Raw genomic sequence first — 56084 nt, forward strand, 5'->3', positions numbered from 1 at the left:
CCATAAAAGATGATAATCAGCCATATGAAAAGCCAAAAACCTAGCAAAACAAACAACCAACGAATGATTGTCCAAAAAAACACGGGTGACAGACGATCCGACGAGGAAAAACCCGCCACCCAAAAAACAATTGAGTATTAATGCTCTTTCACAGACCACTCCTGGCCTGCCGGCACCAACACACAACCAAAAACAAAAAATAAAAAAGTACTTGGCACACTATTGAGTTCTCAAACAACACACGCACAACCCCCAACCCAGAACCAAAGAACCAGGAAGAAAAGAAGGCTTTAATATTGGCCAGCGACTCGTTTTCCTACCGCCACACACTCATCAAAGCGGGGCGTTGTCGGTCGCGCTGACCCACATAAAGTTACACACAACCACACAACAACACAAACCCGCAGGTAGAGACGCAAAACTAGATATTGATATTGCCCTCAGTGCCGAACATTGCATTTAGTCCTGTGGTACCGAATCGCCTCGTCGCCATACGCCGCGGCACGTAGATGACGACGATGAGAATCCACAGCACGCAAACTCCACCGAACATCGCAAGGGTCGTTTCGTTTACAGGAGAGGATGCTAGGTACTCCGCCAGAATGGTCGATCCCATGACAAGTACGAAAGCAACGATGGGACCAAGGAAGTTTGTCCGTCGGTAGCCCCCAAGGAATACACCCAATTGGAACGCAAGGCCAACGGTGAGCGAGGCGAAGACGTCGCCAAGCTGCAGGCCGTCATCAAAGATGATGGCGGCGATCAGCAAGGTGACAACAATGCTCACGGATGTTGCCCCTGTACCGGCAAGCTGGGCTAGCCAGATGCCTCGGCGTGCACCACCAAAGGTTTGCCACACTTTGAACTGGTTTTTGAGCCCCACAACTCCGCTACCGAGCATGGCACCGAGGCCGCCACCGATGGTGCCGTACGCGCTGCCTTCGAACCGGAAGATGCCGAGGAAGATGATGAGACACGGGAATACTGCGAGCCAGGGCAGCAACGACTTCCCGACGATATCGACCGCCATGCCCTTTGCCTGGTGTGAAACGAAGTCGACTTGGAATGGTTCCCATCGTTCCTCCGGTTGGCGTTTGAGCTGGATCGCTAATCCGACCAACGCCGACCCGAGCACGAAGTAGAAGCTCTTGGTCTGGTAGAGGAGGAACGGGATCAGGTATGCCATGCAGAGCGCCGTGGCCAAGGAGACTGCAACCCCCAGGCGCAGCCGCCGTGCCCGCCTACGAGAGAGGCTGTAGGCACGGAATCGTGGTGTGTCCGCGGTATACAAACCGACCATCATTGTCACAGCCAGGCACAGGAAGAACATCAACGCCGGGTGATCCGCGAAGGCGCCAACGACGATCATCGGGAAGAGGCAGAACGCCAGCAACAAAGCTTTACGATCGAAGGCAAGACGGAGCGTCATTGCTTACCCCTCCTGTAGTGCAAGGACGGCGGTTTCCAGGTCAACGTTGTCAACGCGCACTCCCGGAATCTCTGGAACTTCACCCCTCATGATGAGCTTGGTGATGCCACCGACAACCTCCCTGCGCACCACATTCAGTTCGACCTGCTCCAACACCGAGGTCGGGCCCGTGACTTCATGGATCGAGTCGACCAACTCGACCGCATCGCTGGACAGCGCTATCCGGCTATTTTCAAGGAGATGAACCGTGTCGAGCACGCGCGCGGACTCATTGATGTGGTGGGTCGATAGGAGAATCGTGCGGGGCGCCTGCTCTTGTTCGTCGAGAAGCGTGCGGTAGAGCAGCTCGCGGCGCTGGGCGTCGATGCCGAGGTAGGGCTCGTCGAGGAGGGTGAACGGGCAGCGCGCAGCTAGGCCAAACACGAGAGAGACCGCGGACTTTTGGCCAAGAGAGAGCTTGCCAAAGCCATTGGAGTCCGGAACTTCGAAGTCAGCGAGGAGTTTCATCGCGCGGTCGAGATCAAAGGTTGGCCAACGTTTTGCACCAAGACCTAGGATCTTTTGGGCGCTCCAGTTTTGCGGAAAGCTCATGTCAGCGCCACTGAGGACGATGTTCGTCATGACCTTTTCATCATCGAAGGGCGCCTCACCGTCTACCAGCACCTCGCCCTCGCATGGCAGCTGACCAGCCAGAATCCTCATGAGCGTGGTCTTGCCGGAACCATTCGGGCCGATCAGTCCGTGAATACGGTCCGGCTCCAGCGTGAGATTTAATCCGGAGAGCACCGGATCCTTGTACTTAAACGTAACCTGGCGAGCGGAAATCATGAGTCCTCCTTATATAGTCCGCGCGATTCGGCCACGCGGTCGAGCAAATCGTGCAGGTCAGTGCGGGTAATGGACAGCTTGACGGCCTCATCGACGAGCGGTGCCAGGTAAGCGGCCGCAAACGCTTCTCGACGCCTATTCACAATCACCTCAGGAGCCTGAGCGGTCACGAACATGCCAATTCCCCTTCGTTTCTCGAGCACGCCACTATCAACAAGCAAGGTCAAACCCTTGCGGGCAGTCGCCGGATTGATCCGGTGAAAGGCTGCGAGCTCATTGGTCGACGGAGCGCGGTCGCCCGTCTTCAGTGAGCCCTCAACGATGGCGTCCTCAATGAGGTCAGCGATCTGTCGGAAGAGCGGTGCGGTGGATTCGTCCACGCCCCCTCCTAGTTACTTGGTTGGTTACTTATGTAACTAACCATATCACCGACAACAGCAAGTAGCAATGGTTGCTGAATGGGGGCTTTAGGCGTCGAAAAGCAGCAGGTTAGCAGGCTGTGAGCAAAATTTTTCGACGCGAACGCCTCCGATAAGGCATGCTGGTTATACACAACTTAGATACAAACAATGAACGGAAATTAGGAGCCATGCTTGAAAGAACAATGGTCTTTGTGGACACGTCTTACCTGCTCGCGAGCTTTTACAACTCGTGGGAAACAGGAGCGCGTGCGCAATTAGAAATTGACCTACCGGAAGTCGTTGCCGTCCTCGGCAACATGATTGAAACCCATATTAAGCAGCCAATTCACCGCCAATTCTGGTACGACGGCATTCCCGAAACCGGACCACACCGCTACCAGCGGGCACTGCGCACCTGCGATGGCGTGCAGCTGCGAGCCGGTCAGTTGATTGAGTGGGGCGAGCGTCGCACCCAAAAGGCAGTCGACACGCGCCTCGTTGCCGACCTCGTTCTCGCCGGCGTTCGCGGCACCTGCAGCGACATCGTGCTGGTGTCCGGCGATGCCGACATGATCCCAGGCGTCCAAGAAGCAGTAAACGCCGGTGTCCGCGTGCACCTGTACGGATTCGGCTGGGACTCCATGTCCTCCGCTCTTCGCCACGCCTGTGACTCCACCACCATCCTGGATCCACGCGAAGACTTCGCTGACTGCATGCAGTTGCAAGTCCTCGAAGGCCCGCTGCCACCAGTTGTGCGCACCAAGCCGATCGGGGATGCCGAGCCAATCGACGTCGACGGCACCACCAACTTCGACGACGCCGAAGCTCACTTCCCCGCACGACCAGGCGAACCAGCTGTGGAAAAGCCTCGGGAAACCGATGACGACTGCCTCACCGAATCCGAGCGCGACCGCCTGACCGCCACTGATGAGGAAAAGGAAGAAGCGCCAGCAGCGCCGTCACCTGCACTTCTTGCACAGCAGGCAGCGAAAAAAGAGACGGAGTCGCCTGTCGAAGAGAAGCTGGAGTCACGCCCGACGCCTAATCCTTCGATGATGGCGCCGCGCCGCAAACTGCGCTCCCGCTACGTCCCACTTCCGAACGAAGTGTGGGCATCTGCAGGTTTCCAAACCCCATTTGACGTGGGACAGCAGTACGCATCTTGGTGGTACGACAACGCAGCTTCACCAGAGCAGCGCGATAGCGCCCACCTCTTCTCCGGTGGCGGACTTCCGCCCGAGATCGACCGGCCGTTGCTGCAGTTTGCGTGCGAAACGCTGCACGAATACACGTTGACCGAGAATCAGCGCGTGAGTCTGCGCGATGGTTTCCACTCCGGAATCCGTGGCGTGCTCATCAACTTAAATCGCAGGTCTGAGACCTAGTTTTATGTAGCGAAAAGCCCCCGTGAAACTGTTGTTTTTCACGGGGGCTCTGTCGTTCTACTTGGCGTCTGGCTCGGCGTCCTTGTCTGCCGGAGCTGCCTCGAGCTCCTTGTCCGCCTTCAGGGAAGCTCGGATCTCCTCGAGGCGAGCGTTGGCCTTCATGTCCACGCCAGCGGATTGAATCTCTGCCATCCGGTCGCCGACAGTAGATTCGACGAGCTCCTGAGCGCCCAACGCATTGGCGTACCGACGCTCGATCTTGGCGCGCACGTCATCGAGGGTTGGTACGTCGTCGTCCTTGCCGAACTGGTTAATGGAGTCCATGGAGTCGGAGACCTTCTCCTGCATGGCGGCCTGATCGGCCTGCGCACGCAGCTGATCGATCTGAGCCATCTGCTCCTGCAGGCGCAGCTCGGATTCCTTCTGCTGCTTCTTCGCCTGCTCAGCTGCAGCCTCACCCTGGGTGTGCATCTGCTTGGTTTGCTCAAGCTGCTGCTCTACAGCAACGAGTCGGGAAGCAAAGATTTCCGCGGTGGTGTTGAACTCCGCAGCCTTAGCGGTGTCGCCATCAGCGGCGGCCTTGTCAGCGGAGAGAATGGCCTGGCGAGCCTTGTCCTGCAGGGATGCTTGCTCCTTCACCAGGCGGTCAAGCTGCATTTCCAGCTGGCGCTGATTTCCGATCACGGCAGCTGCCTGCTCGGAAATCTTGCGGTGCTGCTCCTTCGCAGCATCCACGGCCTGCTGAATTTGGACTTTTGGATCGGCGTTTTCGTCGATCTTTGCGTCCAGGGAAGCGGTGAGGTACTTCCAGCCCTTGCTGAATGGGTTCGCCATCTTTTTGTCCTTTGGTCGACGAGCTTTCCCACTAGTCTAGTGACTCGTCAGCAAGGGTGCTGCCATAAATGGCAGGTCACAAGGTTTCGAATAGGTAACTATTCGCCCTTGCCGGCGTTCTGCTCCGCAACCTGACGGCGTACCTCATCCATGTCGAGCGCCTTGACCTGCTGCACGAGATCCTCAAGCGCTGGGGCAGGAAGGACGCCTGCCTGGCGGAATACGAGGATACCGTCGCGGAAAGCCATCAAGGTTGGGATGGACTGGATCTGCAGCGCTGCGGAAACGCCCTGGTTTGCGTCGGTGTCCACCTTGGCGAACTTCACATCGGTGTGCGCCTCGGAAACCTTCTCGAAGATCGGCGCGAACTGACGGCAAGGGCCACACCAAGATGCCCAGAAGTCAACGAGCACGATGCCCCCCTCATCGATGGTCTGCTCAAAGTCGGTTTCGGTGATGTTGATCGTTGCCATAATTAACGCTCCTTAAGTTTGATTGTTCTTCTCGTTCAACTGTACCGATGTTTTGGTTATTCCCAACGCCCCTTTTGTGATCATGACCACCTTTACTTTTACACAGCCAATGAGTTAGTAATGTTTCAGATATCTTTCATGAATAGAAATAGCCATGAGAAAGGGCCGGACTGAAGTGACAAAGAATTACCTGATCGAGGGCATGACCTGTGAACACTGCGTCAAGTCAGTGGAGGAAGAGGTCAACGAGGTTCCTGGCACCCAGGGCGTCGACGTCGATCTTGCTTCCGGCCGCATGACCGTTCATGGTGAGGACTTCTCTGATGACGCCATCATTGAGGCCGTCATCGAGGCTGGCTACAAGGTAGTCGAGCAGTAAAACCCACAAGGAGAGGTCGCCTTCGGGCGGCCTTTTCCTTTGCCAACCACATACCCCCAGGGGGTATACTGGGGCGAGATTCCAAAGGAGCGTACATGTCCACAACCCACATTGACCTCGGTGTCACCGGCATGACCTGCACATCCTGCTCGTCCCGCGTCGAACGAAAGCTCAACAAGGTGGACGGCGTGGAGGCGACCGTCAACTTCGCCACTGAGACCGCCAGCGTCACCTTCGACCCTGCGCTTATCGACGCCACAGACATCATCGCAGTCATCGAGAAAACTGGATATGGGGCTTTCGAAAAAACAGAAGAGGTTGAACCCGAGCAGGAGTCAGCGAGCTTGGCTCGTCGATTAGTGCCCTCTGCACTATTGGCTGTGCCCATCATGGCAATCTCCATGCTTCCATCACTGCAGTTCACGTACTGGCAATGGGTAGTTTTGGCGCTGGCAACCCCTGTCTACGCCTGGGGTGGCTGGCCCTTCCACCGCGCAAGCTTGACCAATCTGCGCCACGGCGCTTTCACCATGGACACACTCATTTCCCTGGGAACCACCGCCGCCTACCTGTGGTCGCTGGTGGCACTTTTCTTCGGGGGCGCCGGCAAGCCTGGCATGAAGATGCACATGAGCCTCAGCGCGCACTCGATGAACGGCATGGACTCGATCTACCTCGAAACCGCGTCGATGGTCGTGGTGTTTTTGCTTCTTGGTAGGTGGTTCGAGGCCCGGGCGAAGGGACGCTCCTCGGAGGCACTCAAGGCATTGCTCGATCTGGGAGCCAAGGAAGTGCACGTGCTTCGAGGCGGCGCAGAAGTCACGATTCCGATCGAGAAATTGCAGGTGGGTGAACATTTCGTGGTTCGTCCCGGCGAGAAGATTGCTACTGATGGTGTTGTCCGAGAGGGCAACTCGGCAGTGGATGCTTCAATGCTGACCGGCGAATCAGTTCCGGTGGAGGTGGTACCTGGCGATGCCGTCACCGGCGCGACGTTGAACACCGCTGGGAGGCTCATCGTCGAGGCCACCCGCGTGGGCGCGGACACCACGCTCGCTGCAATGGGCCGGTTGGTTACCGAAGCCCAGGCAAAGAAAGCTCCAGTGCAGCGGACCGTGGACAAGATTTCCCAGGTCTTCGTACCGGCCGTCATCGTGACCGCGGTTCTCACCTTGATCACCCACCTACTGTTAGGCAGCCCAACCGCCGACGCCTTCTCCGCAGCCGTCGCAGTCCTCATCATCGCTTGCCCTTGCGCTTTGGGGCTCGCCACGCCAACCGCCCTGCTCGTTGGAACTGGTCGCGGAGCCCAGCTCGGCTTACTGATCAAGGGGCCTGAGGTACTGGAAGCTACCCGCCAGGTTGAGGCGATCATCTTTGACAAGACGGGCACCCTGACCACGGGAAACATGAAGGTCATCTCGTTCGAGGGCCCTAGTGACACCCTTGCACTAGCAGCCGCCGTTGAGCAAGGATCCGAGCACCCTATTGCACGCGCCATCGTCGCAGCCGCCAGCGACATCCCGGAGGCGAGCGACTTCCAAGCAACACCAGGCCAAGGAATGACTGCAACCGTGGCCGGGCAACTCGTTTCCGTCGGCCGACCAACCCACGAGGTCGACGCGCCAGAGGGCTCAACGCCAGTAGCAGTCCAGGTAGGCGGACAGCACTACGGCATCATCATCGTTCAGGACACCCCGAAAGCATCCGCAACAGAGGCTATTGCCGCAGCAAAGAAATTGGGGATCGAGCCGTGGCTCGTCACCGGCGACAACCCGGGCGCCGCCAGGTCAGTCGCAGATCAGGTGGGCATCGAGCACGTTATCGCGGAGGTCAGGCCGGAAGATAAGGTAGCGCACGTCGCAAAGCTGCAGGCGGAAGGCAAGAAGGTCGCCATGGTTGGTGACGGCATTAACGACGCCGCAGCCCTCGCCCAGGCTGACCTGGGTCTCGCGATGGGCGCAGGCACCGACGTCGCCATCGAGGCCAGCGACATCACCATCATGAACGACGACCCTCGCAGTGCCATCGACGCCATCCGCCTCGCCCGGTCAACCTTGCGAACCATCCACGGCAACCTCTTCTGGGCATTTGCCTACAACGTGGTGCTCATTCCGGTGGCCGCCCTCGGCCTGCTCAACCCCATGTTCGCCGGTGCCGCGATGGCGCTGAGCTCAGTGTTCGTGGTGACCAACTCGCTGAGGCTGCGCAGCTTTCGCTGAAACACCCGTCACCAACATGTGAATATTGTAATGTGGCTCACATGCAATGGTTTCGGATCGCGCTCGGCATGTTTATCATCGCCTTCGGAGCGAACAGCTTCGCCCCCATGCTGCTCACCTACCGCATGGAATCGGGACTGAGCGAAGCCGTTGTCACCTTCGTTCTCGGGGCCTACGTCCTAGGCCTCATCCCGGCGCTGATCTACGGCGGACGCCTCTCCGACCGCATCGGCCGACGCGCCCTCATGCGCCCAGCTCTCGTGATATCTGCGCTGTCCTCGCTCATCATTCTGGCAGGTGGCTACATCTCCCCGATCCTGCTGTGCATCGGCCGGTTCACCTGCGGTGTGGCAGTGGGACTTGTCATGGCCTCGGGAGCGGCGTGGCTCCGCGAAATTTCCGACGCCCCCGTCGCCGTCAGCGCCCGGCGCGCGACGCTCGCCAGCACTGCCGGTTTCTCAGGCGGACCACTGGTAGCAGGGCTGCTCGCCGAATTCGCGCCTTACCCGATCGTGCTGCCATGGGTATTCCATGCTGTCGGCACCGCACTGATCGCACTGCTCGTCTGGACGCTCCCCGAGGTCACAGTAGCCGGAGCTTTGAAGGGCCCACTTGTGCCGTCGATTGCTTTGTCTTCGCGGTTTCTGTGGTCAGTCGCCGCGTGGGCACCCTGGGTTTTTGGCTGCGCAACGACGTCCTTTGCGGTGATCGTCTCCCTGGTCAACCACCATTTTTCTCACAAGATCGCCTTTGCCGGAATCGTTGCTTGCGCAACCATGGGTGTTGGCATGCTCGTCCAATCCGTAGTCCCGCTGCTTGGCCGGGGCTTTGTCCCACCCGCGGTTGTTGGGATGGGGCTGGCCTTCTTAGGTATGGTGTTCGGCTACCTCATCGCCCGCACCGACGAACTCGTCTGGCTCCCCTTTGCCGTACTGAGCCTTGGTAGCGCCTACGGAATCATGATGGTCTCGGGCCTGCGCGAGGTTCAAACCATGGCACCCGCACACGAACTGGGCGGGCTCATCGGCATCTACTACTCCATGACCTATCTGGGGTTCTTCGTGCCGTTCGCCGTCTCACTCGTCGCGCCTGTAATCGGATACCAGGCCATCTTCTTGATTGGCATGGCGGTCATTGCCCTGTCCGTCTGGCCGGTAACCAGCGTGATTAGGAAGTACGCACCTTAAGGCTCCGTGGTTTCTCGTGGGCGATTCGTCGTAAAACCCAATTTATTCATGCTGGGCAGCGAAGCAATCCTTGATTCTACGACGAATCAGGCTCGACGAATCGCGCGACTACAGAACGAACTTCACCGGATTCTCGATCGAACCCAGCCCCTCAATTGAAATCGATACGATGTCGCCATCCTGCAAATAGGAACCGCGCGCGTGCCCAACGCCCTCGGGAGTGCCGGTGGCGATCACATCGCCAGGCTGCAACGTGTAAATCCGTGAGATGAATTCGATGAGGTCGGCCGGGGTGAAGATGAGGTCTCCGGTAGAGTCCTGCTGCATGACCTCGCCATTCACCCGGGTGGTCAGCAGTGGCCCCGGTTCAAAGTGCGTGTCCAACCACGGGCCAAATCCGGCGGTGTGCTCGAAAGACTTGCCCTGATGCCACTGCTGGGTTTGCTTCTGGAAATCACGCATCGTGAAGTCGTTGATGATGGAATATCCCGCAATAACAGAAGCACCGTCGGTCACATTTCGAGCAGGCGCCCCGATCACCACCGCCAGCTCGCCCTCAAAGTCAGCCTTCGCGGAGGCAAAAGCGGGCACATGCGACGTATCGTAAGGCCCGATCAGAGCCTCCGGGAACTTGATGAAGAGGGTCGGGACTGCAGGCTGTTCGTGGCCCATTTCCCGGATGTGCTTGGCGTAGTTCAGGCCGACGCAGATGATTTTTCCGGGACGGGGAATGACCGGGCCCAGGTCAGCGGGGTCGAATTCAAACGGCTCGGTTTCCACGTCCAAGCAGGTGGCGTACCACTGGTCGTCGAGAAGCAGCTGGCCGACGTCCGCAACGCCGGGGATCGCGCGGGCGGTCGTGGGGCCGTCGATGATAACAGCTTGGGTGCCGGTGGCGGTACGGAGCGTTGCAAGTCGCATGTTATCCCCTAGCGAGGTCGACGAAACGGGAGTAGTGCAGCTGGTGGGCGACCGGGATCGTGTCGATCGGGCCGCCACGGTGCTTAGCCAAAATGATATCGGCTTCGCCGGCGCGCTCGTCGTCTTTATCCTGGGAATCTGGGCGGTATAGCAGCATGACCATGTCGGCGTCCTGCTCCAGCGAGCCCGATTCACGCAGGTCAGCGATCTGCGGGCGCTTGTCGGTACGAGATTCCGGACCACGGTTCAGCTGAGAAATCGCGATCAGCGGCACGTCCAGCTCCTTGGCCAGTAGCTTCAGCGAGCGCGAGAACTCGGAGACTTCCTGCTGGCGGGATTCGACGCGTTTGCCGGAGCTCATCAGCTGCAGGTAGTCCACCACGATCATCTGCAGGTCGTACTTCTGCTTCAGCTTGCGGGCTTTGGAGCGGATCTCCATTATGGTCAGGTTCGCGGAGTCGTCGATGAACAGCGGGGCCTGTTCAATCTGTCCGACGCGGTTCGCGAGCTTCGCCCACTGTTCCTCCGTCATACGTCCGGATCGCATGTCCGTGAGCTTGATATCAGTCTCCGCGGAGAGCATACGCATCACGATCTCCGCCTTCGACATTTCCAGCGAGAAAATGACCGACGCCTTGTTGTGCTTAATCGAGCAGGAGCGCATGAAGTCGAGGGCCAACGTCGACTTACCGACACCAGGACGCGCCGCGATGATGATCATCTGGCCGCCATGCAGGCCATTAGTCAAGTTGTCCAGGTCCACGAATCCGGTCGGCACGCCCTGCGCCAGGCCGCCGTTTTCTGCGATCTGGGAGAGCTCGTCCATGGTCGGATCGAGGATGTCGGCCAGGATCGCGTAATCCTCGGTCGCCTGCTTCTTCGCGATGCCGAAGACCTCCTGCTGCGCCATATCCAGCACAGTGTCGAGTTCGGCACCTTCCGTGCCCTCGTAGCCCAGCTGGACGACGCGCGTGCCGGCGTCGACAAGCCTGCGCAGGATGGCTTTTTCCGCGACGATCTCGGCATAGTAGCGGGCGTTTGCGGCGGTCGGGACGCTAGAGACAATGTCATAAAGGTATGGCGCGCCACCGACGCGGTCGAGGTCATTGTTGCGGTCTAGGCGACCGCGCACGACCAGCGGGTCTACCTCGGTGCCCTCGGTGAACAGCTCGATGATCGCCTTGTAGATGATCTGATGACGCGGATGATAAAAGTCATCCGGTGTAAGGATCTCCACCACGTCTTCGACGGCATGCATCGACATGAGCATCGCGCCCAGCACGCCCTTTTCCGAGTCACTGTCGTGCGGAGGCTGGCGACCGAACTCGCGCCCCTCGGGGATGTCCTGGTCACGGCGCCGCCGCGCTTCTCGACGCACAGGCCGCGAAAACGCCTGAGTAGGACCATCGTCAAAGCTGGCATCCGGTTCAGGAGGGAGCGGCAGATCAGTATCGTCGAAGCTGGTATTTGGCGTCGTCACACCCTGATGTTAGCCCGAACTATCGACTCCAGTCACCCAGGGCCCCTTCGAGGCCCCCGAGCACGACATCCATGACGGAGTGCTTCTCTTCCGGCTTGCAGCCCCGCTGCACCCACGCCTTTGTTGCCGCCTGCATTTGTCCATAAAAGGCCTGGATAGCATAGAAATCCCGAGCGCTGTCATTTGGCTGGACGATCGCGATCATCTTCGCAGCGAAGGTCCGCTCTTCAAGGCGCCTCACCTCGGCAGCCTTTTCATCATCATGCCCATTGAGAACATGGCCGACTTCGAAGGGACGGGCCAGCTCTGCCACGAAGTCCAGGTGCGCTTCAATCATGGCCTTGACCTGATCACGCTTAATCGTTTTGCCTTGCAGATAGGCGTTCTGCTTGGCACGGAGCTGGCTGAAGCTATCTGCGAGTACCGCTGCAAAGAGCCCGGACTTTGACTCGAAATACTTGTGGACAAGCGCCACCGATACCCCGCATTCAGCAGCTACCTGCGCGACGGAGACGTTTTGGTAAGAATCGGAAGCAAAGGCTTTGTGTGCCGTTTCCAGGATCAACGCTTGGCGGTCCGCGGGATTCATTCGAGTGCGCATGTTGACAGCATAGCCGGAGTTAGTGCAAGATACTCACTAACTGTTAGTGAGTGACATATACTAAAGGAGTTTGCGATGACACATTGGGCAGAACACACGGTGTGGTGGCATGTTTACCCGCTCGGATTCACCGGCGCCCCAACACGGCCAACCCCTGAAGAACGCGCCCTCACCCCGCGACTTACACACATCACCAACAACTTGGATTACCTCATTGAGCTGGGAGGCAACGGCCTCGCATTGGGGCCCATCTTTACCTCAAACAGCCACGGCTACGACACCCTGGATTACTTCGAGATCGATCCACGACTCGGAACCATGGCCGACTTTGATGAGCTCGTCCGCGCCTGCAAAGAACGTGGCATCCGCATCATGCTCGACGGAGTCTTCAATCACGTCGGCAAAGGCAGCAAGTACCAGCACCTCGTCGCTACCGACTCAGTCTTCGAAGGACATGGCGACCTACTCACCCTGGATCACTCAAATCCAGCTACGGCAGACCTCGTGGCGGACGTCATGAACTTCTGGCTTGATCGCGGCGCGGACGCTTGGCGCCTCGACGCAGCTTACTCCGTACCAATTCCGTTCTGGGAGCAGGTCGCTCCTCGCGTATACGAAGCAAACCCCGATGCCTGGATCATGGGCGAAGTTATTCACGGCGACTACGTCGCCCATGCCCGCCCGATCAACTCCGTTACCCAATACGAACTATGGAAGTCGATCTGGTCCAGCCTCAAGGACGACAACTTCTTTGAGCTCGACTGGAACCTCAAGCGGCATAATGAGCTGCTCGAAAGCTTCTTGCCATACACCTTCATCGGCAACCATGATGTCACCCGCATCGCCACACAGGTTGGCCTGGCGAAAGCAGCATTGGCGCTCGTGATCCTCATGACCACAGCCGGCACACCCGCCATCTACTACGGCGATGAACTCGGGTACGAGGGCCTCAAGGAAGAACGATTGGGCGGTGACGACGCCGTTCGACCTTTCTTCAAGCAGGGCGAATCCCCAATGCTTGCGCTCCATCAGCAACTCATCGGTCTGCGCCGCCGCCACCCTTGGCTCACCTGGGCGCGGACCGAGACGGTAGACATCACCAACACCGACCTGCACTACCGCGCATTCGACCAATCGGGCGCCACAATCGACGTCTTTTTGAACCTCGAAGGCCACCCAACAGCAACAATCAAACCTGACGACGAACAAGAAATCCACGTTTCCCTCACATAGTTATCCACAGGCCCTTGTGGACAACCATGTGTATGGAATGTGAACTACTCACAAAACTGCAGGTGAACACCCCTGAGCAAAAAGGTCTATCTATAAGGAGTCATTTCCCCTGCTCAGGGCCTATTTTTTTAAAGGTTATCTTAGACACGCGACGTGACCAGCACGTTTGACAAACGAAGATTTTTCATGAACTGAAGGTTTCCGGTGGAAAAGTTATCCCCAATCGCAAGTGAGTTATCCACAACCTCCAGCTCGTCATAAAACACTGCAGGGTCCCACCTCGAAAAGGTGAGACCCTGCAGTGCGCTGTTGTCGTTGGGCTATGAAATTTAGCCGCCGTTGCTTAGTGAGCCTAAATTAGGCAGCAACGACCTTAAAGTTGATCTTGCCGGTGATGTCGTCGTGAAGCTTCACGGTGACCTGGTAAGAACCGAGAGCCTTGATGTGGCCCTTTGGCAGGTCGATGTTGTGCTTAACGAGAGATGGGCCGCCAGCGGCCTTCACTGCGTCGACGATGTCCTGAGTGGACACAGAACCGAAGAGCTTGCCAGAGTCTGCAGTGCGAACTGCAACCTCAACACCCTCAAGGTTGTCGAGCTGGGTGCGGACCTCGCGAGCGTGGTCGATGTCGCGAATAGCGCGAGCTTCCTGGGCACGCTTGATGCCCTCAACCTGCTTCTCAGCGCCGCGGGTAGCAACAATTGCCAGGCCGCGTGGAAGCAGGTAGTTACGTCCGTAGCCGTCCTTGACCTCTACGATGTCGCCTGCGACACCGAGCTTGTCAACGTCGGCGGTGAGGATCAGCTTCATGATCCCTGCCTTTCAAGTTTCTTTGTGTGAAATTCAGTAGTTCTCTGGGGTGACCCGAACCGATCAGAACGGAGGGTCAGATTCTGCAGAACCGAATCCACCAGCGGGAGGCGCGCTGTTCCAAGGGTCATTGTCTGGAACTGGCTGATTGCCGCCAAAACCACCCTGGTTGCGCTGTGGCTGCATCTGAGGAGCGCCACCACCAAAACCGCCACCTTGTGCCTGCTGAGGCGCTTGGCCACCAGCCTGGCCGCCACCGAAACCACCACCGGCGTTTCCACCGTAGTTACCGCCACCATTGCTAGCGCGGTTCACCTGGGCAGTTGCGTAGCGCAGAGATGGGCCGACCTCGTCGACTTCCAGCTCGAACACAGTACGCTTCTCACCCTCGCGGGTTTCGTAGGAACGCTGCTTGAGACGACCCTGGACGATGACTCGCATGCCCTTGGTCAGAGTTTCAGCGACGTTCTCTGCAGCCTGACGCCACACATTGCACGCAAGGAACAGGGCCTCACCATCCACCCACTGATTCGTCTGACGATCGAACGTCCGTGGGGTCGATGCGATACGGAAATTAGCTACAGCTGCACCCGATGGGGTGAAACGGAGCTCTGGGTCGGCAACCAGGTTGCCCACCACGGTAATGACGGTATCTCCAGCCATATCCTTGCCTCTCTGCGCGCGTTAGTTAAGGTCGTTGGATTCTAAGTCTATGCGTATCGCGACTTAAGCGTCGACGCGCAGAACCTTGGTACGCAGAACGTCGTCGCTGAGGTTCAGCAGACGGTCAAGCTCGAGCACGGTTGCGGACTCGCACTTGAGATCGATGACGGCGTAGATGCCCTCATCCTTCTTGTTGATTGGGTAAGCAAGGCGACGCTTACCCCAGATGTTTACCTTTTCCACGGTGCCGTTTTCCTTGCGGACGACTTCGAGGAACTTGTCTAGGGACGGGGCTACGGTGCGCTCATCCTGAGATGGATCAAGAATGATCATGAGTTCGTATTGACGCACGGACCTCATCACCTCCTATGGTCTAGTAATTTGAATCGGCCACACCCATCGGTAGGCATGGCAGGAGGGTCGTTGCGTCAGCAACCTATCCAAGATAGCGCACGGAGGCTACCTAATCCAAGTCGTTCCCCAGCCAATTGCCTGGGAGACCGGGAGGATAGTGAGAAAGAGGAAGGCGAATGCCACCAAAGTCCACACCAGTTTGAGTGGCTTTTTGTACATGAAGCAGGCGAACGCGCTCATCATGAAGAGAAATCCGATGAAGATCTCGCCCACCATGACGAACATTTCAGTGTTAGACACGTGCTTCCTCCACTGACTCCACGCCCTGCTCTACAACCGGTTCCTTGTACTCGTCCTGGACTGGCATGCGGAATGGGCCGGCGAGAGGGTCGCGACCTTCGTGGGCGTCGTACACCTTGTCGGCACCAATGCCCATCATGCTTCGGATGATCAGCACGGCGAAGGTGATGATGAAAGCGTCGCGAGCAATGACCGCAATGGTGAGCAGCTCACCCGGCGCGCCCAACTTGTCTTCGCCCATCATGTGCCACATGAGGATCGGCCACACCATGGCGTCGGCAACCTGCCAGCTGAAGTTGAGGCGCCAGTTCGGGATCGCGAGCGCTAGCGGGATGATGAGCCACAGGGAGTACTGCGGGGAGTAGACCTTGTTGAAGATGAGGAAGCCGATGATGATCAGCGCAACGAGCTGAGCGACGCGCGGAGTGCGCTTGCTTTTCAGTCCGAAGATCAAGATCGCCAGACAGCTGATGGCAAAGCCAGCGAAGCTCAACGTATTGAGGGTGGAAACCTCAAAGTTGATATTGGTGACGCGGGTAAAGGTGGCGTAAATAGTGGTCCATTCTGCACCGCGCTCGGAATTCAGGCGCAGGAACTCACGCCAGGCCTTCGGGTAAGCGAGCATCACCGGAAGGTTCACCGCTACCCACACTGCTGCAGCGGCCACGACCATCTTGATGAACGGGACGAACTGCTTGCTGCGGATAGCCAGGATGAAGAAGGCGCCCAACAGGTACAGCGGCCAGAGCTTGAATGCGGTACCCAGGCCGATGAATACGCCTGCCCACCAAATGTGGTTGCGCTTGACAGCCCAGAGCGCGGCCACTGCGAAGAAGATCGAAGGCAGGTCCCAGTTGGTGAAAGCGTGCATGATCACCAGCGGTGACGCTGCGACAAGCACGGTGTCCCAGATGCGGTTGCCGGTCAGCTCAACGACCATGCGGATGGTCAGCACCCACATGATGGCCATCAAGAAGGCTGTGACCATGAAGTAGAAACCGACGTCGGGAATGGTGTTGCCCGGCATCATCTTCACCAGTGGGTAGAACGCGCGGGAGATGCTTGCCGAGAGCCACTGGAACATGCCACCGAGTACTGGGTACTCCATGTAGCGGGTCAGCGCGCCCTCCTGCCAGGAGAAGGCGTAAGGGAAACCTGGCTTATCCAGACCACGGCCACCGAACAGCGGAACGATGTCGTTGTAGCAGGCGGACGCCAGGTGGCGGTTTCCGGACCAGTCAAGTGTGACACCGCTGTCTCCGCGCTTGCCTTGGATGCAGTTGGTTTTTGCCAGGAATCCGAAGGAAAGGAAGGTCAGCGCCGTGACGATCAGGACGCGCAGTGGCGTCCACCAACGCTGAGTACCCACAGCAGCGTACCTGCCCAATGGGCCACCGATGAACTCGATGAAGCCCTTGGAGATAGGCTCGCTCAATGCCGGGCTGACACGCCCGAGCACGGAAGCTTCAGCTTGTTGTGAGACTGCTCGAGTGGTGATGTTCTTCTTCACCCTTGGGGTGGTTGCCTCCACTAGCTCAAACTCCTTTTACGAAAAGCACTGCGATAGTTCAGTAACACTGTAACCGCTGCGCAGACACAGTACATAGAAGAAAAACACCCCTGCACGATTTGCAGGGGTGTAAGTGGCTACCTTCGTGGCTTCAAAAGGTCATTCAGATTTGGCGGTGGTGGCAGCTGCGGAGCTGGCACCGGCAGTGGAGCCGGAGCTGGAGCAGGCGCTTCTTCCACTGGTGGAACCTCAGCCACGTCTGGCTCCTTCTCCTTGGAGGTTGGGGCCGAGCCGGTAGAAGAGCTACGAGGCGCAACCGGTACCGGAGCCTGGTTGGAGTAGTACTTGTTTGGATTTCCAATGATTGGCTCTGCCTCTGGGAAGTACTCGAAGTCTTTGCCCGAGAGGGACTTGTCCATCACGGACTTCCAGATTTGCGTCGGCAAGCCTGCGCCGTACATGTTGCCGCCCCACGCATTGAGGAGCGCGGAGTTGTCGACGGTGCCAACCCACACTGCGGTGGTGAGCTGTGGGGTAGCGCCGATCATCCAGGCGTCCTTGTTGTTGCCGGTGTCGCCGAGCTGGGCGGTACCGGTCTTTGCAGCGGATGGGCGGCCACCTGCGAGCGCGCCGTTGGACCACGCTGCGATTGGGCCCATTGCCTTGATCGTGTTGTCTGCGGCTACCTTGCTGATGCGACGCTCGCCGTCATTGGCTTCGTGCTGGTACAGCAGTTCACCGTCAGCGGTCTCGACCTTCTCCACGAAGTGTGGCTTGTGCCAGATGCCCTCGTTAGCGAGGGTGCCCAGGCCAACGGCCATGTCGAGCGGGCGGGATTCGTACTGGCCAAGGATGACGCCTTCGTAAGGGTCGCCACCATTTTCAGACAGCGTCTTCTCGATCCCCGGTAGGGAACGTGCAACGCCCAGAGCGTGCGCCATGTCGGCGGTATCCTTCGGGCCGTTCTCCAGGTCCTTCTGCAGGCGAATGAAGGAGGTGTTCAGGGATTCCTTCAGCGCCTGGCTGATGGAACAGGTGCCACAGGTCGAGCCGAATGCGTTGCCAACCTCGACGTTACCGGTCCGAACCGGGCCGGAGCTGTAGTAGGCGTTCGGGGAAATGCCCTGCTGCATGGCGGCTGCGAAGCCGAAGATCTTGAAGGTAGAACCGGTCTGCAGGCCGGAGTTGGCGTAGTCCCAACCGGATGCTTCCTCGCCACCGTAGTAGCCACGGATGGCACCGGTGTTGTGGTCGATGGTGACCGAAGCGGTGCGGATCTTAGGGTCCTCGCCCTGAAGCAGGGTGTGCACCGAGTTGACGGTGTTCTCCTGGACTTGCGGGTCAATGGTCGTCGTCACGCGCAGGCCACGCGTTTCGACGTCCTCCTCGGTGATGCCGAGTTCAGCAAGCTCCCACATGACGTGATTCTTGATCAGACCGTTGGTACCGGTGGCTTCGGTGTAGGCGCGGTTGAGGGCTGGGTCGGTAGTTTCTGGGTAGACCGCAGCGTCGCGCTCGGCCTGGGACAGTTTGCCGGTGGAGACCATGCCGTCCAGAACATAGTTCCAGCGGTCCTCGGCTGCGGCTCGGTTGTTCCACGGGTCGAGCTGGCTTGGACGCTGAATCGACGCCGCGAGCACTGCTCCCTCGGCTGCGGTCAGCTGGGAGATGTCCTTGCCAAAATACGCCTTGGACGCAGCAGCGACGCCGTAGGAGTTGCGACCGAAGTAGATGGTGTTGAGGTAGGCCTCGAGGATGTCTTCCTTGGACCATTCCTTGGTCATTTTTGCGGAATAGATCAGTTCGTGGATCTTGCGCTTGATGGAGCGCTCGTTGCCCACCACGGTGTTCTTGACGTACTGCTGCGTGATGGTGGAGCCACCGCCGGCACTGTCGTCGCCACGCAGCTGACCGAGGATGGCACGGCCGTAGCCGGTGATCGAGTAGCCCTTGTTGGTGTAGAACTCGCGGTCCTCTGCTGCCAGCACCGCGTTGATCACTGGTTCCGGAATGTTCTCCAGCTCAACGTGGGAGCGGTTGCCTTCTGGAGGCACGACGCGCGCAAGTTCAGTGGAACCATCGGAAGCCATGATCAAGGAAATCTGCTTGTTCACCAGTTCCTTGGGTTCGGGCACGTCGGCGGCAACATACATGCTGCTCAGCAGAAACGCGGGGACCACAATCGCGATGGCCAACACGCTGACGAGCACTGCCCACAGCGACTTCCGATTATTCTTCTGGCGACGCTTGCCACCTGAAGTCTTAGCTTTGCTGGTCACTACTTCTTCGTCCATTCCTTAACAATCCCGGTCGGTTAAGCCCCGTCAGGCTGTTGCAACTTGCAACAAATGATTCCATCGACAGTCCGGGCATACCTCTACAGTGTGCACGGTGAACGGCTTGTTGGTCTCAGCAATCCGTTCAATTTCAGCAAGATCACGTGCCGTACCTGACATTTTCCCCAAGTGCTCGCCATAAATCCAAAGCACGTGGCGAAGTTTCCCACTTTCACAGATGGGACACGGGTACGGCGCAGCTTCCCCATGGAAGTTTCCTGCTGTTACAAGGAGGAAGTCAGCGTCGCATAGTTCTTCCTTGCGTGTCAGCCCCGCTTGCCACCTGCGGAGCACGCGTGCGCGCGCGAACCGGTGACTTACCACAGAGCTAAAGACGACCACCGAGCCAGTATATGGCCTTGGGTGGCATATCACCTAGACCTCACGCCCGCGATCTTCTGAATCGATCAACATCGGTTCTTGATCGATTAAGCCTGCTGAGTGGCCAAAAACAGGTACTAGGTTGGGAGGGGTTAGATCAAGTTTCCCACCAAGGAAGTGACAAAGAAGTTGAGCGAATCTAAAGTTCGGGTCGCCATCGTCGGTTGCGGCAACTGCGCAACCTCCCTCGTGGAAGGCGTCCAGTTCTACCGCGACACCCCTGCCACCGAGACCGTTCCGGGCCTCATGCACGTCCAGTTCGGCGACTACCACATCTCCGATGTGGAGTTCGTGGCAGCGTTTGACGTGGACGCCGACAAGGTGGGCAAGGACCTTTCCGATGCCCTGCGTTCCAGCAAGAACTGCACCATCAAGATTGCCGACGTCCCTCACCTCGGCGTCGAAGTAAAGCGTGGCCCAACCCTCGACGGCCTGGGCAAGTACTACAAGGAGACCATCGCCGAGTCCGATGCTGAGCCAGTGGACGTCGTCGCAGCCCTCAAGGCTGCGGAAGTAGATGTGGTCGTCTCCTATCTCCCAGTGGGTTCCGAGCAGGCCGACAAGTTCTACGCTCAGGCCGCCATCGACGCTGGTTGCGCCTTCGTCAATGCCCTGCCTGTGTTCATCGCTTCCGACCCGGAGTGGGCTCAGAAGTTCGTTGATGCTGGCCTGCCGATCGTCGGCGATGACATCAAGTCCCAGGTCGGCGCCACCATTACCCACCGCGTGATGGCCCGCCTCTTCGAAGAGCGTGGCGTCCGCCTGGAGCGCACCATGCAGCTCAACGTCGGCGGCAACATGGACTTCAAGAACATGCTGGAGCGTGAGCGCCTGGAGTCCAAGAAGATCTCCAAGACGCAGGCCGTGACCTCCAACCTGAAGTCCTCTCCAATCGCGGGCAAGGTCGAGGACCGCAACGTCCACATCGGCCCATCTGACTACGTTGAATGGCTCGACGACCGCAAGTGGGCCTACGTCCGCCTCGAGGGCAAGGCCTTCGGCGAGGTGCCACTGAACCTCGAATACAAGCTCGAGGTGTGGGACTCCCCCAACTCCGCGGGCATCATTATCGACGCCGTCCGCGCCACAAAGATCGCCCTGGACCGCGGGCTGTCCGGCCCGATCCACCCGGCATCCTCTTACCTGATGAAGTCCCCTCCACGTCAGCTTCCTGACGATGAGGCTCGCGCGCAGCTCGAGGAATTCATTAAGGGCTAATACCTACTTTTGTGGGGCTAACTATTTTCGCGATGGAAATAGTTAGCCCCATTGTGGTTTCATGGGAACATGATCAACTCGGATACCCCTGGCGACCTCACACCTGAGCAGATTTCTGACGCCATCCGACCCGCGATGACGACTCTGTACGTCACCTACTTCCGCAAAGCAGCCCAGTCTTCCCTCACCGGCCCGCAGCTCACCATCCTCACCCACTTGATGGACGGCACCCCCGAGCGCATTAGCGACGTCGCCCGCAAGGAAGGCATCCGCATGCCAACCGCATCCAATTCCCTGCACCAACTCGAGCAGCGCGAATTGGTTGAGCGAGTCCGCGACCAGTCCGATCGCCGTGGCGTGCTGGTCAAAATCACCAAGAAGGGCCGCGAGGAGCTCACCAAGGTGGGCAACGAGCGCACCCAGCACTTCGCCAAGATGCTCGAAACACTCGATCCAGACGAACTGGAGCTCGTTGCTCGCATCGTCCCAGTGATCAACAAAATGGCAGACCGCTATTCAAGTGAGTCTTTCGACTAGTTTTTTTCGGGTTTAGGCTTGAGCTGATAGAATTTAACGGTATTTAACTTGCGTTCACCTTTGCCTTTGGTGGCGCATTACCTGTCTCTAGAAGTTGAGCTCGCACCTACATGGCCAAAAAAACAGCCAAAAAGTCGAACGACGTTTCCGACATTCGCGTCCTCGTGGCCTGGAAGCCACACCAGGGCAAGAACTCGGACAACGCCGCAGTGCTTGATTACGCCTCCTGGCTTGCTCGCACTTCACCGATCCAAATTCGCATGGTCACCACGTTTGTGCGCCCCTGGCCGTCGACAAGCATTGCCAAGCTCGGTGGCAAGTACCAAAAGTGGCACGCCAAGGAAACCGAAGGCTGCGTCGCTGCGGCTCGGAAGGCGCTGAGCTCCTCGGGGATTCCGGAGGAATACTGGGACGACACAGTCGCGCTGTTTCTGGATGGGCCGTCGGAGTCTGCGCTGCTGGCGAAGGCGGCGAAGGATTTCGGGGCTGACCTGATCCTGATGAACTCCGATGACGTGACCGTGAAGGGGCGCTTCCTGGCAGGCTCCACCATGGAATCTCTGCTACATTCCACCCCAACGCTCATCGGCCTCATGCCGTCCAGCACCAAGCTGTCCAAGCGTGGCATCACCCGCCTGACCTACGGTTTCATCGATGGCGAGCAGGACAGCGCCGCACTGCGTGACACCGCCATGCGCGCCGCCGAATGGGACCTACCGCTGCGCATCGTGGCGTTCGCCCCTGACATCCTCGACGACTCCGTCCTCCTCGACCCGCTTACCGTCCAAACCGAAATCTCGGTCCAGTGGCGCGAACACCTCTTCGCCCTCCTCGATCGCGCGAAAGACGAAGTCGCCTCCGAATTCCCGAATCTCACCATCGAGACCGAAATCGGCAGTGGCGGAAACTGGGCCGGCGCGATCGACGCCGTCAAATGGAAGAAGGGCGACCTGCTCACCCTTTCCAGCGCGCCCATGAATCCCCTTGAGCGCGTATTCGTCGGATCGGCCACCAGCCACATCCTGCAATACGCCCCCGTACCAGCACTTATTAGGCCAGTAGCACGATGAAAACCGCCATTGTCACCGGCGCCAGCGGCGGCATCGGCCTCGAAGTCACGCGCCAGCTTATCGACGAAGGTTGGCAGGTCTACGCCCAGTACCGCACCTCGCCAGGCGACATCCCGGAAGCGAACTGGTGGAAGTCCAGCTTCCCATCTCTCGGATACTGGCCCACGCTTGACCGCGTGGACGCCTTGATCCACTGCGCTGGCGTGTGCTCGCTCGGGAAGGTGTCCGAGGCTCCTATGTCGGACTGGCACGAGGCGATGGAAGTCAACCTGTACGCTCCAGTCGAGCTGACCTCGTTTTACTTGCCTCAGCTGCGCGAATCTCACGGGCATGTCATTTATCTCAACTCCGGCGCCGGCCTGCGCGCCAACCCAGGTTGGGGTTCCTACGCTGCCTCCAAATTCGCAGCAAAAGCCTGGTGCGACGCGCTTCGCGCCGAAGAACCGCTCATCCGTGTGACCGGAATTCACCCTGGGCGTATCGATACGCCAATGCAGGAAAAGATCGTCGCCTCCGAAGGCGGCAGCTACGATCTGGACAATTACCTTTCTCCGGTGACGGTGGCGCAAGCCGTCGTTAATGCGCTGCTCACCCCCGCTGACGCCCATCCACATGAGGTGACGCTGCGGCCGCGCGGTAAAGTTACCGGTTAGGAGGTTTTCGATGACGGATCAGCATGGCTACTACATCGACCCCGAGCTCGACCGCGTCCCGGGGAACACCAAGCACCGCGTGAGCGAACTCGACCTGATGGCCAACCCGCAGCTACGACGCGAACGTGCGCGCCTGTCCATTAAGCAGGCGATTTTGTACACGATTGGATCGTGCGTCGGATCCATCATCATCGCCCTGGTGATCATTTTCCTGTCCAAATCGCAGGGCGGGCCAATGTGCTACGAGGGCGCACGGACGCTGATCTGCTCGCGTCGCTACGAGATTCTTTTCCCAACCGTGACCGGCGGTTTTTCTTTCCTGTCCGTCATCGGCGCGATGGTGATTCTGTACCGAAAATGGAAGCACTACGACCTGTGGCAGCCGTGGTTCGGCGTCATTTGGTTCCTCATCCCGTGGGCGATGACCATTATGACGGGATTCGGAACGATGGCGTTGGTCGGGCAGTAGGGGCTTGCCGAATTTGGATAAGCAGACCGACGAAAACCCCCAATTCCTACAGTCTGCTACACCAAATTCCGCGCGACGATCTCCGCGCACTCTTCCTTGCCACAGGTGCGCTTCGCCGGATCGGCAGCGCAGTCCTCGCACATGAGGGTCTGCGTGCGGCAGTCGAGATTCGAGCAATTCTCGAACTTGTTGGTGGCCTTACCACAGTGCACGCAGTGGCCAAGCTGCACGAACCCAGGATCCTCCACGCCCATGCCGAACTCGGTGTGCATGCGCTTATCGAAGACATACAGCGAGCCTTCCCATAGGCCGTCGTTGCCGAACTTTTCGCCGTATCGGACGATGCCGCCGTCGATCTGGTAGACCTCTTTGAAGCCGCGGTTTTTCATCAGCGCGGACAGGATTTCGCAGCGGATACCACCGGTGCAGTAGGAGACGACCGGCTTGTCCTTCATCCAGTCGTACTTGCCGGATTCAAGCTCGCGGATGAAATCGTGGGTGGTCTCCACGTCTGGGACCACGGCGTTCTTGAACTTGCCGATCTGGGCTTCCATGGCGTTGCGCCCATCGAAGAACACGACCTCGTCGCCGCGCTCTTCCACCAGCTTGTTCACCTGGGCAGGCTTCAAGTGCACGCCGCCGCCGATCACGCCGTTCTCGTCCACCTTGAGCTCGCCCGGCGCGCCGAAGGCCACGATCTCGTCGCGGACCTTGACAGACAGGCGTGGGAAGTCTTCAGCGCCACCATCGGACCATTTGAATTCCATCTTGCCGAAGTACTCTTTGCACTTCTTCACGTATTCTTTGCAGGCATCCATGTCGCCACCGACGGTGCCGTTGATGCCGTGCTCGGAGATGAGGATGCGGCCCTTGAGTCCGAGGCGTTCGCAGAGTTCGCGCTGCCACATCATCACGGCCTTTGGGTCGGAGAGCGGGAGGAACTTGTAGTAAAGGAGGATCTTGCTGATGCGCTGCATGTATCCGAGTTTAGTGGTAGCTGCCCCAAATCCCTAAAGCCTCGACCATGGCTTCCTCGGAGCCTAAACGGGGCCCAAGCAGGTACAACACGTAAATGAAGGTGGCGAATGCCACACAGGACCAGCGCCAGAACCGATCCCAAGGCACGAAGCGAGCAAGCAGCGCGCCCACCAACGCGCCACAGGTGTTCAAAACAAGGTCGTCCGTATCCGAAATACCCAAGGCAAACACGTACTGCAGGACTTCGATGCACAAGGACAGCACCAGGCCCAGGGCGACGGTGCGACGGACGTCGCGAAGCTGCTGATAGGCCAGCAGCCCCAGCGGCACGAACAGCACCACGTTGCCGACCGCATTGAACAAGGGCCCAAAGATACTGGTGGCGGCGACGAAGTCGTTGAACGGGACGAGCTGGAGCTCGCGGATGTGGTGGGCGTCCTTGCGCCACAGGTGCCCGATGACGAAGTAGCCCTTCAGCAGGGTCAGCAGGATGATGACCGGGAGGTAGTAGATTAGCGCCTTCATTGCATGCGCTCGAGGTATTGGTCCACGGCCTCTGAGTACGGCAGGATCAGGAACTCGCCGAATGGCAGGTCCAGCTCCGCGCCGAAGACATGCGCGAGGTCGCGCTGCAACGCAGGCTTATCGACGCCCTCCGGCCCCTTACGAAAAGCCACAAAGTTGCCACCCATTCCGAGCATTCTGTAAGGGGTGGTGGCTTCGATGCAGGTGCACAGCGCGAGTACTTGCTGCGGGGTGAGGTCTCCGGCGAAGTAGCCGTTTGGTTGGTCTGCGAGCCAGGCGAGCGGGCTGTGCTCCGGTAGGCGCTGCACGCAGTGGTATGGGTCCACGAGTAGGTCGAGGTCACGGTTGACCTTCTCGATTACCGCCACGCCTTCCTCGTTGAGCGGGAGCGCCCCTTCGATATCTGACCAGGCCAGGGGTTCGTTTTCCAGCTGTGTGCGTCGGTCCGCGGCCAGGGCGGCTTCGAAGGCGGCGTCGTCGTCCTCGTAGTCGATGTCAGCCACTTCGAAGTGGTGTTCGCCGGCATGGCTGGCGGTGTAAAACATCTGGTCGCCTTCTTCGAGCACCAGCATTAGGTGGCCCTCGTGCTGAAGGCTGTCGAACTCCTCGATGAGTTCCGTGAAGGAACCGGCACCGTGGATCGCCCCGATGGTGGAGGTGGCAGGAGCCATAAGGTCCTCGGTGGGAAGGCTAATGAAATTGACCATGGTTTAAAGATTACCTAGGTGTGTGTTGGGGTGTCGTCCCACGGCACTCCCGGGTCAGTGAGCCAGGCTAGCGCCTTGTGCCATTCCATCAGCGCGCTGCCTGTGCGCTCGTCCACGTGGTGCGGATCCTCTGGGCGTAGGGTTTCGTCCACGGCCACCCAGCGGATCGAACGGACGTATTCATATAGGTCACAGACTTCTGCCGGTTCCGACAATGTGGTGAAATTCTTAATGAACTCAGTGGATCCCCAGTCGGCGGCAACGTCCACTACTTCCGCATCTGAGATCCCGGCAAGGTCATCGGGGCGCGGGGTGGCGCGGCCTGTCATGTGGGCGGGGAGCTCGATCGCACCGAGCACATGCATCAGTGGCTGCGCTGCCTTCGAGGACCAACTCAGTTGCATCACTTCTTCCATGGTCGCCGGGCTGCGGTCACCGAGCCGGACGGCGTCGATAAGCGCTTGCTCGCGCGGGGAGAAGCTGGTGAAGGCATCAGGCATGCGGTGCTGGATTGGCTCGATGATGTTTTCGTTGTGGTGCCACGCGACGGCGATTTCAGAGGCGACGATGAGGGCGCAGGCACGTCGAGCCACTTCGCGTGGGTCACGCAGCTTCAGCTCGTGTTCGCTGCGCACTGGTGGGAGATCGTCGAGCACGTTGATTCCCAAAACCCCCAGGTCAGCGCGGATGCGGCTGGCACGCATGCGGGCGTCCGGGTGGTAGGGGACGCTGTACTGGTTTTCGGGTTTTAGAAGGTCCTCGCCATCGATGTTGCGCAGCTGGTCCCCCATGAGGAAGATTGCGTTGGCCTGCTCCGCCCACTCCTCGCTTGGCAGCTCAGCGAACTCGTAGACCACCTGCGTTGCCCGGGTGTGCTCGATCAGCGCGAACAGCCCCGCGTTCATCTGACCTCCCGCGCGCTCGAGCCCCTGTGTGGTGGTTAGGTGCTGCACGGTTTCGATGGGGCCAACAAAGGACTGAATCTTGGTGATGTCGGCGATGTCCTGGAGCGGCGTAGCGGCAGTCCAGGTACCTGGAACAATGGTGCGGACGGTGGCCAGTGCGGTGATCGTCATACCCCCAGAGCTTATGCCCACCCGCCGGGTTGTGCTTACCCTATTCCTATGCCCTCTCCTGAGAACTTGCTCCTTTACCTATCACCGGAGCACGACGCCGCCATCCGGCAGCTGTTTGACCAGCTGGCCGAGCGCGGTTTCCCGAGGCAGCACCAGACTCCGCATATCACCCTGACGTTTTCGCCGGCGATGCCACCCGAAGTGGTATCTAGAGCTGGCGAGCTCCTGCCAGGTCTAATCCCGGCGACCTTCAGTCGCGTGGGCACCGTCGTCTTCGGGACCAAGTCCAAGCAGACCGTGGCTTTTCTCCTGGAGACCACAGAAGAACTCGAACGGGCTGCCCGGGAGCTGAGCGCCCTGAATCCGGATGGGCGTGGCGATCGGTGGACACCGCACCTCACGGTTGGTCTGCGGTTGCCGCGGGCCCTCATTCCGTCCTACCTAGCGACACTCGACGAGCTGGAGTTTCCCCGCGAGTTACTGGCCGATCGGGCCGGGTATTGGCGCCCGGTGCAGCAGGAGCTGACTATGCTAGCTCCATGCCCGAAGGCCACGTCATCCACCGACTCGCCCGCGACCTAACCGAGGAGTTCGCCGGCCAGCGCGTCTGCGTATCTTCACCGCAGGGCCGGTTCGCCACCTCCGCAGCGCTTATCGACGACCATGTCCTCACTCACGCCGACGCCTACGGCAAGCAGTTGTTCATCCATTTCGCGGGTCCGCATGTGGTGAGTATTCATCTTGGTTTGATCGGGAAGTTCCGGGTGGCGCCGCTTTCGGATCCGGGCCCGACCGTGCGACTACGAATCGCCAACTCTAGCGTTGCTGCGGATCTGATTGGACCGCAGTGGTGTCGCCTGGTGACGGAAGATGAGGTTGCACAAGCGGTGGCCAAACTCGGCGCCGATCCGTTGCGCGCTGATGCGGATCCGGAGTGGTTGTGGACGCGAGTAAGCCGTTCGAGCCGCACGATTGCTTCGTTGCTCATGGACCAAAAGCTATTCGCCGGGGTGGGGAATATCTATCGGGCCGAGCCACTGTTTCGCTTGGGGTTAAGCCCTTTTACGCCAGGTCGGGAGCTTTCACGGGAGCTGTTTGACGCGCTCTGGGCCGACCTGGTGACGCTCATGCAGGACGGAGTGACCGCGGGTCGGATCGATACTGTTCGTCTCGAGCACACCCCGGAGGCGATGGGACGCGATCCGCGCAAGGACGACCACGGCGGTGAAGTCTATGTCTATCGCCGGGCGGGCTTGCCATGCCATGTCTGCGGCACGGAGGTTCAGCACCAGGTGTTGGAGGGCCGGAATTTGTTCTGGTGCCCTACGTGTCAGAGTTCCTGATCGGAGGAACGTGGCAGCGCAATGGCGCAGAGCCTTTCGAGGCACGAGCCCCAGAGTAGTTCGTGTCCCCACACTGCGTCGCGCATAGCCTCTCCCAGTTGGGCGGTGGTCATGCCTCCGGAGATGGCAGTGTTGGATTCGATGACCACTCGGTACCACTTTCCGATCTGCTCAACGAGCACCATCGCCTGCCTATCTTCGCAGTTGAAGGCGTTGGCAACATCCACCAGCTACTCGAAGTATTCACTCCCCCATCACTCGCACGCAGGTCACTGCGCGAACGTCGTCATCAAATTCCATGCCTGCAGCATATGAAGAGGGCCGGACACGAAAATCGAAACATCGAACACGCTTACGGAGTCGGCGTCGCGACCTCGGTATTCTCTGGTTCAGCAGTGGTCGTCTGCTCGACAGACGTTGCAGTCACCGTCGGCGTCAGCGTTGGCGTCACGACGGGCACCGCTGTCTCCATAACAGGCGCCTCGGAAGTCTCCGGAGTGTGGGTTTCCACGTATACCGGTGGCTCTGGCGGCGCCGGAGCAGGCGCTTCTGAAGTGATGACTGGCTTCGGTGCCAGCCAGCCGGATTTGCCGCCTTCGGTGCCGTCGCTAAGCGTCATGGAACCGAGCATGCCCACAATCAGCAACCCAAGCAGCAGCAAGGTGGTCGAAGGGCGGACGTGGCCGCCGAGGGAGAGCAGGCCGGCCATGCTGTGTGGTTTGCCTTCGTCTTCGTCTTCGCGCTCCTCGATTTCGCGCATGACCTGCTCGCGGGGCACTTCCGCGTTTTCTGCCGCGTTGGCCAAGGCTTCCGAGGCTTGTGGCTGAGGCTGCGTCAGCGGAGTGTGCGCCAACGCCGCGGGAGGGATCGCGCGGAACTCCTGGGTGTCCAGCAGGTGCTTGAGGTTTTCATCGAGGAGGCCGGTTTCCGAGGCGCGTTTGCCATAGTCATCCCACCATTCGTCCAGGATCGCGGCGCGCAGGGCACGCTCGATGAGCCACTGTTTTCCTGGTGCGACATCGACCATGATGCGCATCGTGGCGGTCCATGGCAGACCCATGGCGGACGGCGGGGTGACGGCCGTAGCGGGCTGGAAAGTAATGTCGCTACGGAGGTGTTCGCTTATCGACGGCTCAAGCAGCGCATCCTCCGCCGCTGCGAGCGTGCGCGCGTTGATTTCCGTCATGGAACCACCAGCAGTGATCGGGACGGGGATGCTAACGACAGCGCGTGCCCAGCGTGCCGATGAATTGACGCACAGGCGCGCTTCCCCGTTCGGGACCGTGATCTCTTCGCCGTTGATCGTTCGGATCGTGGTGGCGCGCAGCGTCATGTCGACCACATCGCCTTCCACCGTCGCAGCGCTGCCGTAGAACTTCACCCAGTCGCCCACGCCGTACTGCTTTTCCGTGATGATGAAGAAGCCACCGAGCAGGTCACCGATGATTTTCTGGGAACCGAAACCGACCGCAGCAGAGACCACCGTCGCCGGGATCGCCGCAGCCGCCAAGTTGATACCCAGGTTGTTCATCGCAGCGACGACCAGGGAGAAGTAGGCGATCGCCTCCGCGATGTACACCATCGCACCCACAATGGCCTTACGGCCCTTCGCAGCCTCCGTGCCCTCTTCCATTGTGCTACCGACACTCGCGATGATCCGTCGGCCCACGCGCGGAATCAGGAAACCAATGATGACCAGCAGCGTCAAGAAAATGCCGTGCGTGATGATCCAGGTTTTGATGTTCTCGAGGAGGATTTCAAGGCCCATGGGACAAGGGTAGGTGGTTTTACTTCAGCGCGTCCGGCACATGTACCACTGTGGCCAATTCCAAACCGAGGACCGCCAACACTGCCCGCAGCTTATCGACGCGAACAGTGTCCTTACCCGCTTCTACAGACCTCACGAATCGCTCACTCACCTGGGCAAGATCTGCAAGGTCTCCTTGAGTGAGGTCGAGTTCTTTGCGCCTGGTTCGGATCGTTTCGTGGATGAGTTCCATGGTTTAAGAATAGGCACGATCGTGCCTATTTGACTGTTTAAGGGGCCGATTTTGCCCTTACAGGCACCAAACCGGCACGATCATGCCTCAACAACACCCCTTTTTAATCTAAATGGTCGACATATCCCATTCTTTGTCGGCCCAACAATCGGCACTAATTCTGCAGGACAAACTGCTGATCGATCTTTGTATCCGAGGAGGTACTCGTCAAAAGCCGGCAGATCTAGCCGATTGTCTAGCACGCTCTCCAGGGATACTTCTTCCTGGTACGCACCCATGTAGTACTCCCCAACCTGAATCACATCCTCCGCTAGAGCCGTGGCCCGCTTAGCGTCGCGGATCGTAAGGCCACTCCACCACGCAAGGTCCTGGACAGTCGCAGGCCCACGGGAGTCGAAGTAGCGGGTGCCTAGCTCTGCAAGGGCATTATCGCCCTCGAGCTCTTTGCCCGGGCCCGCGAAGGCAAACACATCCTTGTCGATCTGCACCACGTCCCCCACCGAGCCGAAGGATCGCAGCAGGTGAGAGCCCTGTACGCCATCGAAGCCCATGACTTCATAGGCCAGTGCTCGGGTCACCGGACCATCGGAAAGCGCCTCATGAAAGGCGGCTTTGGCCCTGGCATAGTCGTCTGGAGTGATGCCCAGTCCCGGGCGACGCTTGGCAGCTGCAGCTTCAGCGCGTGGCGCGCAAAGACGCATCATCCACGAGGCATCTTCGGCAGCAAGAAAATGGTGAGTCCCGCGCTGCGACCAGCAACGGACGATGCCTTCAAGATCACCCGACAAAGAGCGAGACTGTAGCGCTTTCACGCCTGAATCGAACTGCTGCGCCTGCGTCGCGAGCATCCAACGGGCTGCGTCGAGCGGGGTTTCCAGCTTTCGACTGGGCACCAAGCGCTGGGCAATGAGGCGACGGGCGCGCAGTTCTACTTGGTGCATGCCTTTAGAGGTTAAGCGGTGGTAGGTCGGTGGATCTCAACGAAACCGCGAGTTTAGGAACCCGAGTTTCGGGAGAAAAGCACCGGAATAGCACCCTTGAAGCACGGTTTCGCTCCGAAACTCGGGTTCCTAAGATCAAGGTTCACGAGCCCGGCTGCGTTGAGCGCCAAATAGGTTCGTTTTCCGCAGTAAGCCAATCCAACCACAACTTTAGGAACCCGAGTTTCGTCCGAAAAACCCCAAAACAGCATCCCTGAAGCCCTATTTCGCTACGAAACTCGGGTTCCTAAACTCAGCAATTCAGCGTGAAGACCAGCCCAAGCCAGTAAACCAAAACCTACTTCCTAAACAGACTCTTCTTCGCGAACTTCGGCTCGGAGGTGACCAGGACGCCGAGGTTGCGGAAGATTCCTTCGTCCACGGATCCGAGGATGGTGGTGGTGTGGATGTCGCATCCGCGCAGGTCCTGAAGTTTTTCTAGCGCGAGGCGCGCGTTCTCGTCGGTGGAAGCCGAGGTGGACAGGGCGATGAGAACCTCGTCGGTGTGCAGGCGCGGGTTGCGGGAGCCGAGGTGCTTAGTCTTCAGGGTCTGGATTGGCTCGATGGACTCTGGGGAGAGCAAGTGAACGTCGTCTGGGATGCCGGCGAGGATCTTCAACGCATTGAGGACTACGGCGGCAGAGCAACCGAGCAGTTCAGAGGTTTTTCCGGTGACGATGCGGCCGTCCTGAAGCTCGAGGGCAGCGGCAGGGGCACCGGTTTCCTCAGCCAAGGCGATAGCCGGAGCTACGACGGCGCGCTCGGAGGTTTCGATACCGAGGCGGCCCATGATCATTGCGACGCGCTCGGAGCCGATTGGGTCGAGTTCGGCGCGCGCTTCGGCGACGAGTTCCTTGTAATAGCGGCGGATGATTTCCTGGCGGCCGGCTTCCTGGCAGACGGCGTCGTCGGAAATGCAGTGGCCGGCCATGTTGACGCCCATGTCGGTTGGCGACTGGTACGGCGAAGAGCCTGCGATCTTCTCCAGCAGGGTCTTGAGCAGCGGGAATACCTCGACGTCGCGGTTGTAGTTGACGGTGGTTTCGCCGTAGGCCTGGAGGTGGAATGGGTCGATGACGTTCTTGTCGTCGAGGTCCACGGTGGCAGCTTCGTAGGCCTCGTTGACCGGGTGGTTCAGCGGGATGTTCCAGATTGGGAAGGTCTCGAACTTGGCGTAGCCGGTCTGGATGCCGCGCTGGTGCTCGTGGTACATCTGCGACAGGCAGGTGGCCAGCTTGCCGGAACCAGGGCCAGGGGCTGTGACGACGACCAGGTCGCGCGTCGTTTCGGCGTATTCATTCCGGCCCAGGCCTTCCTCAGACACCACGAGCTTGGTGTTCGATGGGTAGCCCGGGATGGTTCGGTGAATCGACACCTTCAGGCCGAGGCGCTCCGCGCGCTGCTTGAAGGTTGCTGCCTGCAGGTTTTCATCGTCGGTCTGGGTCATGACGACGTGTTCGACGAGGAAGCCTTGCTCGCGGAACGCGTCGATAAGGCGGAGCACGTCCTCTTCATAAGTGATGCCAAGGTCGGCGCGGACTTTGTGTCGCTGCAGATCCTTGGCATTGAGGCAAACGAGAATTTCGAGTTCATCCTTCAGCTGCTCCAGCATGACGATCTTGTTGTCTGGAGTGAAGCCGGGGAGGACGCGGGAGGCGTGCATGTCGTCGAAAAGCTTGCCGCCCATTTCCAGATACAGCTTGCCGCCGATCTGGTCGCGACGCTCTTTGATGTGGTGCGATTGCATCGCGATGTACTTGTCGCGATCAAAACCGATTTTTTGTGCGCTCATGCGGCATGCGTCCTTATTTGTTGAAGCACTAGGTACGCCCGGTAAGTCTATCAACCCCGACTAATCAATGCTCGCAGATATATTCACACTAGTCGCACGGAGTCATCTTCATCTGCGGCGGCGGGTTGAGGCGCGCCATCTTCTCCGCGGAATAGCAGGCCCGACTCATGCCCGTCTTCGTGACACCATCAGGCATAATCGGCTGCCACGCCCCGCTCTCCCACATCATGTGCGCAGTCCAGTCGGTCTGAAACTTACCGACCAACGCAAACTTGCCGTCGCAAAAGGCGACGTGGTTGAACTCTTTGCTGGTGGCCGCGGCCGTGATCGTGTCAATGTCGCATGGGCCCGTCGCGGGCGCGCTTTGCGACGTCACAGGCTGCGCACTCGGCTTCGCCTCGCTGCTTGGTTTCTCCTGGCTACTCGGCTGCGCTTGGCTGCTGGAAGCCGACGAGCTAGCTGGAGCTGCGGACGTTTCCTGTTCCACGGTCACCACAACGACCGAGGTCTGTGGGGCTGCCCCTTGCAGATCTTCAAAGGCAGAGCAGCCACACAGCGCAACAGTCGGAATGAGAGCTAATGCAATTCGATTCATAGCCTCATTTTATACAAAAGAAGTTTACTTTACTTCCCGCTTGCCCAATGGCTGCTGGAAGCGAAGCAGGTAACCATCCGGATCGCTCACGAGGAACTGACGGACGCCGAACTCTATCGCGGCACCAACCGGGTACCACTTCTCCTCTGGCTCGAGGTAAAGCGGCCAATTGATGTTGGCCAGCGCAGCGAGTGGAACATCGAGGTTGTCCACGCGCACCTGGAAGTTCACGCCACGACCGAATGGAGCTTCGAGTTCACCGGTGACGAAGTCACGGCCTTCGCCAAGTTCATGCAGCACGATGTGGGCGTTGCCCTTGGAGATGCAGGCGAATCCAACTTCGTAGCGGGCGAAGTCGACGGAGAAACCGCAGATCGCACACCAGAAGTTGATGCTCTTGTTCAGGTCGCTGACAAGTAGCTCGGGGGCAAGGTCCTGGTCAATTTCTGGAAAGATCATGTGTTTATTTTTCCATATCAACGCCCATAAGCCAATAGCAAAAGTGCCCTTAATGCAGGCTCTTCCCCTCGATATCCTTCGGCACCATAAGCACGGCAACCAGGGAGATCAAAGAGATCACCGCAATGTATCCACCAATCGCGAGTGACGAGCCAGTCTTATTCAGCAGCATCTGCGCGATCATCGGGGCAAAGGCACCACCAAAGATAGAGCCAATGGCGTAGGAGATCGATACACCGGACAGGCGAATGCGGGCCGGAAACATCTCTGCGTACAGCGCGGACTGCGGCCCGTAGGTTGCTCCGAGGAGCAAGCCCAGGATCAGGGAGGCGATAGCAAACAACACAATGTTGCGGGTATCGATGAGCAGCCACATCGGGATCGCGTACACGATCATCGCGCTGTATCCCCAGGTAAACGTGCGCTTCTTGCCGAACTTGTCACCCAGCAGACCGGACCAAATCGTGCCGATCAGCCACGTCACCGAGCCAAGGAGTGACACCATGAGCACCTGAGATTTCGGCAGATGCAGCACCTTGGTGCCGTAGGAATTGAAGAAGGCAATCGCCAGGTAACCGGCAGCGTTGCAGCCCGCGAAGATGAAGGCAGCCACGAACACGTCCTTGGTGTGGTTCTTAAAGAGAACACCCAGCGGTGCGGTGGATTCCTTCTGCAGGTTCTGCAGCTCCGCGAACACCGGGGACTCCTCCACCATCTTGCGGATGAAGTAGCCAATGCCAATGAGAACCAACGAGGACAGGAATGGGATACGCCAACCCCAGGTGTTGAACTGCTCGTCCGTCGTAAAGCGCGTCAGAGCCAGCATGAACACCGTGGCCAGGAACATTCCCGCCGGCACGCCGATCTGCGGGTAGGAGCCGAAATACGAGCGGCGATTGACGGGCGCGTGCTCTACAGCGAGCAGGGCCGCGCCACCCCATTCACCGCCGGCGGACAGGCCCTGAATGATGCGCAGGAGCACGAGAATCAGAGGCGCGGCGATGCCGATGGCTGCATAGTTCGGGAGCAAGCCCATGGCCACGGTCGCGCCGCCCATGCCGAACAGAGTGAGGACGAGGACTAGCTTGCGGCCAAAGCGGTCACCCAGGTGACCTGCGATGATGGCGCCCAGCGGTCGGAACAGGAAGGAAATTCCGATCGACGCCCAGGACACAATCTGCGCCAGCGCCGGGGAGGTGTTGGAGGCAGGGTTGAAGTACTGGGTGGCGAACACCAGGCCGGCGGCCTGGGCGTAGATGAAGAAGTCGAACCACTCAATCGTGGTGCCCACCATCGATCCAGCGAGGACGCGACGGTGTTCTTGGGTCAGTGGGGCAGGCTTTTCAGTGAGGGTGGCAGTGGTCATAGGCTGCGCTTTCTAGGAGATCACTTCGGTCGGTTATCGACGAGGCGCTTGGCCTTGCCTTCACCGGTGTCAACGTGATCGCGAACCTCAACGCCAACGGTGATGCCGATGCGGTTCTTGATCTGCTTGCGCAGGTTGTGTCCTGCGTCGTCGCGTTCGCGCTGGGAGAAGTCTGGGTTTCCTTCCACCAGGATCGTCAGGGTGTCCATGCGCCCCTGACGATCAAGCACGCACTGATACTTGGTCTTCAGTGCAGCTTCCTCCACGATCAACTCTTCAAACTGGGACGGGAAGCAGTTCACGCCACGGAGGATGATCATGTCGTCGTTACGCGCGCTAATGCGGGCGAGGCGACGCATGGATCGGGCGGTGCCCGGCAACAGGCGGGTCAGGTCGTGGGTGCGGTAGCGGATGACCGGGAAGGCTTCCTTGGTCAGCGGGGTGATGACCAGCTCGCCGAGCTCGCCGTCCGGCACTGGCTGCAGCGTCTCCGGGTCCACGATCTCCGGGTAGAAGTGGTCCTCCCAGATGGTCAGCCCATCCTTGGTCTCCACGCATTCCTGCGCCACACCCGGCCCCATCACCTCAGAAAGGCCGTAAATGTCAGTGGCGTCGATACCGAGGCTCTGCTCCAGCTCGCCACGCATGCCCTCCGACCATGGCTCGGCGCCGAAAATACCCACGCGCAGGGACGTCTCCGCAGGATCCATGCCTTCCTGTCGCATGCGGTCAACCACGTTAAGCATGTACGACGGCGTCGCCATGATCGCATCTGGCTTAAAGTCGCGAATGATCTGCACCTGGCGCTCCGTCATGCCACCCGAGGTTGGGATGGCGGTGGCACCAAGCTTTTCGACGCCATAGTGGGCACCCAACCCACCAGTAAAGAGGCCGTAGCCGAAGGCAACCTGAACCTTATCGCCAGGGCGCACACCACCGGCACGCAGGGAACGAGCTACCAGGTCAGCCCAGGTTTCGATGTCATTGCGGGTGTAGCCCACAACCGTTGGAAGGCCGGTGGTCCCGGAGGAGGCGTGGATACGCGCGATCTGGTGATCACCCACGGCAAACATGCCGAACGGGTACTCGGCGCGCAGGTCCTTCTTCTCCGTGAAGGGGAACTTGGCGAGGTCCGAGAGCTCCTTGAAGTCATCCGGGTGTACGCCCATCTCATCGAACACGCGCTTGTAATGCGGAACGTTGTAGTACGCGTGGCGCAGAGTGTTCTTGGCACGCGCGGTCTGAAGTGCGGTGATCTCGTCGCGGGAAGCGAACTCGATGCCGGTTTCAGGGCCGTGGTGCGAGGAAGTGATGTCGTATGCGGAAGTCACGAATGATCCAATCGGTTTGCGGTCACTTTTGATTTACCGACCATTCGGTCAGGTAAGTTGTGACATACACTACACCAGCAAACGTGACCTGTGCCACTAAAAATTTCGACGGATTTGCAATGGGTGTGATTTGCAAACTTTTCAACACAGGCTGGAGCGGGTTTTGGGGGTGGTCTTGCACAGAGCGCACCCTGAAACGTGAGTTTAGGAACCTGAGTTTCGGGGCAGAGAGGGCCATATTCGACCCAAAAGCCCAAATTTCGTTCCGAAACTCAGGTTCCTAAACTTGTGTTTCGGGCGCATCAAGTTACTTGTGCGTGGCGGAAACCCCATACACAAACCATTTGACATTCCCTGTATTTCACCAGGGATCGACGACCTACCCCTCAGCCAGCCCAGAAAACGCCATCGTCTCCACGATGTCTGCCACCTGCTCCGCCGATAGCGCACCCTCGGGCGAATACCACTCGACCAGCGAGTTCACCATGCCAAGCAGCAGACGTCCAGATGCGCCCGGCGATAGCTCGGCAGACACTGAACCTTCCGATTGCGCCTGCCGAATGAGCCCCACCAGGTAGTTCGTGAAATCACGACGACGGGCCATAGCTTCCACTTCGACATCCGAGTTGCCTCGCAGGCGAAGCAGCAGGGTGACATATTCCGGCTCATTACACAGCGCGATCGTGGTGCCACGGATCAGACCACGAAGCTTTTCAAGAGCGCTTCCGGTAGAGGACTCGGATTCGAGGACGAGGGCGTCGAGAAGCGCAAGAGCGCGGTCGGTTGCGTCCTTAAGCAGCTCCTCCTTGGAGGAAATGTGGTGGTAGATGGCAGATTTGGAGACACCAAGCGCTTGAGCCAGCACCCCCATGGAGGTTGCTTCATAGCCGCGGATGTTGAATTCGCGCACCGCGATCCGCATGACATCTTCGCGCGCGTAGCCTGGTCTACCTTGTTTCGTTTCCACGAAAATGAGCGTACCGAACATTCGGTCAGGCTAGGGTGTGACCCATGACATACAACATCCTTGCCCCTGGAGTAGCAGCCGATTCACGCTTCGAGCACGTGCGGACCATGTTCGAGTCAGACCCGTGCACCGCCGAGCTCGGCGCCACCATCACCCACATTGACCTTGGCGAATGCACCGGACACTTCACCGTCCGCGAGAATCAGTGCAACGGCCACGGCACCGTCCAGGGCGGAATCTTGTTCACTTTTGCCGATTCCCTGTTCGCCGGCGCCTGCAACTCAGCGGGAGAGGTCGCTGTGGCCACCCACAACAGCATCCACTACATCGCACCTGCCTTCAAAGGACAGCGCATCGATGGTTCCGCCCACACAGTGCAGCAATGGGGTCGCAACGGTTTCGTAGACGTATCGCTCACCTGCGAAGGCAAGCCGATTGCCGAATTCCGTGGCACCTTCCGAGTCCTACCCAGGAAGCCCGCACAAAAGTAACCCCCGTCACAAAATCGATTGACACAGATCACAACTCCCCCATATACTGACCGAACGATCAGTAATTAACTCAGGAGGAGTTATGCAGGAACACTTTGACAAGCTCATCGCGGAGGACTCCCGCATCGAGCCAACCGACTGGATGCCAGACGGTTACCGAAAGACCCTGACCCGCCAGATTAGCCAGCATGCCCACTCCGAAATCATCGGTATGCAGCCGGAAGCGAACTGGATCACCCGAGCACCAAGCCTCAAGCGCAAGGCGATCCTCATGGCCAAGGTCCAGGACGAGGCAGGTCACGGCCTGTACCTCTACTCCGCCGCCGAAACGCTCGGCACCAACCGCGACGAGCTCGTCGACCAGCTCCTCGAAGGCCGCGCCAAGTACTCCTCGATCTTCAACTACCCGGCGCGCACCTGGGCCGATGTCGGCGCTATTGGCTGGCTTGTCGACGGCGCAGCGATCTGCAACCAGGTCCCGCTGTGCCGCTGCTCTTACGGTCCTTACGGCCGAGCGATGGTCCGCGTCTGTAAGGAAGAGTCCTTCCACCAGCGTCAAGGCTGGGAGATCCTGTATGAACTCGCCAACGGCACGCCAGAGCAGAAGCAGATGGCGCAGGAAGCGATCAACCGCTTCTACGGCCCGGCCTTGCAAATGTTCGGTCCACCGGATGACGATTCCCCGAATTCTCAGCAGTCCATGGCGTGGAACATCAAGCGCTTCTCCAACGACGAACTGCGCCAGCGTTTCGTGGACATGATCGTGCCGCAGGCCGAGGCCCTAGGCCTGCACTTCGAAGACCCGGACCTGAAGTGGAACGAAGAGCGTGGTCACTACGACTTCGGCGCTCTCGACTGGGACGAATTCTTTGGCGTGATCAAGGGCGACGGCCCATGCAACGAGCAGCGCATGCAGCGCCGTCGCGAAGCCTTTGAGGAAGGTGCCTGGGTGCGCGAGGCCGCCGCCGCCTACGCCGAAAAGTACGAGTCCAATGACACCTCTCTGATTGCGTAAAGGAAAAGCACATGTCTAACAACTGGCCTTTGTGGGAAGTCTTCGTTCGCTCCTCCCGCGGTCTCTCCCACGTTCACGCCGGCTCCCTGCACGCACCGGACGCGTCGATGGCGCTGCGCAACGCGCGTGACCTGTACACCCGTCGCAATGAAGGCACGAGCGTGTGGGTTGTGCCTGCCGAGGCGATCACCGCGTCCGATCCAGATTCCAAGGGCGGCTTCTTCGAGTCTGCGCAGGGCAAGAGCTTTCGCCACGCCACCTACTACACCAAGTCCGAAGGGGTGAAGCACCTGTGACGATCACGACTTCCGATTCCGCGACCAAGCAGTCGATGGGCGAAGCCATCACGGCGGAAGACATCCAGAACTCCGGCGTCAAGGCCCCGGAAAAAGTCGCCGAATACGCCCTGACCTTGGGCGACGACGCCCTGATCCTGGCGCAGCGGCTCGGCTGGTGGGTCTCCCGCGCACCTGAAATGGAAGAGGACATCGCCCTGGCGAACATCGGCCTCGACCTTCTCGGCCACGCCCGCTTCCTCCTCTCCTACGCGGGCACTGCCTGGGACAAGACCGAGGACGACCTCGCCTACTTCCGCAACGAGGAGCAATTCCGCTCCTGCCGTCTGGTAGAGCAGGAAAACGGCGACTTCGCCCACACCATCGCCCGCCAGCTGCTGTTCTCCTACTACGCCTACGGCCTGTACACGGCGCTGCTGAACTCGCAGGATGAGACCCTCCAGGCCATTGCCGCGAAGGCGATCAAGGAGGTCGAATACCACGTTGACCACGCCTCCCAGTGGCTGCTGCGCTTGGGTCTGGGCACCGAGGAATCCCACCGCCGCATGCAAAAAGGCCTGGACCACATGTGGCCTTACCTGGCGGAACTCTTCGAGGACCTGCCACTGCACGAGGAACTGGATGGCATTGCCGTGAAGCCATCCACCCTGAAGGCCGAGTTTGATGAGCGCATCGCGTGGATCATTGACAAGGCAGGCCTGGAGATTCCACAAACCAAGCAGGCCCGCTCCGGCCAGCGCACCGGTCGGTTCTCAGAGCAGCGCGGCTACATCCTCGCCGAAATGCAGGTGCTCGCCCGTCAGCACCCAGGAGCGACCTGGTAACGCGCATGCACGAGCTTCGACCGACGACTTCAAGGGAGGCCGAGCTGTGGGATGCCGCAGCCACCGTCCCCGACCCGGAAATCCCCGTGATCTCCATCGCTGACCTCGGCATTCTCCGAGGCGTCCGCTTCGACGGCGAGCAGCCGATCATCACGATCACCCCGACCTACTCGGGCTGCCCCGCCATGGAAACGATCTCCAACGACATCAAAGCCGCCGTGGTGCAAAAGGGCTACAAAAGCCCGGTCATCGACCTGGTGCTCAGCCCCGCCTGGACCACCGACTGGATCACAGAGGATGGGCAGAACGCGCTGCGGGAATACGGGATTGCGCCTCCGGGGCGTCGCGAAGCAAAGACCGGCCCCATCCCGCTCACCCTGCGAGTCCCCGTCGCCTGCCCGCGCTGCGGATCCCGCAACACCCGCGAACTTGCCCACTTCGGCTCCACCTCCTGCAAAGCCCTGTACTCCTGCGGTGACTGCCATGAGCCATTTGACTACTTTAAGGTGCACTGATGAACAAGAAGGTCTCTTTCAATCCGCTGCGCGTGAGCGAAGTGCGACGCCTGACGGCCGACTCCGTCGAGGTCGCCTTCGAGATCCCCGCCGAGCTGCAGGATGACTACAACTACATCCCCGGCCAATACGTCGCACTGCGCAAGGAGCTAAGCGGCCACGAGGTGCGTCGCTCCTACTCCATCTGCGACATCCCACGCCCGGGCGTGATCAAGGTGGCGATCAAGAAGACGCTGGGCGGCCAGTTCTCCACGTGGGCGAACGAGGAGCTACAGGTGGGCGAGCTTATCGACGTCATGAACCCGCAAGGCGCCTTCACCTCCCGCACTCACGTCACCGCGCTGAACGATCCATCCGCAGGCGAAGGTGCCAAGCACCTGGTGGCCTTTGCTGCCGGCTCCGGCATCACCCCGATCATGGCGATCGCCCAGTCCTTCCTCGCCTCCTCCGAGGAGCACACCTTTGAGCTGGTCTACGCCAACAAGGGCGCAGGTGACGTGATGTTTGCCGAGGAAATCGGCGACCTGAAGGACAAGTACCCGGCGCGCTTCGCCGCACATCACGTTCTTTCCCGTGAAAACCGCGTGAACCCGCTGTTTAGCGGCCGTATCGACGCGGAGCGCTTGGAATCCCTACTGGACAATGTCCTGGACCAGGACGCCGACGAATGGTTCCTCTGCGGCCCCTTCGAGCTGGTGCAGCTGTGCCGTGACACCCTCGCTGCCCGCGGCATCCCAGAAGACCGAGTGCGCTTCGAGCTGTTCACCACGGGCAAGCCGGGGGATGCTCCTGCCGGTCAGCAGGGCCGCGAGGTTGAGATCAAGGAGGGTGAGGACATCTTCAAGATCAAGTTCACCCTCGACGGCCTTTCTGGTGAAGTCGACTCCCCGGTTTCCGCGCACGAGACGGTGCTTAACGCGGCGCTGCGCAAGCGTGCCGACGTACCCTTCGCCTGCGCCGGCGGCGTGTGCGGCACCTGCCGCGCTCGCGTCACTGAGGGTGACTACGAAATGGACGAAAACTACGCGCTCGAACCGGACGAGGTGGCCGCAGGATACGTGCTGACCTGCCAGACCCGCCCGAAGTCCGCATGCCTGACCGTCGACTTCGACGCCTAAGGGAGGTTGGACATGCTTTCACTTGATATCAAGGATGGCGTCGCCGAAGTCACGCTGAACAACCCGAAGGCGATGAACGCCCTGGCTGAGCAGGACTTGGCGGACCTGGCAGGTGCCTACACCGAGGCAGCTAACGCTGGCGTACGCGCGCTCGTCCTGCGTGGCGAAGGCCGAGGTTTTTGTGCAGGCCGCAACATCGCAGGCGTCAACCCCAAGGATGACGACGCCTACGACTACCTAGCCAACAAGGTCACCCCGGTGCTGCGCCAGATGGCTGAATTCCCGGCACCGACTTTCGCTGCGGTTCAGGGCGCCTGCTTGGGCGTAGGCCTGGGACTCGCGATCGCCACGGACATTGTCTACGTGGCCGAGGACGCCAAGATTGGTTCGCCGTTCGCCAACCTCGGTGCCACCCTCGACTCAGGCGGACACGCCCTGTTTGTCGAGCGGCTCGGCGCGCACCGCGCCATGGATCTGATCGTCACCGGCGAACTCATGACCGGTGTCGATGCGGTGAACGCGGGCTTGTTCTCCCGCGCGGTCCCAGCCGAGGACCTGCTGGAATTCACCCGCTCGAAGGCCACCAAGGCTGCCCAGGGCGCAACGCTCGCTTTCATGAAGTCCCGCGCCCTCGTCCACCAGATCCGCGATGAGCGCATCGGCCTCTGGTCATCTTTGGAAGCCGAGAACGTAGCGCAGGGCGAACTCTGCAGCTCAGACGACTATTTCGAGGGCTTCGCTGCCTTCCAGGAAAAGCGCCGTCCAGAATTTAAGGGGAAGTAAATTGACTGCATATCTCGTATCCGGAACCCGTACCCCGGTGGGCCGCTACGGCGGCGCACTGTCCTCCGTCCGCCCCGATGACCTGGCCGCTTTGGTGGTCAAGGCCGTGGTGGAAGAAGCCGGCATCCCGCCTGAAGCTGTGGACGAAGTGATCCTCGGTAACGCCAACGGCGCCGGCGAGGAAAACCGCAACGTGGCCCGCATGGCCTGGCTGCTCGCAGGTTTCCCCGATTCCGTCCCTGGCATCACCGTCAACCGACTCTGCGCCTCCGGCATGTCCGCGATCGCCCTGGCCACCGCCATGGTCGAATCCGGCCAGGCCGACATCGTTGTCGCAGGTGGCGTCGAGTCCATGTCCCGGGCACCATGGGTCATGGAGAAGCCGGACAAGCCTTTTGCCAAGCCTGGTGAGGTCTTCGACACCTCCATCGGCTGGCGCTTCGTCAACCCGGTTTTCGCAGCTCAGGACAAGATGACCTACTCCATGCCGGAAACGGCCGAAGAGGTCGCGCGCCGCTGCAACATCTCTCGCGAAGACGCCGACGCCTTTGCCGTTGAATCCCAAAAGCGCGCACTCGCCTCCCGCGACTTCATGGCCACCGAGATCACCCCGGTCCCGGTCAAGGACCGCAAGGGCAACGTCACCCTCGTAACCGAAGATGAGGGCCCACGCGAAGGCACGACCCCCGAGGTGCTCGCCCGCCTGAAGCCTGTGGTCAAGGGCGGCGAAGTGGTCACCGCCGGCAATTCGAGCTCGCTTAACGACGGCGCGTCCGCCATCATCGTGGCGTCTGAAGCAGCCTTGTCCAAGTATGGCCTCAAGGCGCGTGCCCGCGTCGTCGCGAACGCGGCAGTAGGCCTGGAACCTGCGGTGATGGGTCTGGGACCGATCCCGGCTACCCGATCTGTGTTGGACAAGGCCGGTTGGTCTATCGACGATGTCGACGCCTTCGAGATCAACGAGGCCTTCGCTTCCCAGTCACTTGCCACCGTCCGCGAGCTGGGCCTTGATCCCGCTTGCGTTAACGCTTGGGGTGGCGCCATCGCGCTCGGACACCCGCTGGGATCCTCTGGTTCGCGCATCACCGTTACCCTGCTGAACCGGCTCGAGCAGACCGGTGCTTCCAAGGGCGTGGCCACCATGTGTGTCGGCGTCGGCCAGGGCACCGCAATCGCGATTGAGAGGGTGTAAATGACCGCGCTGACCATTGATTACTTAGAGGACCGAGTCATCGCGACGATGTCGCGTCCCGAGGTTCGCAACGCCATCGACGCGGAGATGATCGCCGAGTTCCACGAGCTCTGCGCGCAACTTGAGCAGGATCCCAAGATCCTCATCATCACAGGCGCCGACGGTATTTTTGCCTCCGGCGCGGACATCGGCCAGCTGCGGGAACGCAGGCGTGACGACGCCCTCCGTGGCGTCAACTCGACCTTATTCACCCGCCTCGCTCGCCTGCCGATGCCGGTCATCGCAGCGATCGACGGTTACGCCCTCGGCGGCGGATCGGAACTAGCCCTAGCTGCGGACTTTCGACTTGGCACTCCACGCATCAAGGTTGGCCAGCCGGAAACCGGGCTCGGCATCACCGCTGCCGCGGGCGCGCTGTGGCGACTCCGGGAAGTGGTTGGCGAGCCGATCGCTAAGGACATCCTGCTGGCAGGGCGAATCTTGAACGCCGAGGAAGCCCTGGCCTGCGGTTATGTGACGGGCCTACATGAGGACGTGCTGGCAGCGGCACATGAGTTGGCGGATCGCGTCGCAAAGCAGGACCCGCTCGCTGTCCGCCTGTCCAAGCAGCTCTTCGCCATGCCCGCCTCCGCGCACCCGTACGTGGACAACATTGCGCAGGCTATTTGTTTTGAATCCGACGCGAAATTCGAGCGCATGACCGCGTTCTTGGAAAGGAAGAAGAAATGACCTTGCAACGAGTTGGTGTGCTCGGCGGCGGCCGCATGGGCGCTGGTATTGCGCACGCATTCCTAATGACCGGTGCCAACGTGGTCGTGGTCGATATTGATCCGGCAGGCCCAACGCAGCGCATCACGCGTGATGTGGAGAAGTCCATCGAACGCGGGGCCTCCGGTTCAGCTACTGATTACTTGGACCGCTTGACCTGCACTAGCAATGTTTCTGACTTCGCGGGCTGCGAGCTGGTCGTGGAAGCAATTCCGGAGGACTTCTCCCTGAAGGCAAAGGCCTTTACCGACATTGCTGCTGCGGCACCGGAGGCAGTGATCGCCTCCAACACCTCGTCCCTGTCCGTGACGGACCTGGCGGCGACGGTGCCGAACTCCGAGGTCATTGGCCTGCACTTCTTCAACCCGGTGCCTGCCTCCAAGTTGGTCGAGATCGTGGTTGCCGAAACGACCTCTGAGGATCTAGTTACCCAGGCTAAGGAATGGGTCGCTGCACTCGGCAAGACCCCGATCGTGGTCAAGGACTCCCCTGGCTTCGCTTCTTCCCGACTCGGCGTGGTGATCGCCCTCGAAGCGATCCGCATGGTCGAAGAAGGCGTCGCGTCCCCAGAGGACATCGACAATGCCATGGTCCTCGGCTACAAGTTCCCAGTTGGGCCACTGGCACTCACCGACATCGTTGGCCTGGACGTGCGGTTGGGAATTTCCGAATACCTGGCCTCTACCCTGGGCGAACGCTTTGAACCACCAGCACTGATGCGCGAGATGGTGGCTCGTGGCGAGCTCGGCAGGAAGACCGGGAAGGGTTTCTACACGTACGAGTAGAGCGTCTTAGATCAGGTTCTTTGCCCACAGGCCTCGGCCGATGCGGAGGATTGCGGAAAGGATTGCGCTCATCATGAAAAGCAGGATGGATACGCCGAAGGTGAGCGGGCCAACAGATGCTTCAATTGGATTCTCGGAGACAATCAGAAAGAAGCTCACAATCAGTCCGCCCACTCCGGCTAGATATCCGCAGGTAGAAATGAATTCAAGGGCACCGAAACCTGACTTTCCTACTCGACCCATTGGTGGGGCTGGGAAGCTTTGCGACTGTACCGGAGGGACAGAAAAGTCTGATTGAGGCGGCTGTGGCATTGTCAATGTGACTCCCTAATTTTGTTGACAGATAACCACAACAATGTATCAAACATGAAGCAAAGCTTCCTGTTTGATACATTCTTTTCGCTACCCCGTCTTTTCCGCTCGTGCAATGAGATCCAATAATGCGCTGACCGGCACATGCGCGTCGCCGGCAGCGCCTTTGGACACGTATTCGGTGACAATTTCACGGAGCTTCGCCCCGGTCGTTTTCCCTTCCGCCTCGGCCATTTCTCCCACAGCATTAAGAATCGAGAGAGGCAGACGAACTGAGTAGGAAGTCATGGCCTCAGACGCCCTCGGGATGCGATACTCAGCAGGGCGTTCCATCAACCGCGCATCTCGCATAATTGTTGACTGGTCGGTGTTGTCGTAATAGTCAGCAAGCTCTTGAAACTCGTACTTATCGTTTCCCATTTCGAAACTCCCTGCGTTCAGTCATTGTCATGTCACGAGCAGTGACACAGTACTTTCGGCCATCAATAGCATCTACAACAACAAGAAGTAGGTAACGACCACTGTCGGTTGTTCCCAGAGCGATCGTCACTCCATCACGCCCTTGCCTCACAAGCAAACGGGTTGCCCGCCAAACTTGCTCGACCTCGATAGGCCTTACACCGTGACGAGCAATGTGTGCCACATTCTTGTCATTCCAGAAAAACTCATCCCAGGGCATTAACGCCCCTCAAATTCACAGTGTATGCGTTTCGCACACGGCAGGTCAACGGCATATTTCCCCCCCCTGTTTCACCAATTCCCACAACAACAATAGCGAGAGTTCAAAAACAGAGGAAAGAGTTATCCACCGATTACCCGATCGGGCACCTAAGCCTTCAAGTCATCCACAACCCCTACACCCGATCCACGATCGCGTCAGCACGCGCTGCCTCCAGCGCAGCATCCAGATCCCCCAGTGACTCAACGAGCGCATTGGTGATGCGCACGGTGCACAGCCGCTCCCCCGTCTCCTCGGCCGTGATGACCACCTCGTGCGAGGTCAGCGTGCGTCCCAGCTTGATCGGTGTGGCTACTGCTCGGACGTAGCCGGAACGCAGGCCACGGTGATGTGTGGCATTGATATCCACACCCACGCAGGCTTTGCCCAGCGTGGAGGCATATTTGAGGGCAGCCCAGGAGCCGGCCATTTCACCGAGGCAGGCCATCGCTCCCCCGTGCAACGATCCGAGTGATTGGCGGTTGCGCTCGACGGGCATGCGCACCTCGACGCGCTCGACCGACTCGGAAACGACTTCAACGCCCATGCGAATGTCCAGCTCGCCGAGGGAAATGTTGACCGGCTCCATATAAACCTCCCATTGAAATTGTGATCTGCGTTATACTCTAGACCATTACCTACCGAACGTTCAGTAAAGGATGGAAAATGCTCGTTCCTAGCTACCTCTCCGGCCAGTGGATCACCCCGGACTCCCCTAGCAAAGTCACCGACGTGCTGGACGCCCGCAACGGTGAGGTTATCGCCCAGGTCAGCACCGAGGGCCTCGACATCGCCGGTGCCATCGATTACGCCCGCACCACCGGCCAGCAGGGCCTCGGCGAACTCACCATCCACGAGCGCGCCCTGAAGCTCAAGGAACTCGCACTGTTCCTCGGCGAGCACAAGGAAGAGCTCTACCGCATCTCCGATTCCACCGGCGCCATGCAGCGCGACCACTACATCGACATCGACGGCGGCATCGGCACCCTGTTCACCTTCTCCTCCAAGGGCCGCCGCGAGCTGCCGAACTCCCAGGTCATCGTCGACGGCCCCACCGAGCCCCTATCCAAGGACGGCTCCTTCATCGGCACGCACATTTACTCCCGCATCCCGGGCGTCGCGGTGCAGATTAACGCCTTCAACTTCCCGGTCTGGGGCATGCTGGAGAAGTTCGCCCCGGCGTTCATCGCGGGCGTTCCTACCCTGGTCAAGCCGGCCACCCCGACCGGCTACGTCACGCAGAAGTGCGTCGAGCTCATGGTGAACTCCGGCATCTTGCCTGAGGGCTCCATTCAGCTGATTTCCGGCTCGGCCCGCACGCTCCTCGACCACCTCGACTACCGCGATCACGTCGCCTTCACCGGCTCCGCCGCCACCGCCGCGCAGCTCAAGAGCCACAAGAACGTCATCGAAGGCGGTGTCCGCTTCACCTCCGAAGCCGACTCCCTCAACGCCGCGATCCTCGCCTCCGACATCACCCCGGACGACCCAGAATTCGACGCGTACATCAAGGTGCTTTTCACCGAAATGACCGCGAAGGCCGGCCAAAAGTGCACCGCCGTCCGTCGCGCGATCGTGCCACGCCCGCTTATCGACGCCGTTAAGCAAGCCCTCGAATCCAAGATCGCTGACAAGGTGAAATTGGGCGAAACGATGGGTCCCCTGGCCTCCTTCGACCAACAGGATGACGTGAACTCGGCCGTCGCAAAGCTTGAAGCTGCGGGCGCGGTGGCGACGCGCGTCTGCGAGCTGCCGGAGCAGGGCGCTTACGTGCTGCCGACCATCCTGACCTGGGACAAGGACGCCGATGAGGTTCATGACATTGAGGCGTTCGGCCCGGTCGTCTCCATCCTCGGCTATGACACGGACGCCGAGGCGATCGCATTGGCGCAGCGTGGCAAGGGTTCCCTGGTGGCCACGGTCTGCACCCGCGAGAAGGCAGCCGAGTACGCTGCGGGAATGGCTGCGCACCACGGCCGCCTGCACTTCCTCGATCGCGATGACGCCAAGACCACGACGGGTCACGGCTCCCCGCTGCCGATGCTCATCCACGGCGGCCCGGGTCGCGCGGGTGGCGGCGAAGAGCTCGGTGGCGTGCGCGGCGTGAAGCACTACATGCAGCGCACCGCTCTGCAGGGCACACCGAACCACCTGACCGCGGTCACGGGTGAATGGCAGCGTGGCGCCGATGTCCAGCGCGGCGAGCACCCATTCCGCAAGTCCTTGGCCTCTCTCAAACTCGGCGACCAGTACGCCTCTGAGCTGCGGAAAGTAAGCCTGGAAGACATTCTGGAGTTCGCGGAGAAGACCGGCGACACCTTCTACGCCCACACGGACGAAGAGGCTGCCATGGCCAACCCATTCTTCCCACGCCGTGTCGCCCACGGCTACCTGCTCGTTTCCTGGGCAGCTGGCCTATTCGTTTCCCCGGAGCCGGGCCCGGTCCTCGCCAACTATGGCCTGGAGAACCTGCGCTTCATCACCCCGGTGACCTACGACGATTCCATCCGCGTCGAGCTGACCGCCAAGCGCATCACCCCGCGCGTCACCGACGAATACGGCGAGGTCGCCTGGGACACCGTCATCTATAACCAGAATGACGAGATCGTGGCGACCTACGACGTGCTTACTTTGGTTGAGAAGGTTTAGCAGCCCGCAGGGGGCTTTGGGGCCCGAAAACGAATGACATCGGCGCCAAATTCGGAACGTAACACTTGGATACGGCCATGCCGATGGCCGGAAGCGTGAGCTCATCGCGGTAGAGCATGAGCCACGTTTCGTGGGAGGGGTCGAATTTGCGCTTGAATGCGGCCAGGGAGCGGAACCCATAGAGCGGTTCCAAGGCTGCCCCTACGCGCTCCAGTGCTTGACCGAGCATGCCGACGCCTTCCACCGCTAGCGGTGCGCCGGACAGGGATACCCATTTGATGCCGTCGGCGTGGGCGCGGAGCAGGGTTTCAGCGATGAGATATTCCACAACAGGCTTGAAGCCGTCGTGGCTACGACGCATGAAGTCGAGGATCCAGCCGGTCTGAACACCATCTTCGTAGCAGGGGAGCCAGCTGGTGACCCCATGCACGGTGCCGTCCTCGGAGACAGCGAGCATAAGGCGCACAGAAGGGTCATCCAGCTCGGCGAGTCCGCCCAGCGTAAAGCCCATTTCTGGGAGCGCTTTGTCGGAGATCCATTCTTCGGAAATCGCGGTGATCTGGTTGCGAACCGCAAAGGAACTCTCGGACCAGGTGGTCCACTCACACGTGATGCCTTCCTTGGCGGCGCGGTTGCGGGCTGTGCGGATGTCTTGGAATTTCTTGCCCTTGAAGCCTGGTTCCTCGGCCACATCGATGACCGATTCGCTGGCTACCGGGAGGGCGTTCCAGTGCGCGCGCGTCGCGGCGAAGGACTGCCTGACGGAGTACCAGGACACGTGAGCTCCCTGGGCATAGATGTGGCGTTCGAAGGCGTCGGCAAGCTCGCTGCGGTTGGTACCCACTGGCTCGCCGACGGTGACGGCAATGCCGTTGTGCATGCGGTAGGCGACGAAGCCGGTGTCGCCGAACCAGTACCGGTTGCCGGTCCAGAGGGTCATCCAGGACAGGTGGTCGCCGGTGGAGGATTGCAGGAGGGTGCGGGCGCGGTCGCGGTCAGCGGCGATGCAGGGGTCCGGGGCGTCTTCGAGAAGGCGCCAGAACATGACGATGAAGCCAACCCAGAAAATGATGCCGGTCCACTCGGTGAGGATCCACGCGAAGGTGTTGAAGGGGAGGACGTCGAAGAGGAAGAACTTCGACAGCTGTGGTGGCAGATAACGCAGGGGAGTAGCCAGCAAGATCTGCGACCACGGCCCGGAAAAGGCGAGCCGACCGCACAGCACCCATACCGCGGCGGTAGCCAGCCACCACAGTCCGAGCCGGGAATAGAACCGGCGCCTGCGGGCCGGGCTCAGGCGCACCTGGAAGAGGTCGCGGCGCAGCAGCAAAATGATCATTGTGAGCAGGAACGGCAGCGCGATGTAGACCAGCATTGGCACGTTGAACATTTCGAATTGGACCAGCTCAAAGGCGATCGCTGCGGTTGCAATCACCAGGCACAGCAGGATGAAACGGTGAGCGATTCGACGCCCACGCACCAGACCCGCAGCTAGCGTGGCCACCACAACCAGAGGCATCAGGTTGGCAAGCATCGGCCCAATGCCAGAGGAACGCAGCTGCCACATCGCGTGCACACACGCCGGATCCGAGGATCCATCGAGGCAGAGGATTTCCGCCTGTTCGCTTGTCATCTGCGGCAGCGTAAAGAACGCCACCCCGGAAAATGGGCCCGTGGCATCCGGATTCAAGCCGGAAAACACCGGGCCGAGAAACACCGACATGACCACGATGGCCATGAGGACGCGCGACTCGCGAATCGACGCCACCGGCTTCTTCACGCCTTCTTGAATGCGGACCAGGCCGGCTACCCAACCGCCGAGAGCCGCAGCGAAGAAGGCGAAGTCGCTCATCACACCGGCGTAAAGGATCAGGGAGATCGTCAGGGCAAAGAACATCGCTCGGATGCGTCGGCGCCACAGCGGCCCCATCTGCGCCGAGGCGTACATCGACACACCACACAGCCACACGAATGGGTTGAGCACGCGCTCATTCGCCAGCTGCTCACCCCAGTACCAACCAACCGCGTCAAGCCCCCAGGCGACCAGCGCACCTACCGCGAGCCCGATGACGTGCGCCATCACCGCGGCTGCGAGGAATTGCCTGGACCCCAGCTTGCGCTCGACGAACCCGCCGATGCTGAGCAGGGCGATGGTGGATAGCACCGCGCCGAACCAGGTGCCTACTGTCAGCGCCGAGGTCGCCCACGTCCACCATGGGGAGCGGGCGTCCACGCCGAAGCCGAGGGTGTCACGAAGTACCACGGTGTTGAAGCCGTATGCTGCCCGCAGCACCCACAGCAACGCCACCGCGCCTAGGGTCACCGGCACATGCTTCACGACGTTCACAACAGGCCTCCTCGCATGGCGGCAAAGTCAATCGTTTCCCGCAATGCCACTCGCCACACCTTGTAGCTGTGACCACCGGGGACTTCCAAGTATTCAGTTTTCATCCCGGCGCGCTGCGCCTTCTCATTCAGCGCCTGCAGTTCCGCCTTGGCGTGCGTGTCTTTGTCGCCGGAGACGAAACGTCCGTGGATATGTGCGTAGGTGTCGGTGCCCGCGGCACCATCGAGCAGGGTAGCGGGATTGACTGCCTGGAAGGCGTTTTCATCCCCACCAAAGAACTGCTGCACGGTCTTGTTGTGTTCGCCGACAGTCGGTTCGGCCTGACCGGAGAAGTTAAGGAAAGTGCCGTAGGAATCTGGGGCGTTGGTGACCACCTGGAGGGAGCAGGTGCCACCGTAGGACAGGCCACCGATGGACCATTTCTGCTGGTCCGGCTCCACTCGGAACTTTTCCTTCAGTTGCGCCGGGACATCCACGGCAAGGTAGGTCTGCACCTTTTCCGTAGGGCCGTCGACGCAGATCGGGTTGCCAGTCATGGAGCCGGTACCGTCCACCGAGACGACGATCGGGGAGAGTCCGTCGTGGTCCTGCTGGAAATCTTCCAAGGTGATGTCTGCGCCACCAGATTCAAACCACTGTTCAGGCTTGCCGGGGTTGCCTGCCATCAGCACGATCACTGGGAGCTTGCGTTCCGGCTGCTTGAAGTAGGCAGGTGGAATGTAGGCGACGGCAGGGCGGTGCGTGAATTGGGTTGCCTCGAGGTCGACGGTCACGAGGGCGCCGACCTCACGGTCGTCGATAAGCGGTGGTGTCTGGAGGGACTTGAACGTGTCGTAGTCCATGGGCTGCACGATGGGCCGTGGATCGAGGGAGTGAATGGTGGGGTATTCCTGGAATTCCAGGTTGAAGATGCCCCAGGCGGAGGCGAGTGCTCCGATGGAAAGGATGCTCAGGAGAATGCGACGACCACGTTGCAGGATGGCGCTGGCCAGCACGAAAAAGGCGAGGCCGCCTGCGACGAAGATTTGCCAGGCGATGCGGTCGGGGAAGGGCTTCCAGCTCACTTCGAGGATGTACCAGCAGGATCCTGCTGCAGCAGCAGCGAAGACCGCTGCGATGATGACCCGCCAGATCATTCGGCGCAGCCCTAACAAAGCAGCCACGACGGCGATGACCATCGTGGCGTAAATGATTATTGGAGCTGGGCCTTCGGTAAGAGAAATGCCTCCCAAAGCGTCCCACATACAGCGCTTACCTTTCTACCGGCACTGCTCCCTCGTGGCGCGCCCGGAACCATTTCGAGGCAGCTGACATCACGATTGGAAGCACGGACAAGCCAACGATGACCAGCATAATGGCATCGATGCGATGCGCAATGCCAGGAATGTCGCCGAGGAGCACGCCGACGAGGGTCATCGTGATGACCCAGCCGATGGCGCCCATGACGTTCCAGCTGAGGAAACGACGGTAGGTCATGTCAGCGGTGCCTGCAGCCAGGGGCACGTAGGTGCGCACGATGGGCACAAAACGCCCCAGCACCAGCGCGAATGGGCCGTGCTTGGCGAAGAACGCCTCTGCCTCATGCAGGTGCTTAGTCTTCAGGATGCGGGCATCCCTCCTTGAACAACCCGCGGCCAAAGCGACGGCCGAGCCAGAAACCGACCTGATCGCCGAGCACCGCAGCGACGGACGCCACCAGGACGAGCAGCATGACGCGAATGCCTAGGTCATGGCGCAGGATCGCCGCGGTCACCAGCAGGGAATCGCCAGGGAGGAAGGGGAAGAGGACACCAGATTCAATGAAAACAACTACGGCCAGACCGGCCAACGCCCACGGGCCGAACCCTTGCAGCAGGGTTCCGGCATCAAGCAGGGAGGAAAGAGACATACCCTATAGGTTCTCTCTAACTGCCCCATAGTGGCGGATTAAATTCAGCTCGCGGGCCGATATTGGCCAGGTTTGCAGGTCATGAGGCTAATTTGCTGTGGCGGATTGAGCTTCGCCACGGTTTCCGGCAGCCAACATTCGCCCATGATTCCGGTGGTCATGGTGCCGTCCGGCTTGAGGAGCTGCCACTTGTTGCCGTCGAAACGCGCAAACCGCACGTGCTCGGTTGCGGGCACACCGAACTTGGCCCAGGTGCCGTCGCAGAAGTCGACGTGGGTTTCCTTCTCCAAACGCCCCAGCTCAGCGGCGATGCGACCCGGCTGGCAGTTCGCGCTCACGTTTGCCGGCGCGGTGGTCGGCGCGCTTGTCGACGCCCCATCCACAGCCACCAATCGATCGCCCTCTACCCGGAACATGCCTTCTTCCATGAGGGATGGCGCAGCAGCCGCGTCCTTGGGGCCCATCGCGCGGTACTTCAGGTACAGCTGACCGTTACGGACGTCGATCTTCTCAAAGGTGCCACGGGCCTGTTGTGGCTGCTCAGGCATCTTTAGGGCTGGGACCAGGACGTTGAGGTTGCTATCCAGGAGCATGAGTTTGGCTGGCCAGCTAACACCTCCCTGATCGCAAAGGACCTGGACCACGTATTCCTGTGCGCCGTCGCCGTTTACATCAGCTTGGACCGCCACGACCTGTTCCTCCGGCGTGGAGGCCTCGGCGGTCAGAACGGACACCTGGCCACGCCCGTCCTTGAGGTATTGCTGAGGGAGTTTGCCGTCAACCAGCTGGCCCGCCTGGTGATCACACATTGCCGGCATCTGCATGGTCAGCAGCTGCTGTTTCACGCTGGCCTGCTGAGTAGTTGGTGGGTTTGTTGTCGGTGGTGGGGCTTGGGTGGATGCAATTGGGGTTGGCACAGCAGGCTGTTCCACCTGGGTCTTTTCTTCATCGCAGCCAGCCAATGCGAGCGAGATGAGGGCGAGGGGAGTAATGACACGCAGTTTCATAGCTCGCACGTTAAAGGAGGAGCCCCAGTGCGCGCGAGAGTCCGAAACGACTTGTTACGGCATCTTTGCTGTTCAGAGACCTACAGCTTGAAGCCCTGCTGCCGAGCACCCTCGATGGTTGAATCCCGCTTGTCCAGGGGCTGGCTGTAGTGGCCACCAACCTGCGTGGAAAAGCTCTTGACCGGCTGGTTTGGGTTGCGCAGATCGTAGTAGGTCTGCATTTCTTCGTCGTACTGCTTGAGCGTGGCCGGGTCTGCCTCCACATAGCCGTTTTCCATGACTCGGATCTGCTTAGGAAGCCGAGGTTTAAGCTGCGGTTCCTGGTCCGGATAGCCGATGCCCATCCCCACCACTGGATAGGTGAGAGGAGGAAGGTGCAGCAGGTCGATGATCGCCTGGGCGTCGTTATGCACGTTGCCGTAGTAGTTCACGCCCAGCCCGAGACTTTCCGCAGCGACGCAGACGTTTTGCGCCATCAGGCAAGCGTCAGTGAAGCCGGCGATGAAGTTGCGCGGGTTGGCGGCGCCGTCGGCCTCGGTGAGCTGGTCATTGCGCCACGTATCGACGATAAATAGCAGGTACACCGGAGCATCTGCGGCATACGGCTGGTTGCCGATCTCAGCGAGCTTGTCCTTGAGATCCTGGCGGGTGACATTAATGATGCTTGCCTGCTGCAGCCCCAGGGAGCTTGGCGTACGCATCGCGACGTCCAGGATCGGCTGGAGATCAACGGGCTCAGGCTTGAAGGCGCGGATCGTGCGGTGATTCAACTGGGTTTCGATCGTGGGGTTCATGGAGTCCAGGGTATTCGGGTTGAGCACTCGATGGCGTTAGTTGTCATTCGTGCGTGTGTGTTCCGGGGTGCCGGCAGGGGTTCGCGCCGGATCTGCCCCAAACCCGCGCTACTAAACCCGCTTGTCGCAGGTCATGAGTAAGTGATTTTTGAGCATCAGTTTTGTTCACCTGCATAAAGCGGGTTCTAGACCGCGGGGTCATGAAGGGAACGCAGCGCACCTACTTGCGCACCAGCCGGAAGGAATCCACGACCAACTCGCGGACGAGAGTGCCGGGGACGCCGCGGCCTTCGGTGATGGTGATCCAGTGCCGTTTGTTCATGTGGTAGCCGGGTGTGATGCCGGGGTATTGCTCGCGAAGGAGTTCGCCCTCGAAGGGGTCGACCTTAAGGTTCAGGATTCGCGCACCGTTTAAAGTGCCGAGCAACGCGAACCATTTGCCCTGGATCTTGAAGGCAATCCAGTCATCGCGGAAGGGTTCCTCCTTGATGGCTCCGAGCTGGAGGGCGGTGCCGCGGGCAAGGTCGTGGAGGGAGGGCATGAGCCCATTCTAAGAAAGGAACTCCGAAACCTGCTTCAGTCCTTCGGTAATGCGTTCCGCTGAGGTCACACCCGTAGTCACCGTATCCGCGTAGAAAACCTTGCCATTCTTAATGGCAGGAACCTCTGCGAGCGCCGGGTTTTCCAATACCGGCTTGAAGTCCTCAGCACCTTTGCCACGGTAATTCTGGATAATGATCACGTCCGGGTTCGCCTTCAGAATCGCCTCTGGATCAGCGGGTGCGCTTC

At 59.8% G+C, this 56084-nt stretch carries 61 protein-coding genes and 1 pseudogene (1 of these 62 running past the window's edge); 23 read left to right on the forward strand and 39 right to left on the reverse strand.

Annotation, left to right across the window (positions count from 1 at the left end):
• Positions 1-421: 421 nt before the first annotated feature.
• The 3 genes from WG939_RS06190 to WG939_RS06200 are packed head-to-tail and all read right to left on the reverse strand — an operon-like array spanning position 422 to position 2637.
• A complete protein-coding gene (locus WG939_RS06190; RefSeq protein WP_339983779.1) occupies positions 422-1429 on the reverse strand; it encodes a hypothetical protein in 1008 nt (335 codons plus the stop codon).
• 3 nt (positions 1430-1432) lie between these two features.
• A complete protein-coding gene (locus WG939_RS06195) occupies positions 1433-2257 on the reverse strand; it encodes an ABC transporter ATP-binding protein (RefSeq protein WP_339983781.1) in 825 nt (274 codons plus the stop codon).
• Positions 2254-2637 carry a GntR family transcriptional regulator gene (locus WG939_RS06200; protein WP_339983783.1) on the reverse strand — a complete coding sequence of 128 codons (384 nt, stop codon included), beginning with the start codon at positions 2635-2637 and terminating at the stop codon, positions 2254-2256. Before WG939_RS06200 ends, WG939_RS06195 begins: the two co-directional genes overlap by 4 nt.
• A gap of 209 nt (positions 2638-2846) precedes the next feature.
• Between WG939_RS06200 and WG939_RS06205 the strand changes: the two genes are divergently transcribed.
• On the forward strand, positions 2847-4043 hold the full coding sequence (locus WG939_RS06205) for an NYN domain-containing protein (protein WP_339983785.1): 1197 nt from the start codon (positions 2847-2849) through the stop codon (positions 4041-4043).
• Between the two features lie 57 nt (positions 4044-4100).
• On the opposite strand, the gene WG939_RS06210 is transcribed toward WG939_RS06205, so the two are convergent.
• Together WG939_RS06210 and trxA are read right to left on the reverse strand one after the other, a co-directional pair.
• Positions 4101-4877: a PspA/IM30 family protein gene (locus WG939_RS06210; protein WP_339983787.1), complete on the reverse strand. Its 777-nt coding sequence runs from the start codon at positions 4875-4877 to the stop codon at positions 4101-4103.
• A 98-nt stretch (positions 4878-4975) separates the two neighbouring features.
• Positions 4976-5350 carry a thioredoxin gene (gene trxA / locus WG939_RS06215; protein ID WP_339983789.1) on the reverse strand — a complete coding sequence of 125 codons (375 nt, stop codon included), beginning with the start codon at positions 5348-5350 and terminating at the stop codon, positions 4976-4978.
• A 175-nt stretch (positions 5351-5525) separates the two neighbouring features.
• Between trxA and WG939_RS06220 the strand changes: the two genes are divergently transcribed.
• The 3 genes from WG939_RS06220 to WG939_RS06230 all read left to right on the forward strand — a co-directional run bounded on the left by WG939_RS06220 (position 5526) and on the right by WG939_RS06230 (position 9138).
• Positions 5526-5729: a heavy-metal-associated domain-containing protein gene (locus tag WG939_RS06220; RefSeq protein WP_339983791.1), complete on the forward strand. Its 204-nt coding sequence runs from the start codon at positions 5526-5528 to the stop codon at positions 5727-5729.
• 95 nt (positions 5730-5824) lie between these two features.
• Positions 5825-7951, forward strand: coding sequence for a heavy metal translocating P-type ATPase (locus WG939_RS06225; RefSeq protein ID WP_339983793.1), 2127 nt, complete (start codon positions 5825-5827; stop codon positions 7949-7951).
• 41 nt (positions 7952-7992) lie between these two features.
• Positions 7993-9138, forward strand: a complete 1146-nt coding sequence (locus WG939_RS06230; protein WP_339983795.1) for an MFS transporter — start codon at positions 7993-7995, stop codon at positions 9136-9138.
• 108 nt (positions 9139-9246) lie between these two features.
• On the opposite strand, the gene WG939_RS06235 is transcribed toward WG939_RS06230, so the two are convergent.
• The 3 genes from WG939_RS06235 to WG939_RS06245 are packed head-to-tail and all read right to left on the reverse strand — an operon-like array spanning position 9247 to position 12140.
• Complete coding sequence (locus WG939_RS06235) at positions 9247-10059, reverse strand: fumarylacetoacetate hydrolase family protein (protein WP_339983797.1); 813 nt, start codon at positions 10057-10059, stop codon at positions 9247-9249.
• Position 10060: 1 nt separating this feature from the next.
• Entirely contained in the window at positions 10061-11539 is a 1479-nt protein-coding gene (gene dnaB / locus WG939_RS06240) for a replicative DNA helicase (RefSeq protein WP_339983799.1), read from the reverse strand.
• Positions 11540-11558: 19 nt separating this feature from the next.
• Positions 11559-12140, reverse strand: a complete 582-nt coding sequence (locus WG939_RS06245; RefSeq protein ID WP_339983801.1) for a TetR/AcrR family transcriptional regulator — start codon at positions 12138-12140, stop codon at positions 11559-11561.
• A 75-nt stretch (positions 12141-12215) separates the two neighbouring features.
• On the opposite strand from WG939_RS06245, the gene WG939_RS06250 reads away from it, so the two are divergent.
• The gene (locus WG939_RS06250; RefSeq protein WP_339983803.1) at positions 12216-13373 is read left to right on the forward strand and encodes an alpha-amylase family protein; all 1158 of its coding nucleotides are present in this window, start codon (positions 12216-12218) and stop codon (positions 13371-13373) included.
• A 357-nt stretch (positions 13374-13730) separates the two neighbouring features.
• Here the strand turns inward: WG939_RS06250 and rplI are convergent, their stop codons facing one another.
• The 7 genes from rplI to WG939_RS06285 form a co-directional block, all read right to left on the reverse strand.
• Positions 13731-14183, reverse strand: a complete 453-nt coding sequence (gene rplI, locus WG939_RS06255) for a 50S ribosomal protein L9 (protein ID WP_339983805.1) — start codon at positions 14181-14183, stop codon at positions 13731-13733.
• A gap of 63 nt (positions 14184-14246) precedes the next feature.
• Positions 14247-14846, reverse strand: coding sequence for a single-stranded DNA-binding protein (locus tag WG939_RS06260; RefSeq protein ID WP_339983807.1), 600 nt, complete (start codon positions 14844-14846; stop codon positions 14247-14249).
• A gap of 63 nt (positions 14847-14909) precedes the next feature.
• The gene (rpsF, locus tag WG939_RS06265) at positions 14910-15197 is read right to left on the reverse strand and encodes a 30S ribosomal protein S6 (RefSeq protein ID WP_182384960.1); all 288 of its coding nucleotides are present in this window, start codon (positions 15195-15197) and stop codon (positions 14910-14912) included.
• A 108-nt stretch (positions 15198-15305) separates the two neighbouring features.
• Positions 15306-15500 (reverse strand): hypothetical protein, encoded by a 195-nt coding sequence (locus tag WG939_RS06270; RefSeq protein ID WP_339983811.1) that lies wholly within the window; start codon positions 15498-15500, stop codon positions 15306-15308.
• Entirely contained in the window at positions 15493-16959 is a 1467-nt protein-coding gene (locus WG939_RS06275; protein ID WP_339984536.1) for a glycosyltransferase family 87 protein, read from the reverse strand. The genes WG939_RS06270 and WG939_RS06275 overlap by 8 nt, the downstream gene beginning before the upstream one ends.
• Before the next feature lie 188 nt (positions 16960-17147).
• Complete coding sequence (locus WG939_RS06280; protein ID WP_339983813.1) at positions 17148-19304, reverse strand: transglycosylase domain-containing protein; 2157 nt, start codon at positions 19302-19304, stop codon at positions 17148-17150.
• Positions 19305-19334: 30 nt separating this feature from the next.
• A complete protein-coding gene (locus WG939_RS06285; protein WP_339983815.1) occupies positions 19335-19688 on the reverse strand; it encodes a DUF5318 family protein in 354 nt (117 codons plus the stop codon).
• 168 nt (positions 19689-19856) lie between these two features.
• On the opposite strand from WG939_RS06285, the gene WG939_RS06290 reads away from it, so the two are divergent.
• From WG939_RS06290 to WG939_RS06310, 5 genes are all read left to right on the forward strand, one after another.
• A complete protein-coding gene (locus WG939_RS06290) occupies positions 19857-20945 on the forward strand; it encodes an inositol-3-phosphate synthase (RefSeq protein ID WP_339983817.1) in 1089 nt (362 codons plus the stop codon).
• Positions 20946-21014: 69 nt separating this feature from the next.
• Complete coding sequence (locus WG939_RS06295; RefSeq protein WP_339983819.1) at positions 21015-21482, forward strand: MarR family winged helix-turn-helix transcriptional regulator; 468 nt, start codon at positions 21015-21017, stop codon at positions 21480-21482.
• Positions 21483-21592: 110 nt separating this feature from the next.
• Entirely contained in the window at positions 21593-22552 is a 960-nt protein-coding gene (locus WG939_RS06300) for a universal stress protein (protein ID WP_339983821.1), read from the forward strand.
• Positions 22549-23205: an SDR family oxidoreductase gene (locus tag WG939_RS06305; RefSeq protein ID WP_339983823.1), complete on the forward strand. Its 657-nt coding sequence runs from the start codon at positions 22549-22551 to the stop codon at positions 23203-23205. Before WG939_RS06300 ends, WG939_RS06305 begins: the two co-directional genes overlap by 4 nt.
• A gap of 10 nt (positions 23206-23215) precedes the next feature.
• A complete protein-coding gene (locus WG939_RS06310) occupies positions 23216-23674 on the forward strand; it encodes a hypothetical protein (RefSeq protein ID WP_339983825.1) in 459 nt (152 codons plus the stop codon).
• A 56-nt stretch (positions 23675-23730) separates the two neighbouring features.
• Here the strand turns inward: WG939_RS06310 and trhO are convergent, their stop codons facing one another.
• The 4 genes from trhO to WG939_RS06330 are packed head-to-tail and all read right to left on the reverse strand — an operon-like array spanning position 23731 to position 26960.
• On the reverse strand, positions 23731-24651 hold the full coding sequence (trhO, locus tag WG939_RS06315) for an oxygen-dependent tRNA uridine(34) hydroxylase TrhO (RefSeq protein ID WP_339983827.1): 921 nt from the start codon (positions 24649-24651) through the stop codon (positions 23731-23733).
• Between the two features lie 10 nt (positions 24652-24661).
• Positions 24662-25177 carry a VanZ family protein gene (locus WG939_RS06320; RefSeq protein ID WP_339983829.1) on the reverse strand — a complete coding sequence of 172 codons (516 nt, stop codon included), beginning with the start codon at positions 25175-25177 and terminating at the stop codon, positions 24662-24664.
• The gene (locus WG939_RS06325; RefSeq protein ID WP_339983831.1) at positions 25174-25884 is read right to left on the reverse strand and encodes a hypothetical protein; all 711 of its coding nucleotides are present in this window, start codon (positions 25882-25884) and stop codon (positions 25174-25176) included. Before WG939_RS06325 ends, WG939_RS06320 begins: the two co-directional genes overlap by 4 nt.
• A gap of 14 nt (positions 25885-25898) precedes the next feature.
• Positions 25899-26960 (reverse strand): DUF4272 domain-containing protein, encoded by a 1062-nt coding sequence (locus WG939_RS06330; RefSeq protein ID WP_339983833.1) that lies wholly within the window; start codon positions 26958-26960, stop codon positions 25899-25901.
• Positions 26961-27008: 48 nt separating this feature from the next.
• Between WG939_RS06330 and WG939_RS06335 the strand changes: the two genes are divergently transcribed.
• Both WG939_RS06335 and WG939_RS06340 read left to right on the forward strand, forming a co-directional pair.
• Complete coding sequence (locus tag WG939_RS06335) at positions 27009-27542, forward strand: 2'-5' RNA ligase family protein (protein ID WP_339983835.1); 534 nt, start codon at positions 27009-27011, stop codon at positions 27540-27542.
• The gene (locus tag WG939_RS06340; RefSeq protein ID WP_339984539.1) at positions 27500-28303 is read left to right on the forward strand and encodes an Fpg/Nei family DNA glycosylase; all 804 of its coding nucleotides are present in this window, start codon (positions 27500-27502) and stop codon (positions 28301-28303) included. The genes WG939_RS06335 and WG939_RS06340 overlap by 43 nt, the downstream gene beginning before the upstream one ends.
• Here WG939_RS06340 and WG939_RS06345 read toward each other — a convergent pair.
• The 10 genes from WG939_RS06345 to WG939_RS06390 all read right to left on the reverse strand — a co-directional run bounded on the left by WG939_RS06345 (position 28291) and on the right by WG939_RS06390 (position 37793).
• A complete protein-coding gene (locus WG939_RS06345) occupies positions 28291-28530 on the reverse strand; it encodes a hypothetical protein (RefSeq protein WP_339983837.1) in 240 nt (79 codons plus the stop codon). The two genes, WG939_RS06340 and WG939_RS06345, sit on opposite strands and share 13 nt — an antisense overlap.
• Positions 28531-28655: 125 nt before the next feature.
• Complete coding sequence (locus WG939_RS06350) at positions 28656-30071, reverse strand: mechanosensitive ion channel family protein (protein WP_339983839.1); 1416 nt, start codon at positions 30069-30071, stop codon at positions 28656-28658.
• Between the two features lie 19 nt (positions 30072-30090).
• Positions 30091-30303: a helix-turn-helix transcriptional regulator gene (locus WG939_RS06355; RefSeq protein WP_339983841.1), complete on the reverse strand. Its 213-nt coding sequence runs from the start codon at positions 30301-30303 to the stop codon at positions 30091-30093.
• An 80-nt stretch (positions 30304-30383) separates the two neighbouring features.
• Positions 30384-31244 (reverse strand): DNA glycosylase AlkZ-like family protein, encoded by an 861-nt coding sequence (locus WG939_RS06360; protein ID WP_339983843.1) that lies wholly within the window; start codon positions 31242-31244, stop codon positions 30384-30386.
• A gap of 337 nt (positions 31245-31581) precedes the next feature.
• The gene (locus WG939_RS06365) at positions 31582-33075 is read right to left on the reverse strand and encodes a DUF1846 domain-containing protein (protein ID WP_339983845.1); all 1494 of its coding nucleotides are present in this window, start codon (positions 33073-33075) and stop codon (positions 31582-31584) included.
• Positions 33076-33163: 88 nt separating this feature from the next.
• Positions 33164-33670 (reverse strand): hypothetical protein, encoded by a 507-nt coding sequence (locus tag WG939_RS06370; protein WP_339983847.1) that lies wholly within the window; start codon positions 33668-33670, stop codon positions 33164-33166.
• Positions 33671-33694: 24 nt separating this feature from the next.
• Positions 33695-34129, reverse strand: a complete 435-nt coding sequence (locus WG939_RS06375; RefSeq protein ID WP_339983849.1) for a bleomycin resistance protein — start codon at positions 34127-34129, stop codon at positions 33695-33697.
• 49 nt (positions 34130-34178) lie between these two features.
• On the reverse strand, positions 34179-35495 hold the full coding sequence (locus WG939_RS06380) for an MFS transporter (RefSeq protein WP_339983851.1): 1317 nt from the start codon (positions 35493-35495) through the stop codon (positions 34179-34181).
• Between the two features lie 20 nt (positions 35496-35515).
• The gene (locus tag WG939_RS06385; RefSeq protein ID WP_339983853.1) at positions 35516-36826 is read right to left on the reverse strand and encodes an AMP-binding protein; all 1311 of its coding nucleotides are present in this window, start codon (positions 36824-36826) and stop codon (positions 35516-35518) included.
• Between the two features lie 379 nt (positions 36827-37205).
• Positions 37206-37793 (reverse strand): TetR/AcrR family transcriptional regulator, encoded by a 588-nt coding sequence (locus WG939_RS06390; RefSeq protein WP_339983855.1) that lies wholly within the window; start codon positions 37791-37793, stop codon positions 37206-37208.
• Between the two features lie 44 nt (positions 37794-37837).
• Between WG939_RS06390 and paaI the strand changes: the two genes are divergently transcribed.
• The 10 genes from paaI (at position 37838) to WG939_RS06440 (ending at position 45580) form a co-directional block, all read left to right on the forward strand.
• Positions 37838-38284, forward strand: coding sequence for a hydroxyphenylacetyl-CoA thioesterase PaaI (paaI, locus tag WG939_RS06395; protein WP_339983857.1), 447 nt, complete (start codon positions 37838-37840; stop codon positions 38282-38284).
• 82 nt (positions 38285-38366) lie between these two features.
• Positions 38367-39299 carry a 1,2-phenylacetyl-CoA epoxidase subunit PaaA gene (gene paaA, locus WG939_RS06400; protein WP_339983859.1) on the forward strand — a complete coding sequence of 311 codons (933 nt, stop codon included), beginning with the start codon at positions 38367-38369 and terminating at the stop codon, positions 39297-39299.
• Positions 39300-39310: 11 nt separating this feature from the next.
• Positions 39311-39595, forward strand: coding sequence for a 1,2-phenylacetyl-CoA epoxidase subunit PaaB (gene paaB, locus WG939_RS06405; RefSeq protein ID WP_339983861.1), 285 nt, complete (start codon positions 39311-39313; stop codon positions 39593-39595).
• Positions 39592-40419, forward strand: a complete 828-nt coding sequence (gene paaC / locus WG939_RS06410) for a 1,2-phenylacetyl-CoA epoxidase subunit PaaC (RefSeq protein ID WP_339983863.1) — start codon at positions 39592-39594, stop codon at positions 40417-40419. The genes paaB and paaC overlap by 4 nt, the downstream gene beginning before the upstream one ends.
• A gap of 5 nt (positions 40420-40424) precedes the next feature.
• A complete protein-coding gene (gene paaD, locus WG939_RS06415) occupies positions 40425-40934 on the forward strand; it encodes a 1,2-phenylacetyl-CoA epoxidase subunit PaaD (protein WP_339983865.1) in 510 nt (169 codons plus the stop codon).
• Positions 40934-42052 (forward strand): 1,2-phenylacetyl-CoA epoxidase subunit PaaE, encoded by a 1119-nt coding sequence (paaE, locus tag WG939_RS06420; protein ID WP_339983867.1) that lies wholly within the window; start codon positions 40934-40936, stop codon positions 42050-42052. Before paaD ends, paaE begins: the two co-directional genes overlap by 1 nt.
• Positions 42053-42064: 12 nt before the next feature.
• Positions 42065-42835, forward strand: coding sequence for an enoyl-CoA hydratase/isomerase family protein (locus WG939_RS06425; protein WP_339983869.1), 771 nt, complete (start codon positions 42065-42067; stop codon positions 42833-42835).
• 1 nt (position 42836) lies between these two features.
• A complete protein-coding gene (locus tag WG939_RS06430) occupies positions 42837-44027 on the forward strand; it encodes a thiolase family protein (RefSeq protein ID WP_339983871.1) in 1191 nt (396 codons plus the stop codon).
• Entirely contained in the window at positions 44028-44756 is a 729-nt protein-coding gene (locus tag WG939_RS06435) for an enoyl-CoA hydratase/isomerase family protein (protein ID WP_339983873.1), read from the forward strand.
• Positions 44753-45580 (forward strand): 3-hydroxyacyl-CoA dehydrogenase family protein, encoded by an 828-nt coding sequence (locus WG939_RS06440; protein ID WP_339983875.1) that lies wholly within the window; start codon positions 44753-44755, stop codon positions 45578-45580. Before WG939_RS06435 ends, WG939_RS06440 begins: the two co-directional genes overlap by 4 nt.
• A 6-nt stretch (positions 45581-45586) precedes the next feature.
• On the opposite strand, the gene WG939_RS06445 is transcribed toward WG939_RS06440, so the two are convergent.
• From WG939_RS06445 to WG939_RS06455, 3 genes are all read right to left on the reverse strand, one after another.
• Positions 45587-45892, reverse strand: coding sequence for a hypothetical protein (locus tag WG939_RS06445; protein ID WP_339983877.1), 306 nt, complete (start codon positions 45890-45892; stop codon positions 45587-45589).
• A 90-nt stretch (positions 45893-45982) separates the two neighbouring features.
• Positions 45983-46312 (reverse strand): hypothetical protein, encoded by a 330-nt coding sequence (locus WG939_RS06450; RefSeq protein ID WP_339983879.1) that lies wholly within the window; start codon positions 46310-46312, stop codon positions 45983-45985.
• A 434-nt stretch (positions 46313-46746) separates the two neighbouring features.
• The gene (locus WG939_RS06455) at positions 46747-47199 is read right to left on the reverse strand and encodes a PaaI family thioesterase (protein WP_339983881.1); all 453 of its coding nucleotides are present in this window, start codon (positions 47197-47199) and stop codon (positions 46747-46749) included.
• Positions 47200-47276: 77 nt separating this feature from the next.
• Between WG939_RS06455 and paaZ the strand changes: the two genes are divergently transcribed.
• The gene (paaZ, locus tag WG939_RS06460) at positions 47277-49259 is read left to right on the forward strand and encodes a phenylacetic acid degradation bifunctional protein PaaZ (RefSeq protein WP_339983883.1); all 1983 of its coding nucleotides are present in this window, start codon (positions 47277-47279) and stop codon (positions 49257-49259) included.
• Here paaZ and WG939_RS06465 read toward each other — a convergent pair.
• The 7 genes and pseudogenes from WG939_RS06465 to WG939_RS06495 form a co-directional block, all read right to left on the reverse strand.
• Positions 49237-51606, reverse strand: coding sequence for a bifunctional lysylphosphatidylglycerol flippase/synthetase MprF (locus WG939_RS06465; RefSeq protein WP_339983885.1), 2370 nt, complete (start codon positions 51604-51606; stop codon positions 49237-49239). The genes paaZ and WG939_RS06465 overlap by 23 nt on opposite strands.
• Entirely contained in the window at positions 51603-52850 is a 1248-nt protein-coding gene (locus tag WG939_RS06470; RefSeq protein WP_339983887.1) for an alpha/beta hydrolase, read from the reverse strand. Before WG939_RS06470 ends, WG939_RS06465 begins: the two co-directional genes overlap by 4 nt.
• A 7-nt stretch (positions 52851-52857) precedes the next feature.
• Positions 52858-53494: pseudogene (locus tag WG939_RS06475) on the reverse strand (DedA family protein).
• A 44-nt stretch (positions 53495-53538) separates the two neighbouring features.
• On the reverse strand, positions 53539-54501 hold the full coding sequence (locus tag WG939_RS06480; protein ID WP_339983889.1) for a hypothetical protein: 963 nt from the start codon (positions 54499-54501) through the stop codon (positions 53539-53541).
• 80 nt (positions 54502-54581) lie between these two features.
• On the reverse strand, positions 54582-55295 hold the full coding sequence (locus tag WG939_RS06485) for an NADPH-dependent oxidoreductase (protein WP_339983891.1): 714 nt from the start codon (positions 55293-55295) through the stop codon (positions 54582-54584).
• A gap of 220 nt (positions 55296-55515) precedes the next feature.
• Positions 55516-55836 carry an MmcQ/YjbR family DNA-binding protein gene (locus tag WG939_RS06490; protein ID WP_339983893.1) on the reverse strand — a complete coding sequence of 107 codons (321 nt, stop codon included), beginning with the start codon at positions 55834-55836 and terminating at the stop codon, positions 55516-55518.
• Between the two features lie 9 nt (positions 55837-55845).
• On the reverse strand, positions 55846-56084 hold the final stretch of the coding sequence (locus WG939_RS06495; protein ID WP_339983895.1) for an ABC transporter substrate-binding protein. Its footprint extends 715 nt past the window's final position; the window shows 239 of its 954 coding nt (coding positions 716-954); the start codon falls outside the window, past its right edge; its stop codon occupies positions 55846-55848.

This window comes from Corynebacterium sp. H130, from assembly GCF_037572395.1.
GTDB lineage: Bacteria > Actinomycetota > Actinomycetes > Mycobacteriales > Mycobacteriaceae > Corynebacterium.

Bases quoted from the DNA above. Each gene is read 5' to 3' on its own strand.
- WG939_RS06190 (WP_339983779.1), bottom strand. From the start codon at position 1,429: ATGACGCTCCGTCTTGCCTTCGATCGTAAAGCTTTGTTGCTGGCGTTC.
- WG939_RS06195 (WP_339983781.1), bottom strand. From the start codon at position 2,257: ATGATTTCCGCTCGCCAGGTTACGTTTAAGTACAAGGATCCGGTGCTC.
- WG939_RS06205 (WP_339983785.1), top strand. From the start codon at position 2,847: ATGCTTGAAAGAACAATGGTCTTTGTGGACACGTCTTACCTGCTCGCG.
- WG939_RS06210 (WP_339983787.1), bottom strand. From the start codon at position 4,877: ATGGCGAACCCATTCAGCAAGGGCTGGAAGTACCTCACCGCTTCCCTG.
- trxA (WP_339983789.1), bottom strand. From the start codon at position 5,350: ATGGCAACGATCAACATCACCGAAACCGACTTTGAGCAGACCATCGAT.
- WG939_RS06225 (WP_339983793.1), top strand. From the start codon at position 5,825: ATGTCCACAACCCACATTGACCTCGGTGTCACCGGCATGACCTGCACA.
- WG939_RS06230 (WP_339983795.1), top strand. From the start codon at position 7,993: ATGCAATGGTTTCGGATCGCGCTCGGCATGTTTATCATCGCCTTCGGA.
- WG939_RS06235 (WP_339983797.1), bottom strand. From the start codon at position 10,059: ATGCGACTTGCAACGCTCCGTACCGCCACCGGCACCCAAGCTGTTATC.
- WG939_RS06245 (WP_339983801.1), bottom strand. From the start codon at position 12,140: ATGCGCACTCGAATGAATCCCGCGGACCGCCAAGCGTTGATCCTGGAA.
- WG939_RS06250 (WP_339983803.1), top strand. From the start codon at position 12,216: ATGACACATTGGGCAGAACACACGGTGTGGTGGCATGTTTACCCGCTC.
- rplI (WP_339983805.1), bottom strand. From the start codon at position 14,183: ATGAAGCTGATCCTCACCGCCGACGTTGACAAGCTCGGTGTCGCAGGC.
- WG939_RS06260 (WP_339983807.1), bottom strand. From the start codon at position 14,846: ATGGCTGGAGATACCGTCATTACCGTGGTGGGCAACCTGGTTGCCGAC.
- WG939_RS06280 (WP_339983813.1), bottom strand. From the start codon at position 19,304: ATGGACGAAGAAGTAGTGACCAGCAAAGCTAAGACTTCAGGTGGCAAG.
- WG939_RS06295 (WP_339983819.1), top strand. From the start codon at position 21,015: ATGATCAACTCGGATACCCCTGGCGACCTCACACCTGAGCAGATTTCT.
- WG939_RS06300 (WP_339983821.1), top strand. From the start codon at position 21,593: ATGGCCAAAAAAACAGCCAAAAAGTCGAACGACGTTTCCGACATTCGC.
- WG939_RS06305 (WP_339983823.1), top strand. From the start codon at position 22,549: ATGAAAACCGCCATTGTCACCGGCGCCAGCGGCGGCATCGGCCTCGAA.
- WG939_RS06310 (WP_339983825.1), top strand. From the start codon at position 23,216: ATGACGGATCAGCATGGCTACTACATCGACCCCGAGCTCGACCGCGTC.
- trhO (WP_339983827.1), bottom strand. From the start codon at position 24,651: ATGCAGCGCATCAGCAAGATCCTCCTTTACTACAAGTTCCTCCCGCTC.
- WG939_RS06320 (WP_339983829.1), bottom strand. From the start codon at position 25,177: ATGAAGGCGCTAATCTACTACCTCCCGGTCATCATCCTGCTGACCCTG.
- WG939_RS06325 (WP_339983831.1), bottom strand. From the start codon at position 25,884: ATGGTCAATTTCATTAGCCTTCCCACCGAGGACCTTATGGCTCCTGCC.
- WG939_RS06330 (WP_339983833.1), bottom strand. From the start codon at position 26,960: ATGACGATCACCGCACTGGCCACCGTCCGCACCATTGTTCCAGGTACC.
- WG939_RS06335 (WP_339983835.1), top strand. From the start codon at position 27,009: ATGCCCTCTCCTGAGAACTTGCTCCTTTACCTATCACCGGAGCACGAC.
- WG939_RS06340 (WP_339984539.1), top strand. From the start codon at position 27,500: ATGCCCGAAGGCCACGTCATCCACCGACTCGCCCGCGACCTAACCGAG.
- WG939_RS06350 (WP_339983839.1), bottom strand. From the start codon at position 30,071: ATGGGCCTTGAAATCCTCCTCGAGAACATCAAAACCTGGATCATCACG.
- WG939_RS06355 (WP_339983841.1), bottom strand. From the start codon at position 30,303: ATGGAACTCATCCACGAAACGATCCGAACCAGGCGCAAAGAACTCGAC.
- WG939_RS06360 (WP_339983843.1), bottom strand. From the start codon at position 31,244: ATGCACCAAGTAGAACTGCGCGCCCGTCGCCTCATTGCCCAGCGCTTG.
- WG939_RS06365 (WP_339983845.1), bottom strand. From the start codon at position 33,075: ATGAGCGCACAAAAAATCGGTTTTGATCGCGACAAGTACATCGCGATG.
- WG939_RS06370 (WP_339983847.1), bottom strand. From the start codon at position 33,670: ATGAATCGAATTGCATTAGCTCTCATTCCGACTGTTGCGCTGTGTGGC.
- WG939_RS06375 (WP_339983849.1), bottom strand. From the start codon at position 34,129: ATGATCTTTCCAGAAATTGACCAGGACCTTGCCCCCGAGCTACTTGTC.
- WG939_RS06380 (WP_339983851.1), bottom strand. From the start codon at position 35,495: ATGACCACTGCCACCCTCACTGAAAAGCCTGCCCCACTGACCCAAGAA.
- paaI (WP_339983857.1), top strand. From the start codon at position 37,838: ATGACATACAACATCCTTGCCCCTGGAGTAGCAGCCGATTCACGCTTC.
- paaA (WP_339983859.1), top strand. From the start codon at position 38,367: ATGCAGGAACACTTTGACAAGCTCATCGCGGAGGACTCCCGCATCGAG.
- paaB (WP_339983861.1), top strand. From the start codon at position 39,311: ATGTCTAACAACTGGCCTTTGTGGGAAGTCTTCGTTCGCTCCTCCCGC.
- paaD (WP_339983865.1), top strand. From the start codon at position 40,425: ATGCACGAGCTTCGACCGACGACTTCAAGGGAGGCCGAGCTGTGGGAT.
- paaE (WP_339983867.1), top strand. From the start codon at position 40,934: ATGAACAAGAAGGTCTCTTTCAATCCGCTGCGCGTGAGCGAAGTGCGA.
- WG939_RS06425 (WP_339983869.1), top strand. From the start codon at position 42,065: ATGCTTTCACTTGATATCAAGGATGGCGTCGCCGAAGTCACGCTGAAC.
- WG939_RS06435 (WP_339983873.1), top strand. From the start codon at position 44,028: ATGACCGCGCTGACCATTGATTACTTAGAGGACCGAGTCATCGCGACG.
- WG939_RS06440 (WP_339983875.1), top strand. From the start codon at position 44,753: ATGACCTTGCAACGAGTTGGTGTGCTCGGCGGCGGCCGCATGGGCGCT.
- WG939_RS06445 (WP_339983877.1), bottom strand. From the start codon at position 45,892: ATGCCACAGCCGCCTCAATCAGACTTTTCTGTCCCTCCGGTACAGTCG.
- WG939_RS06450 (WP_339983879.1), bottom strand. From the start codon at position 46,312: ATGGGAAACGATAAGTACGAGTTTCAAGAGCTTGCTGACTATTACGAC.
- WG939_RS06455 (WP_339983881.1), bottom strand. From the start codon at position 47,199: ATGGAGCCGGTCAACATTTCCCTCGGCGAGCTGGACATTCGCATGGGC.
- paaZ (WP_339983883.1), top strand. From the start codon at position 47,277: ATGCTCGTTCCTAGCTACCTCTCCGGCCAGTGGATCACCCCGGACTCC.
- WG939_RS06470 (WP_339983887.1), bottom strand. From the start codon at position 52,850: ATGTGGGACGCTTTGGGAGGCATTTCTCTTACCGAAGGCCCAGCTCCA.
- WG939_RS06480 (WP_339983889.1), bottom strand. From the start codon at position 54,501: ATGAAACTGCGTGTCATTACTCCCCTCGCCCTCATCTCGCTCGCATTG.
- WG939_RS06485 (WP_339983891.1), bottom strand. From the start codon at position 55,295: ATGAACCCCACGATCGAAACCCAGTTGAATCACCGCACGATCCGCGCC.
- WG939_RS06490 (WP_339983893.1), bottom strand. From the start codon at position 55,836: ATGCCCTCCCTCCACGACCTTGCCCGCGGCACCGCCCTCCAGCTCGGA.